At 73.3% G+C, this 57,357-nt stretch carries 49 protein-coding genes (2 of these 49 running past the window's edge); 17 read left to right on the top strand and 32 right to left on the bottom strand.

The window, feature by feature from the left end; translation table 11 throughout:
- A protein-coding gene (locus ACQP26_RS18960) for an acyl carrier protein (RefSeq protein WP_269705373.1) crosses the window boundary here: on the bottom strand, window positions 1-202 show its 5' portion. The gene continues 50 nt to the left of window position 1, outside the view; 202 of the gene's 252 nt are visible here — the first part of the coding sequence; its start codon is at window positions 200-202; the stop codon falls past the left edge of the window.
- Between the two features lie 204 nt (window positions 203-406).
- On the opposite strand from ACQP26_RS18960, the gene ACQP26_RS18955 reads away from it, so the two are divergent.
- From ACQP26_RS18955 to rfbA, 3 genes are all read left to right on the top strand, one after another.
- On the top strand, window positions 407-862 hold the full coding sequence (locus ACQP26_RS18955) for a helix-turn-helix transcriptional regulator (protein WP_269705374.1): 456 nt from the start codon (window positions 407-409) through the stop codon (window positions 860-862).
- 78 nt (window positions 863-940) lie between these two features.
- Window positions 941-2,365 carry an acyl-CoA carboxylase subunit beta gene (locus ACQP26_RS18950; RefSeq protein WP_433493550.1) on the top strand — a complete coding sequence of 475 codons (1,425 nt, stop codon included), beginning with the start codon at window positions 941-943 and terminating at the stop codon, window positions 2,363-2,365.
- Between the two features lie 64 nt (window positions 2,366-2,429).
- A complete protein-coding gene (gene rfbA, locus ACQP26_RS18945) occupies window positions 2,430-3,302 on the top strand; it encodes a glucose-1-phosphate thymidylyltransferase RfbA (RefSeq protein WP_269705376.1) in 873 nt (290 codons plus the stop codon).
- Window positions 3,303-3,362: 60 nt separating this feature from the next.
- Here the strand turns inward: rfbA and ACQP26_RS18940 are convergent, their stop codons facing one another.
- From ACQP26_RS18940 to ACQP26_RS18895, 10 genes are all read right to left on the bottom strand, one after another.
- Window positions 3,363-4,796, bottom strand: a complete 1,434-nt coding sequence (locus tag ACQP26_RS18940) for a multicopper oxidase family protein (RefSeq protein WP_433493549.1) — start codon at window positions 4,794-4,796, stop codon at window positions 3,363-3,365.
- 187 nt (window positions 4,797-4,983) lie between these two features.
- Window positions 4,984-5,724: a phytanoyl-CoA dioxygenase family protein gene (locus tag ACQP26_RS18935; RefSeq protein ID WP_281577438.1), complete on the bottom strand. Its 741-nt coding sequence runs from the start codon at window positions 5,722-5,724 to the stop codon at window positions 4,984-4,986.
- A complete protein-coding gene (locus ACQP26_RS18930) occupies window positions 5,721-6,755 on the bottom strand; it encodes a threonine aldolase family protein (protein ID WP_433493548.1) in 1,035 nt (344 codons plus the stop codon). Before ACQP26_RS18930 ends, ACQP26_RS18935 begins: the two co-directional genes overlap by 4 nt.
- Window positions 6,752-8,194, bottom strand: coding sequence for an aldehyde dehydrogenase family protein (locus tag ACQP26_RS18925; RefSeq protein WP_433493547.1), 1,443 nt, complete (start codon window positions 8,192-8,194; stop codon window positions 6,752-6,754). Before ACQP26_RS18925 ends, ACQP26_RS18930 begins: the two co-directional genes overlap by 4 nt.
- Entirely contained in the window at window positions 8,191-9,231 is a 1,041-nt protein-coding gene (locus ACQP26_RS18920) for a hypothetical protein (protein WP_281577441.1), read from the bottom strand. The genes ACQP26_RS18925 and ACQP26_RS18920 overlap by 4 nt, the downstream gene beginning before the upstream one ends.
- Window positions 9,161-11,011: an asparagine synthetase B family protein gene (locus ACQP26_RS18915; RefSeq protein ID WP_433493546.1), complete on the bottom strand. Its 1,851-nt coding sequence runs from the start codon at window positions 11,009-11,011 to the stop codon at window positions 9,161-9,163. The genes ACQP26_RS18920 and ACQP26_RS18915 overlap by 71 nt, the downstream gene beginning before the upstream one ends.
- Complete coding sequence (locus ACQP26_RS18910; protein WP_433493545.1) at window positions 11,011-11,997, bottom strand: alpha/beta hydrolase; 987 nt, start codon at window positions 11,995-11,997, stop codon at window positions 11,011-11,013. The genes ACQP26_RS18915 and ACQP26_RS18910 overlap by 1 nt, the downstream gene beginning before the upstream one ends.
- Window positions 11,994-13,349, bottom strand: a complete 1,356-nt coding sequence (locus ACQP26_RS18905; RefSeq protein WP_269705385.1) for an MBL fold metallo-hydrolase — start codon at window positions 13,347-13,349, stop codon at window positions 11,994-11,996. Before ACQP26_RS18905 ends, ACQP26_RS18910 begins: the two co-directional genes overlap by 4 nt.
- A 1-nt stretch (window position 13,350) precedes the next feature.
- Entirely contained in the window at window positions 13,351-14,679 is a 1,329-nt protein-coding gene (locus tag ACQP26_RS18900; protein ID WP_433493544.1) for a formylglycine-generating enzyme family protein, read from the bottom strand.
- 421 nt (window positions 14,680-15,100) lie between these two features.
- Window positions 15,101-16,357 (bottom strand): MFS transporter, encoded by a 1,257-nt coding sequence (locus ACQP26_RS18895; RefSeq protein WP_433493543.1) that lies wholly within the window; start codon window positions 16,355-16,357, stop codon window positions 15,101-15,103.
- Window positions 16,358-16,416: 59 nt separating this feature from the next.
- Between ACQP26_RS18895 and ACQP26_RS18890 the strand changes: the two genes are divergently transcribed.
- The 3 genes from ACQP26_RS18890 to ahcY all read left to right on the top strand — a co-directional run bounded on the left by ACQP26_RS18890 (window position 16,417) and on the right by ahcY (window position 20,662).
- Window positions 16,417-17,694 carry an ATP-grasp domain-containing protein gene (locus ACQP26_RS18890; protein ID WP_269705388.1) on the top strand — a complete coding sequence of 426 codons (1,278 nt, stop codon included), beginning with the start codon at window positions 16,417-16,419 and terminating at the stop codon, window positions 17,692-17,694.
- 338 nt (window positions 17,695-18,032) lie between these two features.
- Window positions 18,033-19,220: a methionine adenosyltransferase gene (gene metK / locus ACQP26_RS18885; protein ID WP_433493542.1), complete on the top strand. Its 1,188-nt coding sequence runs from the start codon at window positions 18,033-18,035 to the stop codon at window positions 19,218-19,220.
- Window positions 19,217-20,662, top strand: coding sequence for an adenosylhomocysteinase (gene ahcY, locus ACQP26_RS18880; protein ID WP_433493541.1), 1,446 nt, complete (start codon window positions 19,217-19,219; stop codon window positions 20,660-20,662). The genes metK and ahcY overlap by 4 nt, the downstream gene beginning before the upstream one ends.
- A gap of 29 nt (window positions 20,663-20,691) precedes the next feature.
- Here ahcY and ACQP26_RS18875 read toward each other — a convergent pair whose 3' ends face one another.
- The gene (locus ACQP26_RS18875; RefSeq protein ID WP_433493540.1) at window positions 20,692-21,603 is read right to left on the bottom strand and encodes a helix-turn-helix transcriptional regulator; all 912 of its coding nucleotides are present in this window, start codon (window positions 21,601-21,603) and stop codon (window positions 20,692-20,694) included.
- A 165-nt stretch (window positions 21,604-21,768) separates the two neighbouring features.
- Between ACQP26_RS18875 and ACQP26_RS18870 the strand changes: the two genes are divergently transcribed.
- Entirely contained in the window at window positions 21,769-22,626 is an 858-nt protein-coding gene (locus tag ACQP26_RS18870) for an SDR family NAD(P)-dependent oxidoreductase (protein ID WP_433493539.1), read from the top strand.
- Between the two features lie 358 nt (window positions 22,627-22,984).
- Here ACQP26_RS18870 and ACQP26_RS18865 read toward each other — a convergent pair whose 3' ends face one another.
- Window positions 22,985-23,191: a hypothetical protein gene (locus ACQP26_RS18865; RefSeq protein WP_433493538.1), complete on the bottom strand. Its 207-nt coding sequence runs from the start codon at window positions 23,189-23,191 to the stop codon at window positions 22,985-22,987.
- Between the two features lie 24 nt (window positions 23,192-23,215).
- On the opposite strand from ACQP26_RS18865, the gene ACQP26_RS18860 reads away from it, so the two are divergent.
- From ACQP26_RS18860 to ACQP26_RS18850, 3 genes are read left to right on the top strand one after another with little or no spacing between them, the layout of a single operon-like run.
- Window positions 23,216-23,677, top strand: coding sequence for a hypothetical protein (locus ACQP26_RS18860; RefSeq protein ID WP_433493537.1), 462 nt, complete (start codon window positions 23,216-23,218; stop codon window positions 23,675-23,677).
- A 7-nt stretch (window positions 23,678-23,684) separates the two neighbouring features.
- Window positions 23,685-24,167, top strand: a complete 483-nt coding sequence (locus ACQP26_RS18855) for an HAD domain-containing protein (RefSeq protein WP_433493536.1) — start codon at window positions 23,685-23,687, stop codon at window positions 24,165-24,167.
- Between the two features lie 42 nt (window positions 24,168-24,209).
- On the top strand, window positions 24,210-24,842 hold the full coding sequence (locus ACQP26_RS18850) for a M23 family metallopeptidase (RefSeq protein ID WP_433493535.1): 633 nt from the start codon (window positions 24,210-24,212) through the stop codon (window positions 24,840-24,842).
- A gap of 7 nt (window positions 24,843-24,849) precedes the next feature.
- Here ACQP26_RS18850 and ACQP26_RS18845 read toward each other — a convergent pair whose 3' ends face one another.
- The gene (locus ACQP26_RS18845; protein ID WP_269705395.1) at window positions 24,850-25,263 is read right to left on the bottom strand and encodes a DUF4260 domain-containing protein; all 414 of its coding nucleotides are present in this window, start codon (window positions 25,261-25,263) and stop codon (window positions 24,850-24,852) included.
- A 140-nt stretch (window positions 25,264-25,403) separates the two neighbouring features.
- On the opposite strand from ACQP26_RS18845, the gene ACQP26_RS18840 reads away from it, so the two are divergent.
- The 3 genes from ACQP26_RS18840 to ACQP26_RS18830 all read left to right on the top strand — a co-directional run bounded on the left by ACQP26_RS18840 (window position 25,404) and on the right by ACQP26_RS18830 (window position 30,852).
- The gene (locus tag ACQP26_RS18840; RefSeq protein ID WP_269705396.1) at window positions 25,404-25,943 is read left to right on the top strand and encodes a DUF1697 domain-containing protein; all 540 of its coding nucleotides are present in this window, start codon (window positions 25,404-25,406) and stop codon (window positions 25,941-25,943) included.
- 32 nt (window positions 25,944-25,975) lie between these two features.
- Window positions 25,976-29,074 carry a BTAD domain-containing putative transcriptional regulator gene (locus tag ACQP26_RS18835; RefSeq protein WP_433493534.1) on the top strand — a complete coding sequence of 1,033 codons (3,099 nt, stop codon included), beginning with the start codon at window positions 25,976-25,978 and terminating at the stop codon, window positions 29,072-29,074.
- Between the two features lie 116 nt (window positions 29,075-29,190).
- On the top strand, window positions 29,191-30,852 hold the full coding sequence (locus ACQP26_RS18830) for a bifunctional 3-(3-hydroxy-phenyl)propionate/3-hydroxycinnamic acid hydroxylase (protein ID WP_433493533.1): 1,662 nt from the start codon (window positions 29,191-29,193) through the stop codon (window positions 30,850-30,852).
- An 84-nt stretch (window positions 30,853-30,936) separates the two neighbouring features.
- Here the strand turns inward: ACQP26_RS18830 and ACQP26_RS18825 are convergent, their stop codons facing one another.
- The gene (locus ACQP26_RS18825; protein ID WP_433493532.1) at window positions 30,937-33,696 is read right to left on the bottom strand and encodes a matrixin family metalloprotease; all 2,760 of its coding nucleotides are present in this window, start codon (window positions 33,694-33,696) and stop codon (window positions 30,937-30,939) included.
- Between the two features lie 165 nt (window positions 33,697-33,861).
- Here ACQP26_RS18825 and ACQP26_RS18820 point away from each other — a divergent pair, with 165 nt between their 5' ends.
- Window positions 33,862-35,895, top strand: a complete 2,034-nt coding sequence (locus ACQP26_RS18820; protein ID WP_433493531.1) for a hypothetical protein — start codon at window positions 33,862-33,864, stop codon at window positions 35,893-35,895.
- Window positions 35,896-36,281: 386 nt separating this feature from the next.
- Window positions 36,282-36,857: a hypothetical protein gene (locus tag ACQP26_RS18815; protein ID WP_433493530.1), complete on the top strand. Its 576-nt coding sequence runs from the start codon at window positions 36,282-36,284 to the stop codon at window positions 36,855-36,857.
- Here ACQP26_RS18815 and ACQP26_RS18810 read toward each other — a convergent pair.
- Complete coding sequence (locus tag ACQP26_RS18810; RefSeq protein ID WP_433493529.1) at window positions 36,767-37,462, bottom strand: TetR/AcrR family transcriptional regulator; 696 nt, start codon at window positions 37,460-37,462, stop codon at window positions 36,767-36,769. The genes ACQP26_RS18815 and ACQP26_RS18810 overlap by 91 nt on opposite strands.
- 232 nt (window positions 37,463-37,694) lie before the next feature.
- Between ACQP26_RS18810 and ACQP26_RS18805 the strand changes: the two genes are divergently transcribed.
- Window positions 37,695-38,435, top strand: a complete 741-nt coding sequence (locus ACQP26_RS18805; RefSeq protein WP_433493528.1) for an alpha/beta fold hydrolase — start codon at window positions 37,695-37,697, stop codon at window positions 38,433-38,435.
- Window positions 38,436-38,513: 78 nt separating this feature from the next.
- Here the strand turns inward: ACQP26_RS18805 and ACQP26_RS18800 are convergent, their stop codons facing one another.
- The 12 genes from ACQP26_RS18800 to ACQP26_RS18745 are packed head-to-tail and all read right to left on the bottom strand — an operon-like array spanning window position 38,514 to window position 51,092.
- Window positions 38,514-39,668, bottom strand: coding sequence for a pyridoxal-dependent decarboxylase, exosortase A system-associated (locus ACQP26_RS18800; RefSeq protein WP_433493527.1), 1,155 nt, complete (start codon window positions 39,666-39,668; stop codon window positions 38,514-38,516).
- Window positions 39,668-40,909, bottom strand: coding sequence for an ATP-grasp domain-containing protein (locus ACQP26_RS18795; protein WP_433493526.1), 1,242 nt, complete (start codon window positions 40,907-40,909; stop codon window positions 39,668-39,670). Before ACQP26_RS18795 ends, ACQP26_RS18800 begins: the two co-directional genes overlap by 1 nt.
- A gap of 17 nt (window positions 40,910-40,926) precedes the next feature.
- Window positions 40,927-41,853 carry a 3-oxoacyl-[acyl-carrier-protein] synthase III C-terminal domain-containing protein gene (locus ACQP26_RS18790; RefSeq protein ID WP_433493525.1) on the bottom strand — a complete coding sequence of 309 codons (927 nt, stop codon included), beginning with the start codon at window positions 41,851-41,853 and terminating at the stop codon, window positions 40,927-40,929.
- Complete coding sequence (locus ACQP26_RS18785) at window positions 41,840-42,817, bottom strand: transglutaminase domain-containing protein (protein WP_269705407.1); 978 nt, start codon at window positions 42,815-42,817, stop codon at window positions 41,840-41,842. The genes ACQP26_RS18790 and ACQP26_RS18785 overlap by 14 nt, the downstream gene beginning before the upstream one ends.
- Complete coding sequence (locus ACQP26_RS18780) at window positions 42,814-44,319, bottom strand: AMP-binding protein (RefSeq protein WP_269705408.1); 1,506 nt, start codon at window positions 44,317-44,319, stop codon at window positions 42,814-42,816. The genes ACQP26_RS18785 and ACQP26_RS18780 overlap by 4 nt, the downstream gene beginning before the upstream one ends.
- Entirely contained in the window at window positions 44,316-45,257 is a 942-nt protein-coding gene (locus ACQP26_RS18775; protein WP_269705409.1) for a ketoacyl-ACP synthase III family protein, read from the bottom strand. The genes ACQP26_RS18780 and ACQP26_RS18775 overlap by 4 nt, the downstream gene beginning before the upstream one ends.
- Entirely contained in the window at window positions 45,251-46,789 is a 1,539-nt protein-coding gene (locus ACQP26_RS18770; protein ID WP_433493524.1) for a class I adenylate-forming enzyme family protein, read from the bottom strand. The genes ACQP26_RS18775 and ACQP26_RS18770 overlap by 7 nt, the downstream gene beginning before the upstream one ends.
- 10 nt (window positions 46,790-46,799) lie before the next feature.
- Window positions 46,800-48,161, bottom strand: coding sequence for an MATE family efflux transporter (locus ACQP26_RS18765; protein ID WP_433493523.1), 1,362 nt, complete (start codon window positions 48,159-48,161; stop codon window positions 46,800-46,802).
- The gene (locus tag ACQP26_RS18760) at window positions 48,158-49,249 is read right to left on the bottom strand and encodes an acyl-CoA dehydrogenase family protein (protein WP_433493522.1); all 1,092 of its coding nucleotides are present in this window, start codon (window positions 49,247-49,249) and stop codon (window positions 48,158-48,160) included. Before ACQP26_RS18760 ends, ACQP26_RS18765 begins: the two co-directional genes overlap by 4 nt.
- Complete coding sequence (locus ACQP26_RS18755) at window positions 49,237-49,941, bottom strand: hypothetical protein (RefSeq protein WP_433493521.1); 705 nt, start codon at window positions 49,939-49,941, stop codon at window positions 49,237-49,239. Before ACQP26_RS18755 ends, ACQP26_RS18760 begins: the two co-directional genes overlap by 13 nt.
- Window positions 49,938-50,813, bottom strand: coding sequence for a hypothetical protein (locus ACQP26_RS18750; protein WP_433493520.1), 876 nt, complete (start codon window positions 50,811-50,813; stop codon window positions 49,938-49,940). Before ACQP26_RS18750 ends, ACQP26_RS18755 begins: the two co-directional genes overlap by 4 nt.
- Window positions 50,814-50,816: 3 nt before the next feature.
- A complete protein-coding gene (locus ACQP26_RS18745; protein WP_433493519.1) occupies window positions 50,817-51,092 on the bottom strand; it encodes an acyl carrier protein in 276 nt (91 codons plus the stop codon).
- A gap of 953 nt (window positions 51,093-52,045) precedes the next feature.
- On the opposite strand from ACQP26_RS18745, the gene ACQP26_RS18740 reads away from it, so the two are divergent.
- Window positions 52,046-54,130 carry a S8 family serine peptidase gene (locus ACQP26_RS18740; protein WP_433493518.1) on the top strand — a complete coding sequence of 695 codons (2,085 nt, stop codon included), beginning with the start codon at window positions 52,046-52,048 and terminating at the stop codon, window positions 54,128-54,130.
- Here the strand turns inward: ACQP26_RS18740 and ACQP26_RS18735 are convergent, their stop codons facing one another.
- From ACQP26_RS18735 to ACQP26_RS18720, 4 genes are all read right to left on the bottom strand, one after another.
- Window positions 54,131-55,030 (bottom strand): GlcNAc-transferase family protein, encoded by a 900-nt coding sequence (locus tag ACQP26_RS18735; RefSeq protein ID WP_433493517.1) that lies wholly within the window; start codon window positions 55,028-55,030, stop codon window positions 54,131-54,133.
- Window positions 55,027-55,974, bottom strand: a complete 948-nt coding sequence (locus ACQP26_RS18730) for a hypothetical protein (protein WP_269705418.1) — start codon at window positions 55,972-55,974, stop codon at window positions 55,027-55,029. Before ACQP26_RS18730 ends, ACQP26_RS18735 begins: the two co-directional genes overlap by 4 nt.
- A 126-nt stretch (window positions 55,975-56,100) precedes the next feature.
- Window positions 56,101-57,021, bottom strand: coding sequence for a hypothetical protein (locus ACQP26_RS18725; RefSeq protein WP_433493516.1), 921 nt, complete (start codon window positions 57,019-57,021; stop codon window positions 56,101-56,103).
- Window positions 57,018-57,357 carry the 3' portion of a type VII secretion system-associated protein gene (locus ACQP26_RS18720; RefSeq protein ID WP_269705421.1) on the bottom strand. The gene runs 179 nt beyond the window's last position, so the window shows 340 of its 519 coding nt (coding positions 180-519); its start codon lies off the right edge, out of view; the stop codon is at window positions 57,018-57,020. The genes ACQP26_RS18725 and ACQP26_RS18720 overlap by 4 nt, the downstream gene beginning before the upstream one ends.

Below are 57,357 nucleotides of genomic sequence, written 5' to 3'. Positions count from 1 at the left end.
TCCGGACGAGGCCCAGGTCGTCCTCGGAGATCGGCACACCGTAGTCACGCTTGATGCGGCTGTGCGTCTCGAGCAGGGCGAGCGAGTCGTACCCCAGCTCGTCGAACGGTTGGTCCGGGGCGTGCTCGAAGGACCGCCAGTCCCCGTCCCAGACGTACTGGCGCATGAGGTTCTCGAGCTCCCGCAACGTGATCGGCTGCACGACTGGCTCCTTGTCCTCGCAGATCGGGGCGCCGTCCGCCGCGCGGCCCCGCCACACGCGCTCGGCGCGGCGTCGCACCGCCGGACGTCTGGTCGAGTGTGCCGCCGTCCCCCGGAGGGCCGCTCAAATGTGAATGGAACACGAAAGGGGGAATCGCGAGAGCGTCGGCTGGACGGGCCGATCGAGTTTCGGCACGATAACCGCGTGCTCCCGCAGCAGCAGACGCCCGAGGAGGCCGCCGCCACGGCGCGCCTGCGCCGTCTCGCGCGGCTGCGCCGGGTGCGTGACCGGATCGACCGGGAGTACGCGCAGCCCCTGGACGTGCAGGCGCTGGCGCGCGGGGTGGCCATGTCGGCCGGTTATCTCAGCCGCGAGTTCCGGCTGGCGTACGGGGAGTCGCCGTACGCGTACCTGCTGACCCGGCGGGTGGAACGCGCGATGACCCTGCTGCGCCGCGGTGACATGACCGTCACGGAGGTCTGCTTCGCGGTCGGGTGTGCTTCTCTGGGCACGTTCAGCAGCCGGTTCACCGAGCTGGTCGGGGTGCCGCCCAGTGCGTACCGGCGTGCGGCGTCGCAGGCGACGGCCGGGATGCCGTCGTGCGTGTCGAAGCAGGTCACCCGGCCGATCCGGACCCGGGAGGAGCGGCAACCGGCCTGACGACGCGAGCTTGCCTTGAGCGCTGCGTGAGCGTTGCGGACGAAACTTCTGCCGCATCGCCAACAGAGGAGCCTCATCGTGGTTCTCGCCGCCGGCCCGACCCGGATCCAGGACAGTGACCGCCGGGATCCGGTGGTCCGTCTCCGCCAGCTGTTCGACCCGGGCACCCTCCGGCTCGTCCACGGGGACGACGACACCGGCGTCGCGGTCGTCCGCGGCCGCGTGGCCGGCGGACCGGTGATCGCGTACTGCACCGACGCCCGGATCATGGGCGGCGCCCTGGGCGCGGACGGCTGCCGCCGCGTCGTGGCCGCCATCCAGGCGGCGGTGGACGAGCACTGTCCGGTCGTCGGGGTCTGGCACTCCGGCGGTGCCCGTCTCTCCGAGGGCGTGGCGGCACTCGACGGCGTCGGCCGGATGTTCGCCGCGATGGTGCACGCGTCCGGCCGCGTTCCGCAGATCTCCGTCGTGCTCGGCCCCGCCGCCGGTGGTGCGGCCTACGGCCCGGCGCTGACCGACGTGGTGGTGATGTCGTCCGAGGCGCGGGTGTTCGTCACCGGTCCCGAGGTGGTCCGCCGCGTCACCGGGGAGCAGGTCGACATGGAGAGCCTCGGCGGTCCGGACACCCACGGCCGCCGTTCCGGCGTCGCCCATGTGGTCGTCCCCACCGAGAGCGACGCGTTCGCGCGGGCGCGTGCCCTGACGACGCTGCTCGGGCAGCAGGGGACGTTCGACGTGGCTGCCGTGCGGACGCCGTCGAACCTGTCGGCGCTGCTGCCGGAGAACCCCCAACGCGCCTACGACGTGCGTCCCCTGGTCCGGGCGATCCTCGATCCGGCGGAGGAGCACGGTTTCCTGGAGTTGCAGCCCCGCTGGGCGCCGAACGTCGTGGTCGGGCTGGGACGCCTGGCCGGTCGCACGATCGGGGTCGTGGCCAACAACCCGCTGCGCAAGGGCGGATGCCTGGATGCGCTCGGCGCGGAGAAGGCGGCCATGTTCGTCCGGCGGTGCGACTCCTTCGGCGTGCCCCTTCTCGTGCTCGTCGACGTGCCCGGTTACCTGCCCGGCCTCGACCAGGAGTGGACCGGTGTGGTGCGCCGTGGCGCGAAGCTGTTGCACGCGTTCGCCGAGGCGGTGGTGCCCCGGGTCACCCTCGTGACCCGGAAGTCCTACGGCGGCGCGTACATCGCGATGAACTCCCGCGCGCTGGGTGCGAGCGCGGTCCTGGCCTGGCCGCAGGCGGAACTGGCGGTGATGGGCGCGGAGGCCGCGGTGGCCGTCATGCACCGCCGCACCCTGGCCGCCGCACCCGACGACGAGCGCGAGGCCCTGCGGACGCAGCTGATCAAGGAGTACGAGCAGGACTCGGGCGGGGTGCGACGCGCCCTGTCCATCGGTGTCGTCGACGAGGTCATCGATCCCTCGCTCACCCGGTCGAAGGTGGTGACGGCGCTGATCGCGGCACCGGCCCGCCGGGGAGCGCACGGGAACATCCCGCTGTGACCGCGCGGACCGTGACGCCCACGTACGGACCGACCCACAGCCACAGCTTGCGAGGAGGACTCGAGTGAAGGGCATCATCCTGGCCGGCGGTTCGGGAACGCGCCTGCACCCGGTGACGCTGGCGATGTCGAAGCAGCTCCTACCCGTCTACAACAAGCCGATGATCTACTACCCGCTCTCGGTGCTCATGCTCGCCGACATCCGGGATATTCTGATCATCTCCACCCCGCGTGACCTGCCGCTCTTCGAACGGCTCCTCGGCGACGGGTCGCAGTTCGGGCTGTCGTTGACCTACGCTCCCCAGCCGGCTCCCCGGGGTCTGGCCGACGCCTTCATCATCGGCGCGGAGCACGTCGGCGACGATCCGGTCGCCCTGATCCTCGGCGACAACATCTTCCACGGCTACGGCTTCTCCGAGGTGCTGCAGGCGGAGAGCCGCGACATCGACGGCTGCGTCCTCTTCGGCTATCCGGTGACCGACCCCGAGCGGTACGGCGTGGGCGAGACCGACGCGACGGGCCGGCTCATCTCCATCGAGGAGAAGCCGGAGAAGCCGAGGTCCAACCGCGCCATCACCGGGCTGTACTTCTACGACAACGACGTGGTGGACATCGCCAAGAACGTCCGCCCGTCCGCGCGCGGCGAAATCGAGATCACCAGGGTCAACCAGGTCTACCTGGAGCGCGGCAAGGCCCGGCTGGTCGACCTCGGGCGGGGCCTGGCCTGGTTGGACGCCGGCACCTACGACTCCCTGCTGCAGGCCGGGCACTACCTGCAGACCCTGGAGCAGCGGCAGGGGATCCACATCGCCTGCCTGGAGGAGGTCGCCCTGCGGATGGGCTTCATCGACGCCGACGCCTGCCTCAGCCTCGGCGCCCAGCTGGCCCACACCGAGTACGGCAGGTACGTCATGAACGTGGCGGCGGGAGCCCGCTGACGGGAGTGCCGAACGGCCCGGCCGGTGCGATCCGGCCGGGCCGTCCGGCGGGTGACGCCGTCACACCACCTCGAACTGCGCCATCTGGCCGAGCTGCGAGTGCCGCAGGTAGTGGCAGTGGTAGACGTAGCGCCCCTTGAACCCGGTGAACGTGGCCTGGATGCGCACGGTGGAACCGGGCGGCACCGCGACGGTGTCCTTCAGGCCCGCCTCGCCCGGCGCCGGCGGGACGCCGTCGCGGTCCAGCACCCGGAACTGTACGAGGTGCAGATGCAGGCTGTGGTCGATCGGGAAGTCCACGTCCACGTTGGTGACCCGCCAGATCTCGGTCGTGCCGATCGGGATGCGGGCGTCGACGCGGGCGGCGTCGAAGACCTCGCCGTTGATGGTGAACGTCGCCTGACCGGGACGGCGGCTCAGCGTCACGTCGCGGACCGCGGTGGCCCGGGGCAGCGGCGGCAGCGGCCGGAGCTTCGCCGGGAGCCGGCTGTTGTCGGCGGCCGCGCCGACCACGTCGAACGCGAGCACCGGACCGGTGGTGTCCGCCAGGACCAGGCGGCTGCCGATCGGTGACCGGCGGAAGTCCACGACGATCTCGGCGCGTTCGCCCGGCGACAGGGCCAGTTCGGTACGGGGCACCGGCGCGGGAAGCAGGCCGCCGTCGGTGGCGACCTGGATCATGTCGGCGCCGGTCAGGCTCAGCTGGAAGTTCCGCTGGATGGCGCCGTTGAGCAGCCGCAGGCGGTACCGGCGGGCGGCCACCCGCAGGACCGGCTGTGGTTTGCCGTTCGCCAGGGTGATCTGCTGGACGAAGGGATCCGCCGGGTCGAACGCCAGCGTGCCGTCGGCCGCGATCCGGGCGTCCCGCAACATGATCGGGATGTCGTACCGGCCCGTCGGCAACCCGAATCGCCGCTCGGCGTCGTCGTCGATCAGGTAGAACCCGTGCAGGCCGCGGTAGACGTGCTCGGCTTCCATGTGGTGGCTGTGGTCGTGGTACCACAGCGTCGCGCCCTGCTGCCGGTTCGGATAGTGGTAGGTGCGCAGGCACCCCGGCTCGACCACGTCCATCGGGTGCCCGTCACTGGCCGCGGCGACCGATGCGCCGTGCAGGTGGACGTTCGTCGGGTGGTGCAGGCCGTTGTTCAGCCGGACGATCGCCGGCCGGCCGCGCCGGGCGCGGATGGTCGGGCCGACGAACCGGCCGTTGTAGCCGAGCACCGGTGTCCTCACCCCGGGCAGGATCTCCGTCGTGGTGGACCGGACCGACAGGTCGTAGACGTCGGTGCCGCCCACCACCGCGCTCGGGCGCAGTACCGGAGGAACCGGAAGCGGGACGGTGAAGGGCACGGGCGGGGTGCTGGGGTCGCCGGTGCCGCCGCCCGGGTGCGGGCCGTGTCCGGCATGGATCGCGGCGCTGCTCTCGTTGCAGGCCGAGAGGAGAGTCCCTCCCGCGGCCAGGCCCGCGAGACGGATGAGGTGTCGTCTGTCCATGTCTGCTCCCTGTGCCGTCGGGCGTGTGGCCCGCTGACCGACTGATCCCGCCGGTCCGGCCCGCCGGCGGTCGTGGCCCGAGCGGCCGGCCCCATGCAAGCAAGGGACGCTCGGCGCGTGCTCGGGCTGCGCTGGTTGTCGGAGCCACCGGCCGCGCCGTCGTCGAGCAGGACGGCGCTCCGGTCCGTCAGCGGCGGTGCAGCGCGAAGACGAAGCTGAGGGCGCGGCGTGGCGCGGCCGAGGTGTTCGGTGCCGAGCGGTGCACCATCAGCCCGTCGAAGACCGCACCGGCGCCGGGATCGAGTGGGGCGTGCACGGGCGTGCCGAGCGTCGCCACAGTGGCCGGCTCGACGTGCGGTTCCACCGCGCGCTCGCGCGGCGGATCCCCGTCGGCGCGCTCCGGGTCGCCGACGTGCGGGAGCACGCCGAGCCGGTGCGATCCCGGCACGAACTGCAGGCAGCCGTTCTCGGTGGTGGCGGGGTCGACGGCGATCCAGGCCGTGACGACGTTGGCGTACCGGTCGTGGAAGCCGTCCGGCGCGAACGCCATGTCCTGGTGCCACGGCTTCTCCGAGCCGACCTTCGCCGGTTTCGCCCAGAGGAAGGTGTTCACCACGTCCACGTCGGTGCCGGTCGCCGGCACGATGTGGGTCTTCGCCACGGTTTCGGCGATCCCCGTCAACTCGGGGCAGTGCCGGTGGGCGCCGTCCACCGAGCGCAGGACGCCGGATGCCGGGGGCAGGCCCTGCTGCCAGGCCACCCAGCCGCCGACGTCCGGCGCCTCGAGAACGAAGCCGTCTCCGCTCGCCCGGCGGCGCCCGGCCATGTCCTCCAGGCGGGCCACGCAGGCGCGCATGACGTCCAGGTCTGTCTCGTCGACGATGCCGTCGACGACGGCGTACCCGTTGATCCGCAGGTCGTCTCTCACGCTGGGCCCCTTCCGTTCGGTCGGAGTGCGAGCGCGGCACGTACGGTGACCGCCTCGATGTCGTCGTCGGTGTGCTGCCGGTGCACCACGAGCCGCACCGTGTCGTCCCCGACCGGCAGTACGAGCACCCCGTTCTCGGCGAGCCGGGTCGCGGTCACCTCGGCCGGGGTCCCCACGCGCCGGAGGAACACCATGTTCGTGGGCCGGTCGACCTCCACCACGTCGACGCCGTCGATCCCGCCCAGTCCTTCGCGCAGCCGGTCGGCCCGCTCGTGGTCGCGGGCCAGCTCGTGCCGCCGGCCGAGGGCGACCAGCCCGGCCGCGGCCAGCACCCCCGCCTGGTGCATCGTCCCGCCGAGCATCTGCCGCAGCTCGCGGGCTTCCGCGATCGCGCTCGCCGGGCCCGCGAGCAGGGCACCGGCCGGGGCGCCCAGGCCCTTGCTCAACGACAGGGCCACGGTGTCGGCCGGCGCGGCGAGATCGGCCAGCGACGACCCGGTGGCGACGGCGGCGTTCGTCAGCCGGGCGCCGTCGAGGTGCACCCGCGCACCACCGGCGCGGCCGGCCCGGGCCGACGTGGCCAGCTCGGCCGGGGTCTGTGCGTGCCCGCCGGCGAGGTTGGCGGTGTTCTCCAGCCAGAGCAGCGTACGGCCGGCCGGCCCGGGCAGTGCCGCCGTGACCTCCGCGGGGCTGAGGTGCCCCGCCGGGTCGGCCAGGGTGACCAGGTGGGCCCGGGCGAGGCGGCGTGCGCCGTCGTTCTCCAGCGTGACCACGTGGGCCCGGCGCCCGACGACCAGCACGCCCCCGTCGGTGCCCAGCCACAGCAGGACGGCGAGCAGGTTGCTCATGGTCGTGCTCGGTGTGAAGACGGCGGCGTCGGTGCCCAGAAGCCCGGCGGCGGTCTCCTCCAGCTCGGCCACCGTGGGATCGTCACCGTAGCTGTCGTCGCCGACCGCGGCGACGCTCATCGCCTTGCGCATCGCGTCGTCCGGCACGGTCCGGGTGTCGCTGCGCAGGTCGACGGGCGTCATTCGTGTCTCACGAACATCGCGCGGGTCGCCGTGTAGCCGTCGCGGGAATGGACTCCGAGTTCCCGGCCGTACCCGGACATCGCGAGGCCGCCGACGCTGACGTGCTCCTCGGTGTCGCCGTAGGTGTTCACCCAGACCATTCCCGCCCGCAGCCGCCGGGCGGACCGGTGTGCCCGGCCGAGGTCGCGGGTCCAGACGGAAGCGGCCAGCCCGTACCCGGTGTCGTTCGCCAGTGCCAGCGCCTCGGCCTCGGTGTCGAAGCCGGTCACCGTGAGAACCGGACCGAACACCTCCTCCCGGGCGGCGGCCGCTCCGGCCGGGACCGACTCCAGGATCACCGGCGCGACGTAGAAGCCCGCCGAGTCGGCGGGAATGTCGGCCGTCACCGTCGCCCGCGCGCCGGCGGCGACCGCCTCGTCGACGAGCCGCCGGACGCGGTCGCGGCCGGCGGCGTTCACCAGCGGGCCGAGCTGGGTGCCGGGGGCGAGCGGGGGACCGACCCGCAGCCGGCTGAGTTCGGTCACCGCGGCCACGAACCGTTCCCGAACCCGGTGGTCGACGATCAACCGGCTCGCGGCGACGCACATCTGCCCGGTGTTGCCGGTGTACCCGTCGACCAGGGCGCGGGCCGCCGCGTCGAGGTCCGCGTCGGCGAACACCACGAACGGGCTCTTGCCGCCGAGCTCCAGCAGGATCGGCTTGATCCCGCACTCCGCGCGGATGAGGGCACCGGTCGCCGTCGATCCGGTGAACGACACCAGCGCCACGTCGGGGTGGGCGCAGAGGTGACGGCCGACCGCCGCCCCGCCCGTGACCACACCGAGCGCACCGGCGGGAAGGCCCGCGCCCGCGGCGATCTCGGCCAGCCGCAGCAGGGACAGCGGGGTGTCGTCGGCCGGCTTGACCACGACGGTGTTGCCGTGCGCGAGCGCCGCGGCGACCTTCCAGACCGCGAGCAGCAACGGGTAGTTCGACGGTGCGATCGCCGCGCAGACGCCGAGCGGAACCCGGTCGGTGATCGACAGGGTGCCCGCGCCGACCGGATTCACCTCGCCCGAGGGCTGCATCGCCAGCCCGGCGAAGTACCGCAGGGTACGCACGGCGAACCCGACCTCGCCCTGGGACCGGCCCGGTGGCTTGCCCCCGTTGAGCGTCTCCAGGGTCGCCAGCTCGGCGGCGTTGCGCTCGACGGCGTCCGCCAGGGCGAGCAGGGCGTCCTGCCGCTCCCGCGGGTGGGTCTGCGACCAGTGCCCGAACGCCTTGGCCGCGTGGGCGACAGCGAGGTCGACGTCGTCGGGGGAGGCGTCGGTCAGCTCGGCCAGCGTCGTACCGTCGGAGGGGTCCACCAGCGTCCGCGCGGATCCGCGTCCGGGCGTCAGGTCGCCGCCGACCGCGACCCCGCCGAGTCGCTCCCGCAGCGGTGCGGGCAGGCCAGTCATCGCGTCAGCTCCCGGATCGCGCCGAGGAACGCGTCCCGGTCGAGGTGCACGGAGGTGCCGGCGAGGACCATCAGCTCCAGCGCGCCGGTGGCGAGGACGGCGTGGAAAGGGCCGTGGCGTTCGTCGATCCAGGCCAGTTGCACCGGTACGCCGTCCACGTCGACCTGGTCGAAGGTCCCCGGGTGCTTGTCCGGCTTCGCCGGCACCGATATGCCGCCCTGCTGCGGACGCTGGGCGATGACCCGGATCTCGCGGCCGCGCAGGCGGCCGCCGGAGTAGACGACCTCGGTCTCCTCCCGTCCGTCCGGGCGGGTGAAGGTGCCGACGCTGTCGACGGGGAGCCCGGCCAGGGTGTCCGGCAGACCGAGCGGCGCGGCGACGTCCGGCCGCCAGGCACGGCGATGGTCACTGGGCCGGTGGAAGGCCCACAGTCCGACCGGCACCCGTACCGCGCTCGCCTCCGGCTGGCGTGCCCAGTAGCTCAGTTCGGCCAGTGGCGTCGCGGCGATCTGCCGCGCCGCGTCGTCGTCCACCGGAGCGAGGGACCGGTAGACGGCGGCGATCTCGGCGTCCTCGAACTGCCCGTCGAGAACGGACAGCTCCACAGTGGTGCGGCCCAGCCTTGCCGACGCCGCCGCGTTGCCGATGTAGTCCACCCCCAGCCACAGGACGTGCTCGTCGTCGAGAGGCACCGCACGGGTCTCGCTCTGCCACAGACAGGGGTGGTCGAGGGCGGGGAACGCCCAGTCGTACAGGAACTGCTTGACCCGCAGCCGGCGGGCGCCGTCGGTGAGCTCGAAGCGGTGGGCCGCCGGGTTGTTCGCCGACCACGGGGTGCGCCCGGCGGTCGGGCGGGACGGTACGCCGGGCGGGGCCTCCTTGCGCAGCGTGCCCGGCGTGCTGCGCAGGCCGGGCACCGGCTCGTCCGGCCACCAGAGGATGAAGTTGCACCACGGCTGGGCGGCGTCAGGATCCAGCGACGGTGGCCACTGGTCCAGTTCCTCCGCCGAGGCCAACGTCCGGTGTCGCCACGTCATGGTCTCCACTCCCGTGGGTCGGTCCCCCGTCCGCGCGGGGGAGTTGGCGCAGCCACATCTGGCTGGAATACAGGAACAGCAGTTCACCGGTTCCGGCGGCGGCGAGCAGCTCACCGCTCAGCGGGGCGTCGGCCGGCAGGCCCACCGATTCGACGAGGCCACGCAGCCGGGCCAGGAAGGCGGTGTCACGCGGCGCCGGGAAGCCCTTCTTGGGCCGGTGCAGGACACTCGGCGGAAGGTACGGCGCCAGCGCCTGTTTGAGGAACGGCTTGGAACCGCCGAGCCCGCCCCGGTTCTTCCGCCACTCCGGCATCGAGAACGCCAGACCGGCCAGCGTCACGTCCTGGAAGACCGGCCGGTCCTCCAGCGAGTACGCCGACGAGCAGGCGTCGACCATCTCGTTGACGTACACCAGGAACCGCCGCATCAGGTGGTACCGGCCGCGCTTGTGCGGATCGAGGGTGGCCAGCTCGCGATACGGCCGCAGGGTACGACTCCAGACCCGGCCGGTGACGTCCTCCTCGGACACACCGACGTGCCGGCACAGCTCGTCGACCATCCGGTGCCACAGCGGTCGCTCGTCGCGGTAGAGCCGGGTGCGCAGGTAGTGCTCACCGTGGGTGTCGGGAGGGCGCGTCGGGTCGACGATCGGGAAGTAGGTGCCCTCCTGGTAGCCCCACAACTCGTCGGAGCCGTGCCCGGAGAACACCACCACCCGGCCGTCGGCGGCGATTCGCTGGTAAGTGCGGAGCAACGCCAGCTCGGCGCCGTGCAGGAACGGCCGTTGCAGGTGCCGGACGGCGACCGCGGTCAGGCCCTCGACGTCGGCGACGGCGACATCGCAGTGGACCGGCTCCACGCCGGCCGCCCGAGCGACCTCCAGGGCGTACGGCAGGTCCTCGTTCTGGCCCGCCTCGGTTCCCTCGTAGCGCACCACGTAGGGGGTGACGTCGCTGTGCAGGGCCCGCAGCGCGCCGAAGACGGCGGAGGAGTCGACGCCGCCGCTGACCACCGCCGCCATCGGCACGTCGGCGGGGCGCCGGATGTCCACCGCGCGCCGGAACGCCTCGGCGACCTCGTCGACGGTCACCTCCCGTTCCGCCGGCGCCGGCATCCAGTAGCGCCGGTGACTGATCCGGTCGCCGTCGATGACCATCAGGTGGCCCGGCTCGACGGAGTGGATCCCGGCGAGCCAGGTGCCGTCGTCGATCGCGTCCATCCGGACGTACGCCCGGTGGAGGAACGCCGTCCAGTCCACCCGGGGTTCCACCAGGCCGCCGGCGAGCAGCGTGGCCACCTCCGAGGCGAACAGGATCCCCCCGGCGACCCGGCACCAGACCAGCGGCTTGACACCGAAGTGGTCCCGGGCGAGGACCGTCCGGCCGGTCCGCCGGTCGTACCAGGCCGCCGCGAACATGCCGTCCAGCTCGCCGACCACAGTCGGCGGGCCGGCGTGGACGGCCTGCAGGAACTGCTCGGTGTCGCACCGGCTGCGCGCCGGCCAGCCGCTGATCCGGGTCCGGCTGGCGTACAACTCGCCGTTGTAGGCCAGCGCCACCTCGCCGTCGGGGCTGACCATCGGCTGATGCCCCGACGGGCTGCGGTCCCGCACGGCCAGCCGGGTGGCCGCGAGCAGGACCCGGCCGTCGTCGGAGAGGTGCAGCCCGCTGTCGTCCGGCCCGCGGTGGTGCATGGCCCCGACGAGGCGACGCCCCAGCCGGTCGAGCCACCACGCCGGCCGCGGGCCGTCCAGGCTGACGAAGCCGGCGATGCCGCACATCACGCGCTCCACTTCGCGCCGCAGGCGGCCAGCGACCGCTCCAGGCGGTGGTCGATGCCCTGATGCCCGTACGGGTGCTCGTCGTACTCGTGCGGCACCGAGGCGGCCGTCAGCTCGGCGTGCAGCGCCCGGGCGCCCCACTGCATGCCGTACTCGTCCTGCTCGCCGACGTCCAGGTAGAGCGTCTCCAGCGTGGCGAGCGCGGGGGCGGCGCCCGCGACCAGCCGGACCGGGTCCCGGTCGAGCCAGGTCTGCCACACGGCGTCCCGGAACCGTCCGGTGCGGGGGTCGCAGGGGAACCCGTCGGCGATGTCCGGCAGGACCTCCGGCGCGTAGCAGACGCCCATCGCGACGATGCTCATCGCCTCCATGAACGCACCGTCGACGGTGCCGGCGTACCCGGCTCGGCTGAGCGCGGCGATGCCGCCGCGGGCCCGCAGTGTGTTCAGGGCGCGGACCAGCAGCGACAGGTACGTGTGCTCGAACCCGCAGTCCGGCGTGTGCGCGGCGACGTGGCCGAAGACGCCGGGGCGCTGGATAGCGGCCATGAGGGCGCCGTATCCGCCGCTGGACTTGCCGACCACCGCCCGGCCGCTTGCCTCGGCGACGGTGGGCAGCCGCTCGTCGACCAGGGCGACCACCTCGTCGACGAGGTATCGCTGGTACGGACCGCACATGGCGGAGTCGAGGTACTGCGATCCGCCGTAGCGGGTGGCACAGTCGGGAAGCACGACGTGCACCGGCGGCAGCACCCCCTGCGCCACCAGCCGGGACAACCGGTCGGGAAGGCTCTCACCGAGCGGACGAACGCCCAGCAGGTCCCGGCCGCGCGAGCCGAAGCCGGCCAGCAGGTACACCACGGGCAGTGCCCGCCGCGGTGGATCCGCCGGGCTGAGGACGACCACCTCCCGCCGGCTCGGGTCGCCCAGCCGATTCCCGCGTAACACCGAGCTGTCATGGGTGAAGGCGTCGACCCGATACCTCATCGGCGCTGCTCCAGCAGAGCCCGGTCCACGTGCCGTACGTACCAGACGGGGTTGTGGAACACGGCGGAGAGCAGTGCGTTGTCACTGGTCCAGAGTCCGTACGAGCTGCCCATCAGCAGGTCCGCGTCGAACAGCGCCTGCAGCGTGCTGCCGGCGATCGCGGTGTGCGCGCCCCCGTCGCCCGCCTCGCTCGGCAGCGGCCGGACCCGCTCGCCGGTGAAGTCGAGGACGAAGCCACGCGCCTTGCCGCCGTCCTCGTACACCGTGATCGTCTGGTCGGCCCCACCGTCGATCTCCCGGTACCAGAAGTCGGTCCCGACCAGGTGGTCCATCAACCGCTGCACGAGCCGCTCGGTCGGTTCCCGCTGGCGTCCGACCTGATCCGTCTCCGGGTCGAACGCCGGCACGCCGGCCGCCGGGTCGAGGGTGACGGCGGCCGAGACGGCGGCGAAGTCGAAGTCCCCGGTGGACATCACACTGCCGTCGTGCGACACGTCGAGGATCTGACCGGGACCCCACAACGCCCCGGGACGCCCGACGGACTCCAGGTGCCGCAGCGCCTGCCAGGGGGTGAACGGGAACAGGGCGGTGTTGCACCACGCGAAGCTGTCGCGCACCCGCCAGCCGAAGGACGACGGGATCGTCAGGCCGGCGCCGACCACGTCGGTCCAGCGGTCGAAGTTGGCCGCGGAGCGCGCGACGAGGTCGTCCGGCGCGCCGACCTGCCGGCGCTGGGTGAGCACCCCCGGCGGAGCCAGGCTGTGCGCCGGGATCAGCGCGACGTCGACCGCCGGGGCGTCGGGCCGGGCGAAGAAGCTCTCCGTGTCGGGATGCAGCACCGAGTCACCGGCGATCATCACGGTGGCGTCGGGCGTCTCGAACAGCAGGCTCATCTCCGGGAACGGCACCCGGGAGGCCAGGGTTCGCAGCCGCGTCCGGCCGAGGTTGATGACGTCACCCGGCCGGACACCATGGCTCCGGCTGTACCCGAGGCGTCGCTGGGTCCAGGCGATGGCCTGGTGACCGAGGCCCGAGTAGGACAGCAACGGAAGACCGTCGCCGCGCGGCCACACCGTGACGGTGTCCGGCGCGCGCAGCGGCGCCTCGTCGAAGTCGACCTCACGCGCCTCGGCGAGCCGCACCAGGCTGGGGAAGTGGTGGTGGTCGTAGTGGTGGTGACTGAAGACGATGTAGTCGACTTCCTCGTCGAGCATCGACAGCAATTCCGGTGGCTGTGCCGGGAAATGCTCCCAGAATCGGTCGAGTTCAGGAGTCAGCCACGGATCGACGAGAATTCTTTCGGTGCCGGTTTCGATGAGAACGGTGGCGTGGCCGAAACTCGTCAGCCTCATCTCACCCTGCCGCCGGGTAGACGCAGCGGAAACCGATCTCGTTGTGCTTGTCGGTCAGCAGGTCCTTACCCCGGTAGTAGGTCGTGAGGCACACCGGCGGCGAGGTCCACGTGCCACCACGCAAGCTGTAGAACGCGTCTCGCCGATTCATGAACTCGACCGGCTGCCGGCCCTTGAAGAACGGGTCCAGGTCGGCCTTCGTGAAGAAGTTCGTCCGGGTCATCTCCCACACGTTCCCGGCCATGTGGAGCAGCCCGTACGGGCTGGCGCCCTCGGGCAGGCTGTCCGCCGGCATCACCGGCTCCGCGGGCGTCGACGGCCCGACAGTGACCAGCACGCTCTCCAGACTGCGCAGGTCGTGCACCGAGGTGCCGAACGACCGCTCGACGTAGTTGGCCCGGCTCGGATCCCAGTCGTTGCCCCACGGGTACCGCCGGCCGTCCGCGCCCCGGGCGGCCTTCTCCCACTCGTCTTCGCTCGGCAGTCGTCCGCCGGCCCAGCGGGCGAAGGCCCACGCGTCGTACCAGTCCATCCCGGTCGCCGGGTGCTCGGGCCGGTTGAAGCGGGGGTCCCGGCGGTGCGCCGAGGCGTGGTCGGGCCGGGGCGGCTGGTCCGGGTGGTCGAACTCGGTGGTTCCCGCGGTCTCCTCGACGAACCGGTTGTAACGCTCGTTCGTCACCGCGGTCCGGTCGATGTAGAAGGCGGGCAGGTCCACGACCCGCAGCGGGTTGTCCTGGTCGTTCATCTGGAACGGCCCGGGCACCGTTCCGGTCGCCCCGGCGATGAACGGACCGGCCGGCACCAGCACCGCGTCCGCCAGCTGGGCGGACCGCTTCTTGACGGCCGCCACCCGGTTGAGGACGTCGGCGAAGTGCTGGTCTTCCAGCCGCCGCAGCTCATCGGGATCCTCGCTGCCGAAGATCGCGATCAGGGCCCGTTTGGTCAGTGCCGCGCCACAGCCGACCGGCTTGCGCAGGTAGGCGGGGCGGGTGAAGTTGCTCGGCCAGCCGGAGATGCCGATCAGGTCGCGGGCCGCCAGCGCGATCCGGTGCTCACCGGCCACGGTGATGGCGGTGAAGGCGACGCTGTCGACAGTGTCGTGGGTGGCCGCGGCGATGGCCCGCTGGGCGGCCTCGCGATCGGCGAAGCTCGCGCCGAGGATGCGGACGCAGGCGGCGCGTACCGGCCACTCGGGATGGGTGGCGGAGAGCTCGCAGAGACGGTCCAGGTCGGCATGCCGCTCGAGGTCGGCGGTCACCTGCTGGATGGCCAGCCAGTACTGATCGTCTGTCGTGCCGTCGAAGACGGCAGGATCACTCGTGACGGTCATGGACCCTTCCCTTCCTGATCACGTGGTGGGTGCCCGGCCACCCTGGGGAGGTGGCCGGGCTGCGATCGATCAGCGATCGCGCGGGGGCACGGACGTCACCACTTGGTGACCTCCTCGTCCTCGCGGGTCTCGATGAAACGGTCGTCCGACATGTCAGCACCTCCTCCCGGGGGAGAACCGGAAATCGGATCCGCGGTTGCGGCCCGAAACTCGAGGATCAGCCCGGATGGCGAATTGCTGGTGTCGGGAACGGTGCGGATGTGCCACCGGGGATGCGACCGAATGCGGTCCTATTCCCGTCGGTGGACCCGGGCCTGCGATGTCGACGAGTCTATGGAGGGCCCGCGAGGATCACTCAAGCGCGACTCGAGGCGCCGCCCGGTGGGGACAAGAATGGCGTCTCTGTTGCAGAACGGTTCATTCATTCCTGCCGTGTGACGGCGGTTCGGTTCCCTTTGTGCGCCTGGTGCGGGACCTGGTCCGGGTCCGCCGCCGGGGCCGGGCGGCCCGATCCCTGGGCCGGCGGTCTCCACATCAGGGTGCCGAGCGTGACTCCGACGGTGAGCACGACGACCAGTACGGTCGCGGTCACGGTGCTGGTCAGGTCCGCGGTCAGTCCGATGCCCATCGTCGACACCACGACCCCGAGGGGCAGCAGCGTGGCCCGCAACGTGGCCACCGTCGCCACCTCCTGCTCGGTGGCGGTCGCCACGACCAGGTTGTTGTACTGGACGAAGGCCACCTCGAAGAACAGCAGGAAGAACGCGTACGCGGTCAACGTCGGAATCTCGGCCCCGGCGAGGACCGCGGTGAGCAGGAAGGGCAGCGGCACCAGCGTCCAGATGAACGACGGCAGGCGATGGGCGTGACGCTGGACGGGAAGCGCCACGAACGAGCCCGCGAAGACGGCGAAGGCGGACACCGTGACAAAGGCGGCCACCAGGTCCGTGCCGCCTCCGAGCACGTCCCGGGGCACGGCGTTGACCGCGATGGTGTGGTAGCCCTGCAGGCACGCGACGAGGACGAACAGGACGAACAGGCGCCGCAGGTGGGCGTTGGCCAGGCGCAGCCGCGGTGGGCCGTCACCGCCCGCCGCCGGCGCGGGCACGGCCCCGGGGAGCGTGACGGCGAGCGCCGCCGAGAGCAGCAGGCTCGCCGCGTTCAGGGCCAGGATGGTCCGTACGCCCAGCGCCGGGTCGGCCAGCCCGGTGAGGACAGCGCCGATACTCGTTCCGCCCAGCTTGCCGATCTCGGCCAGGGTGTTGACCCGGCCGAGCCGGTCGGCCGGGATGGTCAGCTTGATCAGGACCGTCGCCGAGGACCGGGTCACCGCCTCCCCGAACCCCCGGACCATCAGTGCGACAGCGGCCACGAGGAAGAACGGGTTCCCGGACAGGGGCGTGGCGACGACGGCGAGCGTCAGCACCAGACTGGCGACCTCGGCGACGAGGATCAGGCGGGCCGGCGCGCGACCGGCGAGGAGCCGGTTGAGCGGCCGGACGAGGATCAGCGCCGGCAACCACGGCGCGGCGAGCACCAGGGCGGCCAGGAGGGTGGACCCGGTCACCTCGCTGACCTCGGTCGACAGGCGCAGGAGGACGAAGAAGCTGCCGGCGGTGTTCAGGAGCAACAGGGTCGGCACCACCGCGCCGACTCGATGCCTCAGGAGATCAGACACATGAATCCCTTACGGACAGTTGTGACTCGGAGGCGGGGCGTCGGCACTATGCTCGCCGCATGTCGCTCGATATCCCGGTAACCGGCGATGCCGAACGCGTCGTCGTCGTGGACGCGTACCTGCCCGTCCGTCCGCTGGTCACCGCGCTGCGCGATCGTGGCTACGCGTGCGTGCGGGTGCTCAGCACACCCGACGTACCGGAGGTGTACGCCGACGCGCCGTCGATCGCCGAGGACTTCGTGGCCGACATCGTGCACACCGGTGACTTCGACGCCACAGTGGCGGCGGTCGCCGCGCACGCCCCGGTCGCGGTCATGGCGGGCGGGGAGATCGGGGTGGAGTTTACGGACCAGCTGGCCGAGGCGCTCGGTCTGCTCACGAACGGCACCGCGACGAGCGCCGCCCGGCGGGACAAGTACCTGATGGTGGAGACGGTCCGAGCAGCCGGGTTGCGCGCCGCGGAGCAGGTCCGGGCCACCGACGAGGAGACGCTGCGCGAGTGGCACACCAAGCACGGCGGCCGGGTCGTGGTCAAGCCGTTGAGCAGCGCCGGCGGTGACGGCGTCTCCTTCTGCGACGACCCGGAGGAGTCGGTGGCCGCCTTCCGGCGGCTGGTCGGCAGCCGGAACATCTTCTCCGCCACGAACACCGGCGTGGTGGCCCAGGAGTACCTGGGCGGGCCGGAGTACATGGTGAACACGGTGAGCCGCGACGGCCGGCACTACGTGACGGACGTCTGGCGTACCACGCGGGTTCAGGCCAACGGGATGATCGACCTGGCCGATGCCCTCTGCCTGGTCGACTCGGGCAGCGAGGTGGTGCGGGCGTTGTCCCGCTATGCGTTCGGCGTGCTGGACGCGGTCGGCATCCGGCACGGCGCGGCCCACGTGGAGATCCGGCTGACTCCGTCCGGCCCCTGCCTGGTGGAGGTCGGTGCGCGCCTGCCCGGCGGAGGCATCGCCGTGCAGGCGGCCCGGGCCATCGGGGAGTCGCAGATGGACCTGGCGATCTCGGCGTACCTCGAGCCGGAGAGGTTCCTGGCGAAGGTCGGCACCGAGTACCAGGTGTCGCGCTTCTGTGCGATCGTCGGCATGGTCTCCCCGGTGGAGGGGGTGCTGCGCGCCTATCGTGGCCTCGACGAGATCCGCGCTTTGGAGGGTTTCGACAGCCTCACGTGTCTCGTCGCCCCGGGCGAGCGCATCAGCCGGACGGTGAACGACCTCGGCTACCCCGTGCTGGTGATCCTGTTCCACGAGAGCGAAGAGGTGGTGCAGACCGCCCTCAACAGCGTCCGGCTCATCAACGGCACGGGCTTCTACGAACTGGAGCCGAACTGAGCGGCGGCACCACCGGAGGCCGGCATCAGCCACGACGGGCCCGTCGGTGATGAACAGGATTCCTCCTCCTCGTGGCTGCGGGGCGCTCGCCACCAGTCCGGCCACGGCGGAACCCACGGCCGGGCCGGCCACAGCGGGCGGGGAACGGCCATGAGATGAGCAGTATCCCGAGCCCCGTGGGTCACGTCAACGACCGTCGATCACCCGTCCACTGTGGTGGCACGCCGGGCTCCACCCGTTCCCGACCGAAACGCTGATCCGGTCTCCTACCGTCGGTGCCCACGATCGAGTCGTCCGTGTCGGTGTGCCGGCCCGGGCCCATCCCTACCGGAGGTCACGTGGCTTCCCGCCTGTTCACGTCCGAGTCGGTCACGGAGGGCCACCCGGACAAGATCGCCGATCAGATCAGCGACGGCATCCTCGACGCGCTGCTCGCCCAGGACCCGCACAGCCGGGTCGCCGTGGAAACCCTCATCACCACCGGTCAGGTTCACGTGGCCGGCGAGGTCACCACCAAGGCGTACGCCGACATTCCGACGATCGTCCGGGAGACCATCCTCGGGATCGGGTACGACTCGTCGAAGAAGGGTTTCGACGGGGCGTCCTGCGGAGTGAACATCGCGATCGGCGCCCAGTCCCCGGACATCGCGCAGGGCGTGGACAACGCCGTCGAGTCCCGCACCGGCGCGTCGGCGCACGCGCTGGACGCCCAGGGCGCGGGGGACCAGGGCATGATGTTCGGTTTCGCGTGCTCGGAGACGCCGGAGCTGATGCCGCTGCCGATCGCCCTGGCCCATCGGCTGGCCCGGCGGCTGTCCGGGGTACGCAAGGACGGGACGATTCCGTACCTGCGGCCGGACGGCAAGACGCAGGTGACCATCGAGTACGAGGGCCTGCGGCCGGTGCGGTTGAACACGGTGGTCGTGTCGTCGCAGCACGCGGCCGGCATCTCGCTGGAGTCGCTGCTCACCCCGGACATCCGCGACCACGTCATCGCCCCGGAGCTGGAGGGCCTCGGCCTGGACACCGAGGGCTACCGGCTGCTGGTGAACCCGACCGGCCGGTTCGAGATCGGCGGTCCGATGGGTGACGCCGGCCTGACCGGCCGGAAGATCATCGTGGACACCTACGGCGGGTACGCCCGGCACGGTGGCGGCGCGTTCTCCGGTAAGGACCCGTCGAAGGTCGACCGCTCGGCGGCGTACGCGATGCGCTGGGTGGCGAAGAACGTCGTCGCCGCCGGGCTCGCCGAGCGGTGCGAGGCGCAGGTCGCGTACGCGATCGGCAAGGCCCATCCGGTGAGCCTGTTCATCGAGACCTTCGGCACCGAGACCGTGCCGGTCGCCTCGATCGAGAGGGCCGTTTCCGAGGTGTTCGACCTGCGGCCGGCCGCCATCATCCGGGACCTCGACCTCAAGCGCCCGATCTACGCGCAGACCGCCTCCTACGGGCACTTCGGCCGCGAGCTGCCGGACCTGACCTGGGAGAGCACCGACCGGGCCGGCGACCTGAAGGCGGCGGTGTGAGCGTCAACGAGGGCGACTACAAGGTGGCGGATCTGTCGCTTGCCGAGTTCGGGCGTAAGGAGATCCGGCTCGCCGAGCATGAGATGCCCGGTCTGATGGCGATTCGGCGTGAGTTCGCCGAGGTTCAGCCGTTGGCCGGTGCCCGTATCACTGGTTCGTTGCACATGACCGTGCAGACCGCTGTTCTGATCGAGACTCTGGTCGCGTTGGGCGCGCAGGTCCGGTGGGCGTCGTGCAACATTTTCTCCACCCAGGACCACGCGGCCGCGGCGATCGTGGTCGGCCCGGAGGGCACCCCGGAGGCGCCGGCGGGTGTGCCGGTGTACGCCTGGAAGGGTGAGACGCTGCCGGAGTACTGGTGGTGCACCGAGCAGGTGCTCGCCTGGCCCGACGGGCAGGGCCCGAACATGATCCTCGACGACGGCGGCGACGCCACCCTGCTCGTGCACAAGGGCGTCGAGTTCGAGAAGGCGGGTGTCGTGCCGCCGGTGGAGTCGGCTGATTCGGAGGAGTACGCGGTCATCCTCGAGCTGCTGCACCGGTCGCTGGCCGAGGACGGTCAGCGGTGGACCCGGATCGCCGCGGGGATCAAGGGTGTGACCGAGGAGACGACCACGGGTGTGCACCGGCTCTACGAGATGCACCGGGCGGGGACGTTGTTGTTCCCGGCGATTAACGTCAACGACTCGGTGACGAAGAGCAAGTTCGACAACAAGTACGGCTGCCGGCACTCGCTGATCGATGGCATCAACCGGGCCACCGATGTGTTGATCGGCGGGAAGATGGCCGTGGTGATGGGTTACGGCGATGTGGGTAAGGGTTGCGCGGAGTCGCTGCGTGGGCAGGGTGCCCGGGTGGTGGTGACGGAGGTCGACCCGATTTGCGCGTTGCAGGCGGCGATGGACGGCTATCAGGTCGCCACCCTGGATGATGTGGTGGAGCAGGCGGACATCTTCATCACCGCGACGGGCTGCTTCGATGTGATCACCAACGAGCACATGGCGCGGATGAAGCACCAGGCGATCGTGGGTAACATCGGGCACTTCGACAACGAGATCGACATGGCTGGTCTGGCCAAGCGTAGTGATGTGACGCGGGAGAACATCAAGCCGCAGGTCGACGTGTGGCGTTTCGACGACGGTCACGCGATCATCGTGTTGTCCGAGGGTCGTCTGCTGAACCTGGGCAACGCCACCGGTCACCCGAGCTTCGTGATGTCGAACTCGTTCGCCAACCAGACGATCGCCCAGATCGAGCTGTTCACCAAGACCGACGAGTACCCGATCGGTGTCTACGTGCTGCCCAAGCACCTGGACGAGAAGGTCGCCCGGCTGCACCTGGACGCCCTCGGCGCCAAGCTCACCACCCTGACCAAGGAGCAAGCCTCCTACCTGGGCGTCTCCCCGGAAGGCCCGTTCAAGCCCGACCACTACCGCTACTGAGCGCGGCCCGAGATCGACGGGCGGCGGCGTCAGAACGGGTCGGCGCGTTCGGTGCTCGCGTCGGCTGCCCGCGCCGGAGTGGACGGGGCCGTGCCGGGCACCGGCCCGGTCCGGGCGGCCAGCGAACCCAGCAGGCGCAGGTTGTCGTGCGACGGGCTGCCCGGATCGGTGGTGTAGATGAACAACGTCTGGTCCGCGTCGCCGGGCAGGGCGAGGGCCTCGTAGCGAAGGGTGATCGGCCCGACCGCCGGGTGGTTCATCCGCTTGGTGCCGTGCGTGCGCTCGTGCACGTGGCGGCCGTTCCACCAGGTACGGAACTCGGCACTCTTGATGGTCAGCTCGCCGACCAGCTCGCTGAGCTGCGGATCGTCGGGATGGCGGCCGGCGTAGAGGCGCAGCGTGCCGACCACGTCGGCCGCCACCGTCGGCCAGTCCAGGAAGGCGTCGCGGGCGTCCGGGTCGAGGAAGATCCACCGTACGTAGTTGCGGTGCCTCGGCGGCAGGAGCGTCCAGTCGGTGAGGAGCGCACGGGCGAGGGCGTTCGAGGCGAGCACGTCGGTGCGGCGCCCGAGGATGAGCGCGGGGTGCTCGGTCATCGAGGCGAGCAACTGGTGCATCGCCGCGCGTACCCGTTGGGCCGGCATCTGCCGGTCGCTGCGCCTCGCCGGCCGCGCGAGGTCGGCGAGGTGGGCGCGGGCGGCGGCGTCGAGCTGAAAGACCCGCGCCAGGGCGTCGACCACAGCGGGCGACGGGCTGGTGTGCCGGCCCTGTTCGAGCCGGGTGTAGTAGTCGACGCTCACGCCGGCGAGCATCGCCACCTCCTCGCGGCGCAGTCCGCGGACGCGGCGTCCCTGCGTCTCCGCGGCGATGCCGGACGCCTCCGGAGTCAGATCGGCCCGGCACTGACGAAGGAACCGGCCGAGGTCTGAGTGTCCCGCCATGCCCCAATGATCCGCCGCGAGGTCGTCCGGCGACACCGCCCGGGTGGGTACGCCGTTCCCCGGCAGCGCTGGGCCTGCCACGCCGTGTTCGCGGCCCTCCGTCGTCCGCAGCATGGGAGGTGTTCCCAGCCGGGGACGGCACGACATCGACACGTAGGAGCTCTCATGTCCTTCCCGACCGCCGGTCCGGCCACCTGGTTCGTCACCGGCACGTCCCGCGGTATCGGTCTGGAACTGGTCCGGCAGCTGCTGGAGCGGGGCGACAACGTCGCGGCGACGACCCGCTCGGCCGAGCGCCTCGGTGCGGCCCTCGGAGCCGTCGACCGCGAGCGGCTGCTTCCCCTCGAACTCGACCTGACCGACGAGGCGGCGGTGGCAGCGGCCGTCCGCGCCGCCACCGGCCGCTTCGGCGGGCTCGACGTCGTGGTCAACAACGCCGGGTACGGCTTCCTCGGCGCGGTCGAGGAAGCCGCCGACGCCGAGGTCCGGGCGATGTTCGAGGTGCAGATCTTCGGCGTCTGGAACGTGCTTCGCGCGGCCCTGCCCGGCATGCGCGTCGCCGGCAGCGGCCACGTCATCAACGTGTCCTCGATCCTGGGCCTGACCGCCTTCCCCGGCTGGGGCCTCTACTGCGCGGCGAAGTACGCCCTGGAGGGCCTGTCGGACTCCCTGGCGGCCGAGGTCGCGCACCTCGGCATCAAGGTCACCGTCGTGGAGCCCGGGTACACGCGTACCGACTTCCTGCGGCCGTCCTCCCTCGGCCTGCCGGCCGGCACCACAGACGGCTACCAGGCGATCCGCGAGATGACCGAGGCGCACCTGGCCATGCCCGGCACCCAGCTCGGCGACCCGGTCAAGGCGGCGGCCGCCATCATCGAGGTGGCCGTCCGCGGCGACGCCCCGCTGCACCAGGTGCTCGGTTCCGACTCCTACGACCTCGCGAAGGCCCGCGTGGCGGCGCTGCTCAGCGACATCGAAGCCGGCCGCGAACTGGCGCTCACCACGGACGTCGACCAGGCCTGACCGCGATCGGGGCGCCCTCGCGCACGCGTCGGCCCGTCTCCCGAGGTGGAGGCGGGCCGACGGACGATCCGGACGATGTCGGAGCCCGTGGCTATCCTTTCGCGGTGCCGTACGCCGATCTCAGCTTCGCGCAGTGGAACGACCTCTCCGAGGGCGCCGCCGGCCGGTTGACCCGGGATATCGCCGCGCGGCACGAGTTGACGGTGGTCGGCCTGCGGGACACCGCGTACGCGGGGCGGTCGCACCGGACGGCGCTGTTCGACCGCGGCGGCATGCGGTTCGCCCTCGTACCCGGTGGTCGGCCGGCGCTCGGCTACGATGCGGGCCGGTTCCGGCCCGCCGCGCACCAGGCCGCCGACTACGCCGACAGCGCCGCCGAGTTCGGGCTTCCGCCGCTGCCCGAGTTCGTCGACGCGATGACGTCGCCCGTACGCGACGTCGACATGCCGGCGATGCTGGTCGCGGTGGACGCCTTCGACCCGTGCGAGGTTCCGCTGGCGCCGGACGACCCTCGGGTGCGGGAGTTGGTCGCGTCGGCCGGGAACCGGTTCGGCGGGGTGCGCACCTTCCGGTCGGGTGACGGGCTTCCGTGGAGTTCGACCGGGCGACCGGGCAGGTGGTGCGTGCCCGGGCGATCCGCGCGGTCTCGTACGACGAGGCGGTGGCCGGCCTCGCCAGCCTCGGCGTGCGGACGACCACTCCGGATGAGTGGGAGTGGGCGTGTGGTGCCGGTGCGACGACGTTGTTCCGCTGGGGTGACGACTGCCCCGGCGACGGCTATCCGTACGACCACAGAACCGGCCCGCACCGGCGGGAGAACCTCTGGGGACTGGCGATCGGGCAGGATCCCTACCGGCACGAGGCGACGACCGAGCGCACCGTGGTGTGCGGTGGCGACGGCGGCGGTGCCACCTGCGGCGGGAGCGGCTTCTTCCTGGGCTGGCTCACCCTGGCGACCGCGTACCGCGACGAGGACTTCGGCCGGTGGTTCGCCTCCGACGACGGCTACGCCGACGAGATCCTGACCCGGCCGGTCGTCGAGCTGAGCTGAGGCCCGGATGGCGACCGGACCCGCGGGATTCGATCGTCCGCTGCTGTTCCTGGACGTCGACGGGACGCTCCTGCCCTTCGGCGGCTCCGCCGGGCCGTCGGAGGTCGGCGCCAACCCGCTGCTGGCCGGTCTGGACGCCGGCCACGGCCCCCGGCTCGCCGCGTTGCCGTGCGATCTCGTGTGGGCCACCACCTGGATGCACGACGCCAACGAGGTGCTCGCGCCGCGGCTCGGCCTGCCTCCGCTGCCCGTCGTCGACTGGCCGGACGACGACGAGGACGACGGTGGCCGACTGCACTGGAAGACGCGGCGGCTCGTCGAATGGGCCGCGGGACGCCGGTTCGTCTGGCTGGACGACGAGATCACCGACGCCGACCGGAGGTGGGTGGCGGGGAACCACGACGCGCCGGCACTCCTGCACCGCGTCGAGGCGCGCCGCGGCCTCACCGGCGCGGACCACCGGCTCGTCGCGCGATGGCTGAGCGGATAGACCGGTCATCCTGTCCCCAGCCCGCCTGTCATGCTCGAACCGATGACCACCGAGCGTCCCCACGGCCCGCGTCGCCGCCTCCCACGCGTCCTGCTGATCGTCGGTGCCCTCGCGGTGCTCGTCGCCGGCGCGGTGGTCGTGGTGCCGCTGGTACGGCCTCCGGGCCCACGACCGGACTTCCAGCTTCCGGTGGCCTGCGGCGAGACGTGGCGGCTGTCCACCTATCCGGGGCACGACGACTACGACGTCGACCTGTTCCCGACCTCCGGGGACGCGTGGGGACGCCCGGTGCTCGCCTCCGCCGCCGGCACCGTCACCGTCGCGGGGATCAACGGCTCGCTGGGCGGTCGTACCCCGGACGATCCCGACGGGCCGCGCGGTCGTGGCGGCGGCTACTGGGTCAAGATCGACCACGGTGGCAAGTGGGAGACGCAGTACCTGCACCTGCTCGAACCGCCGTCGGTGAAGGCCGGTCAGCGGGTGGCCCGGGGCGAGCGGATCGGGCGGGTCGGCAGCACCGGGAACTCCGGCGCACCGCACCTGCACTACGAGCAGCGCCGCGGCTGGGAGAAGGTGGAGGCCCACTTCGACGGCGTGCCGTCCGGGATCACGTCCGACGACCGCGAGTACTCGGTGCGGCTGACGAGCGCGAACTGCGACCCGGCGCGCCCGTGACCGGACGTCAGCGTGCGTCAGTAGCGGTCCGGGCGCGGCGGGCCTTCCCGATCAGGCCGAGGTGGGTGTGCTCGAACCCCTCGCCCGTCTTGAGCCCGTAGCCCAGCGCGCGGTCGACGGCGATGTGGAACGCCCACGCGACGGCCAGGACGCCGAGCCAGTCGATCCGTTCGCCGGACGCGGCCGCCGCCACGGCCACCGCGCCGAGCGCCGCCGGTAGCGCGTACGAGTGCGCCAGGTTGTAGCAGGCGGCGCCGACGCGCGGCCCGCGCAGGTAGCCGAGCATGGACAGGTCGAACACGAGGAACAGGGCGAGCAGCGACCACCACGGGTATCCGGCCGCGACGGTCACGACGACGGCGAGGACGGCGACGACGGCGGCCTCGACGCGCTGCGTCACGACCGGGTTGAGCTGCGGCATCTCCCACCTCGATGTCAGTGCGGGGACCGGCCGGCTCACGCCGCGACCGGCCCGGACAGCGTACGCAGGCGGCGGCCGGCCGGTGCGTCGAGGTCACGGACGTACCATGGGGACGCCACGGGCGGTTACCATCCCGAGTCATGGCCAGGTACGTCGCTCTGCTGCGGGGCGTGAACATCGGTGGCGCCAGTTCCATGGTGATGGCGGAGCTGAAGGAGGTCTTCGTCTCCTGCGGCTTCGACCGGGTGGCGACCTACATCCAGAGCGGCAACGTGGTGTTCGGCTGCCCGGAGACCGACGAGGCCGCGATCCTGGCCCAGATCGGCCGGGCCGTCACGCGGCGGTGGGGCCGGGACGTACCTGTGGTGCTGCGCAGCCTGGCCGAACTCGACGCGATGATCGCCGCGAATCCGTACCTCGACGTGCAGACCGATCTGACGAAGTTGCTCGTCACGATGCTCAGCAGCGACCCGGGGGCGGACAAGCAGGCGGCGCTCGCGTCCCCGCCCGGCGAGACCGGGACGCTGACGCTTGTCGGCCGGGACGTGTTCGTGCACGTTCCGGACGGGTACGGGCGCAGCAAGCTCGGCAACGCCTTCGTGGAGAAGAAGACGGGTGTGGTCGGGACGACACGCAACTGGCGCTCGGTGCTGAAGTTGCGTGAGATGGCGGCGGCCTGACCCGGCCCGGGACACGACGGGTCGTTGCCGAGGTGACGGTGCAGTTCCGGGTGCTGGGCCCGCCGGAGGTCGTCCGGAACGGCCGGGTGGTGCCCCTCGGCGGGCCGAAGCAGCAGGCACTGCTGGCCCTGTTCCTGCTGCGGCCGAACCGGTTCGTCGCCGCCGACTGGCTGGTCGACGCGCTCTGGGACTCGCGACCGCCGGCCAGCGCCCGGACGACGCTGCGGACGTACGTCGCGGGGCTGCGCCGGGTGGTGGAAGCGGAACGGCCGCACGGCGAGCCGGCCCGCGTCCTGCGCAGCCACCCGCGAGGGTACGAACTGCGGGTCGCCCCCGACGCGGTGGACGCGATCCGGTTCGGTGCCCTGGTGGACCGGGCGGCGGACGCGCTCGCGGCCGGACAGCCGGCAGCCGCCGAACAGTGCTACACCGAGGCGCTGGCGTTGTGGCGCGGCGAACCGCTGGCGGGCGTGGCCGACCTGGCCGCGGTACGTCCGGAGGCAGTACGGCTGGCGGAGCTGCGGTTGAGCGCCGAGGAGGGGCGGTTGACCGCCGCCGTCGCGGCCGGACGGCATGCCACGCTGCTGCCGGAGCTGCGCCGGTTCGTGTCGGCGAACCCGCTGCGCGAGGGCGCCCGGGCGCAGCTGATGCTGGCGCTGTACCGCTCGGGGCGGCAGACCGAGGCGCTCGCCGTCTTCGACGAGGGGCGCCGGATCCTGGCCGGCGAGTACGGGATCGACCCCGGTGAGCAGATCCGGGCGGTGCACCGGCTGATCCTGGACCAGGCCGTACCGCCGGACCACGGCAGCCCCGCGGACGCGGGCGGCCCGGCGGCGGCCGGGACGGCGCCGCAGCGGGACGGCGGACCGCTCGTGGGGCGGGACGCCGAGTTGGAGCGGCTGCGGGCGGCACTGGACGCGGCCACCGGGCACGGCGGGCGGGTGCTGACGCTGGTGGGGGAGGCCGGCATCGGCAAGACCAGCCTCGCCGCGGCGCTCGGCGAGCGGGCCGCCGCGACGGGCGTCCCGGTGCTCTGGGGTCGCTGTCCGGACGTCGGGCAGGCGCCGCCGTTCTGGCTGTGGAGCCGGGTGGTGCGCGCGCTGGTGGCGATGCCGCAGACCCGCGCCACCGGCTCGGCGGGCCGGCTGGACGGGTTCGCCGCGGGCGCGCCGGGCGGACCGGCGGACGGTCGCGGTCCGGACCCCACGGCGCGGTTCCAGGTGTACGAGGCGGTGGCGGACCTGGTGCACGGGGCGGCCCGGCAGCACGGACTGCTGATCGTCCTGGACGACCTGCACGCGGCCGACCCGGACTCGTTGCTGTTGCTGCGCTTTCTCGCCACCGCTCTGCCGGCGTCCCGGGCGCTGGTGGTCGCCACGCTGCGGCCGTACGACCAGGATCCGGCCCTGGTGGCGACGGTGGCCGAGATGGCCCGCGGGCCGGGCTTCGGTCAGGTCCGGCTCGCCGGGCTGGACGCCGCGGCGGTCGCCGACCTGGTCCGGGACCGGACCGGCGTGGCGCCGCCGGAGCCGGTGGTGACCCGGCTCGTGACCCGTACCGGCGGGAATCCGTTCTTCCTCACCGAGCTGCTGCGCTCGCGGACCGACGCGGGCTCCGCCGGGGAGCTGCCACCGAGCATCCGCGACACGGTACGGCTGCGGCTCGACGGGCTGCCCGGTCCCACCCGGCGCTGCCTCGACCTGCTCAGCGTGGCCGGGCACGAGCTGGACCTGGCGGTGCTGGCGGCGGCGCTGCACCTCACCGCCGAGGCGGTCGCCGAGGACCTCGCCCCGGCGTACCCGGCGGCGCTGGTGGTCGAGACCGGGCCGGGCGCGCTCGCGTTCCGCCATCCGCTGATCGCCGAGGTCACCTACGCCGAGCTGGTCCCGCCGCGCCGGGCCGCGCTGCACGCCCGTCTGGCCGCCGCGTACGAGCGGACGGCCGGCACCGCACCGGCGGAGCTGGCGCACCACTACGGCGAGGCGATCGGGCTCGGCCACGGCGAGGACCACCTGCGGTGGTCGCTGCGGGCCGCCGACGACGCCACCCGTCGGGTCGCCTACGAGGACGCGCTGGGCCACCTCGAACGCGCCGCGCGCCGGCTGGCCCCGGCCGCCCGGGCCGCGCCCGGCGCGGCGCGCACCGAGCTGACCGTCCAGCTGCACCGGGCGGCCCTGCTCCAGATGACGGTGGGCGTCGGCAGCGACGCCGTCGACCGGGTCTGCGCCCGGGCCCGGGAGCTGCTGACACTCGTCGGGCCGGACGCGGACATCCGCCACGCGCTCTGGGCGCTCGGTGAGCTGGCCGCCAACCGGGCCGAGTTCGCGATCTGCGCCGACCTCGCCGGGCGGCTCGTCCGCGCACCCGACGACGGCAGCGGGCTGATCGCCGTGGCCGGTGAGTACCTGCTGGGCGCGGTCGGCTACTTCACCGGCCGCCAGAGCGAGGGCGAACGGCGGCTCACCGCCGGGATCGACCGGCTGCGTACCGTCGAGCGGGCGCTGCTGCGCCGCGAGGTCGGCCGGCGTCCGGTGCTGGCCTGCCACAACTTCCGGGCGCTCGTGCGCTCGATGCGCGGCGACCCGGCGGGCGCCCGGTCGGACATCGCGGCGGCCGAGGCCCTCGCCGAGGAGCTCGACGACCCGTACGGCCGGGCCAACGCGGCGCTCTACGCCGCCTGGCTGGCGATGCAGGAGCACGACGTCGCCGCGGCCGACGCGGCGGGACGGCGGTGCCGGGACATCGGCCGGGCCACCGGGCTGCCGCACATGACGGCGACCGGCGCGTACTTCCTCCAGTGGGCCGCGGCGCGCGGCGGCGACCACGGCCGGCTCGACGCGATGCGCGCCGCCGCTGACGATTTCTACCGTCCCGGACTGCGGTCCACCCGGACCATCACGTGCGCGGCGATGGCCGAGGCGTACCTGACCGCCGGCCGCCCGGAGACCGCTGCCGCGCTGGCCGAGGAAGGGCTGGCCGTGGCGGACCGGACCGGCGAGCGCGTCGTCGTCGCGGAGCTGCACCGGATCCGCGGGGTCGCGCGCGGTGACCGCGCGGAGTGGGATCTCGGCGCCCGGATCGCCGCCGAGCAGGGCGCCGGGCTGCTGCTGCCCCGCTTCGCGGTCTTCTGACCGGTGTGGAGGCCCACCTCCACGCCTTCTCCACACCCCTTCCACGCCGCTGCGGTGCCCTGGTCGGTGTGGGACGGCCGGAGCCGTCCGGGACCACGTTCCGAAGGGGCAGCACAATGGAATCAGTTCAGCCGCCGGATTCTCAGGCGGTCCAGGAGGTCGAGGTCGCCGTCATCGGCTGCGGGCCGGTGGGCGCGCTCACCGCCAACCTGCTCGGCGCCCGCGGCGTCACCACGCTGGTCGTGGAGCGCAGCGCGACACCGCACGGCCAGCCGCGGGCCTTCTCCTGCGACGACGAGGCGCTGCGCATCTACCAGCAGGCCGGCCTGCTCGACGAGATACGCGACGCGACGATCGCGCCGCCACTGGTCGAGTACGTCAACCGCGCCGGCCGGGTCTTCGCCCGGATGAAGCTGTCCGAGACGGACTTCGGGTACGGGCACGCGCCGCTGCGCTTCTTCGACCAGCCGCGACTGGAACACACGCTGCGCACCGGGCTGGACCGCTTCCCGCACGTCCAGCTCGCACTCGGCACCGAACTGGTCGGCCTGACCCAGGACGACGACGGCGTGACGGTGCTGTTGTCCGACGTGGCCACCGGGCAGCGGCGGGCCGTCCGCGCCCGGTACGTGCTCGGCTGCGACGGCGCCCGCAGCGCCACCCGCGCCGCGGTCCGGATCCCGCTGTCCGGGGCGAGCTACGCCGAACCGTGGCTGGCCGTCTCCGGCGACGTGCCGCCCGACGCGGTACGGGTGCCCGACACCACGTTCGTCTGCGACTGGCAGCGCCCGGCGTTCGTCTCTCCGGGCGCGGCCGGCAGCTACCGGATGGAGTTCATGCTGCGCCCGGGCGAGACCGAGGCCGAGATGCAGCGGCCGGAGACCATCGCCGCGCTCGTCTCGCCGTACGTCGACCCGGACCGGTTCACCGTCACCCGGGCGGTGGTCTACACCTTCCACCACCTCGTCGCGCAGCGGTGGCGGGAGGGGCGGGTGTTCCTGCTCGGCGACGCGGCCCACCAGATGCCCCCGTTCATGGGCCAGGGCCTGTGCAGCGGCCTGCGCGACGCGGCGAACCTGTCGTGGAAGCTGTCGCTGGTGCTGTCCGGCGCCGCCGGCACCGAGGTGCTCGACACGTACGAGACCGAGCGGCGCCCGCACACTGTGGAGATGGCGCGGACGAGCGTCCGGCTGGGGCACGTCTTCCTGGCCCGCAACCGGGTCGCCGCCGGGCTGCGCGACGCCGCGCTGCGGGCGGTCCAGACGATCCCCCGGGTACGGCGGTTCGTGGAGCGGTTCGAGTTCAAGCCGGTCCCGGCGTACCGGCGGGGCCTGATGGCCGGCGGGCGGCGCGCCGGCGTGGTCGGGACGATGTTCCCCCAGCCGCGCGTCCTCGTCCCGGGCGCCCCCGGCGAGCGCCTGCTCGACGAGGCGCTCGGCGACGGTTTCGTCGTGCTCGGCCGCGCCGGCGTGGACAACCCGCTCGAAGTGTGGCGACCGGGGCTGCCGGTGCGGTTCGTCGCGGTCCACCCGTCCGGTACGCCGCTGGCCGACCTGCCGGACGTGTCCGGGGACAGCGGGTACGACCGGGTCGACGTTGTCGACGCCGACGGGGTGCTCGGCGCCTGGCTGCGGCGGCACGGCGCCGACCTGGTGGTGCTGCGGCCGGACCGGTTCGTGTTCGCGCTGGTGCGGCCCGGCGGCGTCGAGCAGGCCGGGCGGGACCTGTCGGCCGCCCTCGGCGTGCCACGGCGGCTCGCCGGCTCAACCTGGACCTGATGAGGAAGGGACCCGCGCTCAACTGGAAGACCCACTGCCCGGACCTCGTCCGGCACGTCCTGTCGGGTTGAGCGCGGGAACCGCTCACACCACGTCGGACACCCGGGTCAGGTTGGTGCGCTGCCAGTCGTGGTCGCCGAGCGAGCGGGACAGCAACTGGATGTTGCCGTTCGCCGCCGTGTAGGTGATCTGGAGCCGGCCCCCGGCCGGCCACACCGACAGCAGGCTACGGCCGACCGGCGGCATGCCGTCGATCTGCACCCGCTCGGCCTGCCACGTGTCACCGTCGCCGGTCAGCTCCCACAGCCCGCCGTCGACATCGGCGACGACCACCAGCCAGGTGTCGGCCGCGCCGTCCGGGCCGGGGAGCCGCTGCACCGCCGACGAGACGCACTCGGGCAGGCCGAGCTCGGCCGTCAGCGACCGGGTGTGCCAGGCACCGTCGTCGCCGACGGCGTACATCCGGACGTCCTGCCGGTGGTCGACGCCGAACACCCGGTGCCGCTCGCCGGCCCGGTGCTCGCCCCACAGCGGCAACATGGTCAGCGGCAACGGGTTCTCCGCCTGGGTGGCCCAGGTCAGCGACATCTGCCCCCAGCCCTCGGGGCCCTCCCACAGCATCCGCAGGTGCTCCTCGGCGTCCCGGTAGACGATCACGTCGAGGCCGGTGACGCCGTCGACGTACCCGAAGGGGGTGCCGTCCGGCACGGCCGCGCCCTCCACCGACACGTCCTGCCAGACCCAGCCCTGTCCGGGGGCCTGGGACAGCCGGATCACCCGGCCGTCGGTCGCGCCGTACACCACCCGCTGGGTGTCGCCGTTGCGGTAGGCGTGGGTGCCGTAGCGCACGGCGGGCGGGCCGCCGCTGTCCTGCGTCAGGTCACCCCACCACCACTGGCCCTGGTCGTACCAGATCTGGTGGACGTGGCCGCCCTCGCCCGGGTAGACGTACGACGGCACGCCGTCGTGGGCGAAGAACGGCGACGGGGAGCTGCCGCGGGCCATCCGGGGCGCGCCCACGTCCGCGGTGAGCCGCGTCCACGTCCACCCGTCGCCCTCGGGGTAGTGCACCACGAGGTGCCGCTCACAATCGGAGTAGGCGACGTGGTCGGCCTCGGGCAGCACCCGGATGCCGACGCCGTCGGTGAACGGCAGCCGCCCGTACATGGCGAACAGGCCGTTGCGGTCGTCGGACTTGGGCACCCGGTACCAGCTCGCGTTGCGGTGCATCACGTTGCCGCTCTTGCCGTGGTTGAGCCCGAACGCGTGGCCGATCTCGTGCGTGGCGACGTGCCGGAAGTCGGGTCCGTGCAGGTCGACGTCGAAGTACCCGTGTGCATCCCAGTTGATCTTCCGGTTGAAGATGACCGGGAGCTGACCGGCCGCGTCGGGCCAGCCCGGGGCGGCCGACCACTTGGTCACCGCGTACACGGTCCGGAACCAGCCGGTGTCGTGGAAGACCGGATCGTCGCCGACGGAGAAGACGATGTCGGCCTGCGCCGGGTCGAAGACGCGGGTGAACTCGAACGGCCCGTTCCAGTTCTCACCCAGCACCTCGCGCCACACCTCGAGCGACACCTGGATCAGTTCGTGCTTGAGCGCGTCGGTGAAGTCGTCCCGGGCGTACGGCATCGTCATGTCACCGAGGTGGTAGGTCAGGTTCGTGTGCCGGAAGTGCCCGCCCTGAAGGACGAAACCGGCGGTGCCCGGCCGGTCCGGGGTGCCGCAGCCGGGCGCGGTCAGGTGGGCGGCGGTGACGGCGTCGGGCCGCCCGGTCACCGGCAGTTCGTGGAACGTCTGGTACGCCCGGATCGCGGCGCCCAGCCCGGTGGCCGGCGCGAAGCCCGCCTCGGTGAGCAGCGTGGCCACCGCGTCCAGGGGCAGGTCCGCGACGTCCGGCCGGATCAGCGACACCGTGCCGTCCGCCACGTCGCCCACGTACGCCGTGCCGTCGGCGGTGACCGCCACCGCGTACGGGGCGTGGCCGGTGGTGATCGGATCGAGCGTGCGCGGCGCGTACGGGTTGGTGGTGTCGACGAGCTGGACGCCCTTGTCTGTCGCCAGCCACGCCCGGGACAGTCCCGGTACGGCCGCGAGATCGCGGACGCCGGCCGCGCTCCCCACCGCGCCGAGGCGCCGGCCGGTGTCCGGGTCGTGCACGCCGACCAGCGGGTGCACGGTGCCGCCACCGAGCGAGCCGAGGTAGACCATGCCGTCGTGCGCGACGGCCAGCTCGCCCGGCTGGAGGTGGGCCGGCTCGATCGGCGCCACGGTGAGCGTCCCGTCCGGGCGCAGCACGGCGAGCGCGTCGTCAGCCGGCACGAGGCCCTTGACGTACAGCGCCGCGTAGACGGTGCCGTCCGGGGCCACCGCGAGGCGGTTCGGCGCCGACGGCAGCGACACGAAGCGCCGCTGGGTGGTGTCCGCCAGCTCGATGACCTGCAGGCGTTTGTGCGCCCAGTCGGCGACGTACAGCAGGTCGGCCACCGGGTCCACGGCGATCGCGATCAGCCCGAAGCCGATCGGGATGTCGGTGACCGTTCCGGTGGCCAGGTCGCACCGGGAGACGCTGTAGCTCTGCACCCCCCGGTTCATCACGTACGCCTGCCCGCGTCCGGGGTGCCAGGCCACCGCGCGGGGCTCGTGGCCGACCGGCAGGGACGGCCGGACCGGGGCGAGGGTACGGGGGTCGAGGACGTGCAGCCGGCCGGCGCCGGACGTGGGGTAGTGGGCGACGAGCAGCGCCGTGCCGGTGTCGGTGATGGCGTGCACCGAGCCGGGGTCCCCGGGGGTGCCGAGGGCGACCTGGAGCTGAGGTGGTGGGGTGGGAGTGGGAGTGGTCATGACGTCCTCCACTGGACGTGAGTGCTTCGCCACCCACCGTAGGGCCGTGCGCCTGACCAGCGGATTCTTCGTCGTTGATCCGGCAGCGTCGATGTCCGGGCCCTTGCCGAGATCCGCTCACGAGCGTAGGAAGAACACCACCGTCCGATGTCGAAGGAGACGCCCGTGCCCACCCCCAGACGGCTCCGTCTCGCCGTGTCCGCGTTGGTGACCGCGTCGGTCGTGCTGCTCGGCTCCGGCGCCGCTGCCGCGCCGTCCGCACCGCCCGCGCCGGCCGGTCAGCGGTCCTGCGACCCGATCGATCCGGCGGCCTGCCTGCTGCCGTTCCCCAACGACTACTTCACCGTGCCGGACCGCGGCACCCCGACCGGCAAGCGGGTCCGGTTCGCGGCCTCCGCGATGCCCGCCAACGTGCTCGGCGTGCCGATCGACCCGGCGGAGTGGAACCGGCAGGACGGGTTCAGCCCCGGCTCGCCGATCCTGGCGCGCGTACCCGGTCTCGACGTCACGCGGACCCGGATCGCGCCGGTCACCGACGTGGGCCGCTCGCTGGCGCCGGACGCGCCGGTCGTGCTGCTCGACGCCCGCACCGGCAAACGTACGCCGTACTGGGCCGAACTGGACGCGCACGCCGCGGGCAGCCCGGACCGTCAGGTGCTGATCATCCGGCCGGCGGTGGCGCTGACCGAGGGCGCGAGGTACGTCGTCGGCCTGCGCGACATGCGCGACGGCGACGGCGCGCTCATCCCGGCGCCGAAGGCGTTCCGCGCCTACGTCACAGGCGCCGGCCTGGACCGGCGGGACCCGCGCGCGCCGCAGATGAAGCGGATCCTCGCCGACCTGAGCCGGGCCGGCGTCAAGCGGCACAGCCTCTACCTGGCCTGGGACTTCACGGTGGCCAGCCGGCACGGTCTGACCGGGCGGATGCTGGCGGTCCGGGACGGCGCGTTCGCCGCGCTCGGCCGCCGCGCCCCCTCGTTCACCGTCACTCAGGTCACCGACTACACGCCCGAGCAGGACCCGCTGATCGCCCGGCAGGTGACCGGCACCGTCGCCGTACCGTCCTACCTGACCGGTGACGGGGGACCGGGTTCCCGGCTGCACTACGGGCCGCCCGGCGGCGACGGCACGCCGCCGACGCCGGACGCGCTGCCCACACCGTCCGGCACGACGGTGGCGGCCGACTTCGTCTGCAACATCCCGCGCAGCGCCTCCGCCGCGAAACCGGCCCACCTGTCGCTCTACGGCCACGGCCTGCTCGGCCGGCCCACCGAGATCAACGCGGGCAACGTCAAGACCATGTCGCAGACGTACGACTTCACCTTCTGCGCGACGAGCTGGATCGGCATGGCGGCCGCCGACGTCCCGTACGTCGCCGGTGCCTTCACCGACCTCAGCGCCTTCCCCGCGGTGGCCGACCGGCTCCAGCAGAGCTTCCTGAACTTCCTGTTCCTGGGCCGGACGATGATCCACCGCAACGGCTTCGCCGCCCACCCGGCGTTCCGCGACGCCGCCGGGCGGCCGCTGATCGACGTGGCCGGCGGCCTGCACTACGACGGCAACAGCCAGGGCGGCATCAACGGCGGCGCGCTCACCGCCATCGCCCAGGACTGGACCCGGTCGGTGCTCGGCGTGCCCGCGATGAACTACTCGACGCTGCTGCAGCGCAGCGTCGACTTCGCTCCGTTCCAGACGGTGCTGGACGGCTACTACCCCGACAAGGTGGACCAGCAGCTGATCTTCGCGCTGCTCCAGATGCTGTGGGACCGGTCCGAGGCCAACGGGTACGCCCAGCACATGACCGACCGGCCGCTGCCGCGTACCCCGGCGCACCGGGTGCTGATGCACGTCGCCTTCGCCGACCAGCAGGTCTCCACGGTCGCGGCGGAGGTGCAGGCCCGCACCATCGGCGCCCGCCTGCACACCCCGGCGCTCGCCGACGGCTGGTCACCGGACGTGCGGCCGTTCTGGGGCATCGCGCCGATCCGCCGGTACCCGTACGCCGGCTCGGCCATGGTGGTGTGGAACAGCGGCGCCGCGTACGCGCCGCCGTCGACGAACCTCGCCCCCGCCGGACCGGAGTACGGCGAGGACTCGCACGAGTTCCCGCGCGCCCAGGCCGGCGCCCAGCGGCAGAAGGCGGTGTTCCTGCTCACCGGCAAGGTGATCGACGTCTGCGCGGGCGGCCCCTGCCCGTGACGTAGCGCTACGGGGCACGGCCGGCGCGCGGGCGCCGCGCCGGCCGTGCGCCCCGCTGTCGCCCGGCCCCGGGTCGGTACGCAACTCCGCCGCCGACCGGCTCGTTGGGGCCACGAGGGGCGGGCGGAGGAGGGCGATGGCGGCCGGACGGGGTGCGGAACTGCTGCGCCCACCGTCGAGTGCGGGCCGGGCCACGCTCCTGGAACTGTTCTTCGACCTGGCCTTCGTGGTGGCCCTCGCCCGGGCGGCGAGCGCGACGCCGAGGCGTGAGCCGTCGCCCGGGGGAGAACGATCGGTCTTGACGGCGGGTCGCCGCAGGGTCATGCTTGTGCGAGACAGAACGTTCGTTCTACCCGGGTGGCCCCGACGGCCGCCGAGAGGAAGTCATGACCTCCGTTACCGCCCCCCGAATCCCGGCCACGGCAGCCGGCCTGCGGCGGCTGTACGTCGTCCGGTTCGTCTTCGCCGCCGTCTGGGCCGCCGTGACGCTCCCGCTCGCCGGGCACCTCGACCCCGTGACGGTGGCGCTGCTGGTGATCTACCCGCTGTTCGACGTGGCCGCCGCCGTGGCCGACATCAGGGTCTCGCGGGCCACCGGATCGCCGGCCCTGCTGTACGTGAACGTCGCGGTCAGCCTGCTGGCCGCCGCCGGCCTGGCCGTCGCCGGGGCGTCCGGCGTCCCCGCGGTGCTGCGGGTGTGGGGCGCCTGGGCGGTCGTGGCCGGCCTCGTCCAGTTGGTCGTGGCCGTGCCGCGCCGCCGGCTGGGCGGCCAGTGGCCGATGATCCTCAGCGGCGGCATCTCGGTCCTCGCCGGGGTGTCGTTCCTCGCCGCCGCCTCCGGGCCGGATCCGGCCCTGGCGGGCGCGATCGGTTACGCCGTCCCCGGCGCCGTCTTCTTCCTCGTCTCGGCCGTCCGCCTCGGCCGTGCGGCGCGGGCGGGCGCGTCGCCCGAGAGGGGCTGAGCACCGGATCCGGCCGGACCGCGCTCGGTGTTGACGCGCAGGAGCCCTTCGACCCCGCGCAGGAACGTCTCCGACACCAGCGCGGGGTCGAAGAGGCATCCGGCCGCCATGGCGCCGTCGCGGAGCATGACGAAGTGGCGCGCGGCGGCGTCCGCCGTCGCCTCGTGGACCTGCGCCATCTGGGCGGTGAGCGTGTCCAGGAACCACTGGCGGTGAGCGATGATCTCCCGGTGCACCGGATGCTCGTCGTCCGGGTATTCCGCTGCGGCGTTCAGGAATGCGCACCCGCGGAATCCGGGGGAGCGGATGAGCGCGGCGATTCCCTCGGCGACGGCGAGCAGGCGATCGACCGGCCCCGGATGGCCCGCGATCGCCACCTCCACGGCGGTGCGGTCCATTTCGTGCACCCGGCGCAGATAGGCGAGAATGAGATCGTCCTTGCCGGGGAAGTGCCGGTAAAAGGTGGCGCGGGTGACTTTCGCCTCGGCGATGATCCGGTCGACCCCGACGGAATGGATGCCCTCGGCGTAGAAGACCCGGGTCGCGGTGTCGAGAAGCCGGAGTCGTGCCTCCGAGGGTCGGCTGCCAGAGCTCTCACGCGCCATGGGCCCATGCTAACGAACAGAACGTTCGGTCCGGGACTGCCCCGCCGGCGGCCCTGCGCGGGTACGGCTCTCAGCATTCTCTCAGCCGGGTGTTCCTGGGAATCGGTTGCACGATTCGGGGCCGTCCGATAACGCCCGCAGCCGTTCTCCGACGTTTCCGTATTCCGCTGACAGCGATTCCGCGCGTGCCCGATATTGGAGACTCCACCGTGCCTTTCGGAAGGAATGACAGATGAGCGCAGCAGCCATGCCGGGGACCGGAATGCCGACTGTCGTGCTCGTTCACGGGGCATTCGTGGACGGGTCGAGCTGGAACGGGGTGATCGCCGATCTCCAGCGCCGGGGCTACCCGGTCATCGCCCTCGCGAACCCGGTGCGCAGCGTGCAGCGGGACGCCGCCTACCTGCGTGCCCTCGTGGACAGCCTGTCCGGACCGGTCGTGCTGGCCGCCCACTCGTACGGCGGCGCGGTCATCACCGAGGCCGCGGAGGGCGCGGCGAACGTGCGGGCCCTGGTCTACGTCGCCAGCTTCAGCCCGGACGTCGGCGAGTCGGTGGCCGACGTGAACGCGAAGTTCCCCGGCAGCCGGCTCGCCGACAACATCCAGGCGGTGCCGATTCCCGCCCAGGACGGCAGCGCGGACATGGATCAGTACGTCAAGCAGGAGACCTACCCGGACTTCTTCGCCCCCGACGTCCCCCGGGAGCAGGCGGTGGTGATGGCTGCCACGCAGCGGCCGGCCGCGGCGAACACGCTGACCGACGCGGTGACGCGGGCCGCCTGGAAGAGCATCCCGTCCTGGACGCTCGTGTCCACCCAGGACCTGGCGATCCCGCCGGACCTGCAGCGCTTCATGGCCCAGCGGGCCGGGTCCACGACGGTCGAGGTCGACGCGTCGCACGCGGTGACGGTCTCGCAGCCGGGCGCCGTCGCGGATTTCATCGACACCGCGGCCCGAGCCACCGCGCAGTAGTCTCCGGCGGCCGGCACACCAATGTCCTAGGACGGTCTAGCGGGTGTGCCGGCCGTCGCGGCGGGGCGTCGTGTGCGCTCAGAGCAGCACCTCGACCGGCGCCGGGTGGCCGAGGAAGTGCACCGGACTGGCGGTCGGCCCGTACGCCCCGGACTGGTGCACCACCACCAGGTCGCCGACCTCGCACCGGGGCAGCTCCACCCGGCGGCCGAGCGTGTCCAGCGGCGTGCACAGCGGTCCGACCACGGTGACGGTCTCCCGCTCGTCGGCCGGCTTCGCGGTCACCGCCGACACCGGGTAGTTGCGGCGTACCACCTGGCCGAAGTTGCCGGAGGCGGCGAGGTGGTGGTGCATGCCGCCGTCGACCACCAGGAACGTCTCGCCGCGGGAGTGCTTGCGCTCGACGACCCGGCTGACGAAGACGCCCGCCTCGCCGACCAGGTACCGCCCCAGCTCCAGCACGACGGCCGTGTCCGGGTGGCGGCGGCGCCACCGCTCCACCTCCACGGCCAGGTGCCGGCCGTACGCGGCCAGGTCCAGCTCCTCGTCGCGGGGGAAGTACGGGATGCCGAGCCCGCCGCCGATGTTGACGTGGGCGAGGTCCAGCCGGTGCTCGCGTACCAGCCGGTCGGCCAGCGCGAAGGTCTGGCTGACGCCGGTGGTCAGCGCGTCCAGGCGCAGGTTCTGCGACCCGGCGAAGATGTGCAACCCGCACAGTCCGCGCCGGCCCGGCCCGCGCAGCACCTCGCCGACCGCCTCGGCGTCGATGCCGAACTGGGTCGCGCCGCCGCCCATCGTCATTCCGGAACCGGAGAGCTGGAAGTCCGGGTTGACCCGCAGCGCGAACCGGGCGGACCGGCCGACCGCCGTCTCGATCCGGCGCAGCCGGGCCAGCTCGTCGCCGGACTCGACGTTGACGACCACACCGGCGGCGATCGCGGCGGCCAGCTCCGGGTCACGCTTGCCCGGCCCGGCGAAACTGATCTGCTCCCGGTCGACGGCGGTGCCGAGCGCGGTGAGCAGCTCACCGTGGCTGGCCACGTCGAGCCCGTCGACGAGCGGCGCGAGGCGCTGCACCAGGGCCGGCATCGGGTTGGCCTTGATCGCGTAGTGCAGCAGCACGCCGCCGGGCAGGGCGGCCCGCAGCTCGGCGACCCGGCGGCGGACGGCGGCGAAGTCGTACAGGTAGAAGGGCGTACGGCCGGCGATGTCGGCGGCGAGGTTCAGGTCCATCAGGGCTCCACGCGGTAGAGGGTGAGGTCACGCAGCAGGTCCATGTCGTGGCCGAAGGCGGCCCGGTCGGCACCGAAGACCATGAACTCGGCCGACGGCGGCTCGACGATGTGCGCGCTGGCGCGCGCGACGGTCTCGCCGACCGACACGTGCACCCGCACGGTGTGCTCGCTGCGCAGCGCGGGCACGTCCACGGCGCTGACCCGGCCGGCGCGACGGGGGGTGATCACCCAGGCCCCCAGCTCGCCGGTCGGCCGGGGCCGCACCGCGTACGGCTCGCCGGCCCGCAGCAGGTAGTGCGCGAGGTCGATGTCGACGCCGTGGGTGCGCAGGTAGACGGCGCGCATCTCGCCGCCGGGCGGCCGGGCCGCGACCTCCAGGAAGACCAGCTCGCCGTCGGGCGTGCCGAACACCTCCATGTGCACGCCGCCGTCCGGTGGCCGCAGCGCCTCGAGTGCCCGGTGGCCGAACTCGGTCACCCGCACGGCCGCCGGATCGTCGGCGGGCAGCGTCCACACGCCGAGCGACCGCCCGGCGGCGAACTCCATGCAGGGGTTGAGGTTGGCGCAGACGTTGCTCCACACCACCCGGCCGTCCTGCACGAGGGCGTCGAAGTTGTAGAGCGTGCCGGAGACGAACTCGTCGACCTCGTAGCTGTTGCGGTCCTTGGGGGAGGACGCCCAGCTCGCCCAGGCGCGTAGCGCCGCCGGGCCGTCCAGCCGCCGCACGTCCATGCTGGCGTACCTGTCGACCGGCTTGACCACCATCGGGAAGCCGATCTCCGCGGCGATCCGCTCGCAGTAGCTGCGCGGGTCCGCGGCGTGCTCGTCCCGGTCGAAGCGTAGGTGCCGTGGCAGCCGCAGTCCGCTGCCGGCGAGCGCGGCCTTGCTGGCCATCTTGTCCACGAACGGCAGCAGGCGCGCGGCCGGCCAGCCGTCAGTGCCGAAGTGCTCGGCGAGCCGTGCGCAGAGCAGCTCGCAGGACTCGTCGTTGGTGAGGAACCGGAGCTGCTCCGGCCGGGGGCGGGGCAACTCCCGGTCCAGCAACGCCACCAGGTCGGTCGTCTCCATGTCGTCGGGCACCACGACGCGGGCGTACGCGGCGCGCTGCTCGTCGGTGAGCCGGCGCGCGTAGTGCGGGCTGGAGACCAGCCAGAGTTCCGCGTCCGCCAGCCGGCCCAGATCGGCCAGGCCGGAGCGGATCACGTTGTCGTTGATGAGAACGACGTACAGCTTCTTCACGCGACTCTCCTCGCGGGTCAGTGTTCGAGCAGGACGGCGCCGAACGTGCCGCCGACCCCGACGGACGCCATCAGCGCCAGGTCACCCGGGCGCAGCCGGGGCCGGACGGTGTCCAGGTTCAGGAAGATGTCGGCGCCGAAGCAGTGGCCGTACCGGGGGACGTTGTCGAGCACGATCCGCTCGGCCGGTACGCCGATCACCCCGGCCGCCGCCCGCCACACGTTGACGTTGACGTTGTGCGGCAACAGGACGGTCAGCTCGTCGGGCCGGCGCCCGGCCCGCCGCAGTGTCCGGTCGACCACGTCGCCGAGGTGCTCCTGGAACCGGCGTTCGTATTCCTGGCGGCTCGGCGCGCCGGGCTCGGTGTAGATGCCGCCGGCGTAGCGGCCGTGCGTGGCGACCGCGTGGGCGAGCACCCGGTCGCGGGGTCCGTCCCGGCGCAGCAGCACCGCGCACGCCACGTCCCCGGCGATGCCGGTGTCCAGCACCCGCAGGTCCGGGCTGTCGGCGGTCTCGCCGATCAGCAGGACGCCGACCGCGTCGCCGGGCCGCCCGGCGAGCAGCCGGTCCATCAGGTCCAGCGCGGTGATGCTGGAGACGCACTTGTTGGACTGGGTGCCGAAGCACAGCGGCTCGCCGCCGAGCTGCCGGGCGACCAGCCGGGGCAGGCCGGCGCCGACCGGTCCGATGTACGGGCCGGTGTGCGCGTGCACCACGACCGCCACCCGCTCCGGCGTCACCCGTGCCTCGTCGAGCAGCCGCGCGACGGCGTCCAGGAGCATCGGGAACTCCTGCCCGGCGGCGGCCACCGGGATCCGGTCGTAGCCGTAGAGCCGGCCGTACACCCGGGCGCGGGCCGGGCTGAGGCCGAGCAGCGCGTGGTCGTCGGTGACCGACAGCCGCCGTTCCGGTTCCACGCGTACCACCGCGTCAATCGCGATCATCGGGTGTCCTCCGGGCGGGCGGCGCGGCGACGACGCGGCGGCCGGTGACCGGGCTGCACGACAGCACCCGGGCCGGCACCCGGACCAGGCGGGTGGCCCGGTAGCGGCGCAGCAGCTCGCGCCACTGCTCCGGATCACGGTCGTCGAGCGCGGCGAGCCGGTCGAGCTTGCGGTACTGGAGGAACCCGCGCGGGCGGGCCTGCGGGCGGGCCCGGCGGATGTACCCCCAGGCGTCCCACATCAGCGGTTCCCAGCCGGCGAGGGCGGCCAGGTCGTACAGGAACAGGTTGCGGGCCTGCCAGCGGCCGGCGTCGGCGTTCAGCATCAGGCCGCTGAGCCGCAGCGCCGCGCGTTCGCCCTCCTGGGCCCGGCGCCAGGCGCGGGCGCCGGTGAGGAACACCGACTCCGGTACGTCGTCGCGGTAGTGGTCGGGCAGCTGGAAGGTGTCCCGGGCGGTCCGGTACATCCGGCCGTCGGCGTACCGCCACCGGCCCTCGGCGGACGACCAGTACTCGACCACCACGTGGTCGTGCATCGGCCGGTAGGGCACGTACAGGTGGTGGGCGGTGCCGTACCGCAGCCGGGCCGGCACCCCCTGCTCGCGCAGCACGGCGCAGAGCAGCAGGCTGGCGTCGCGGCAGACGCCCAGCCAGCGGCGGTGCAGCGGCCGGGCCCGGGTCAGCGGCGCCGGATCGAGGGCGAGCACCCGGTCGAGCATCCGCCGGGTGGTCCGCAGGTCGACCTCGGCGAGCCGGTCTCCTCCGGGCTGCCAGCCGGCCGCCGGCGGGTCCAGCTCGTAGTGGGCGAACAGCCCGCCGATGACCTCCACGAGGGCCGGCACGTCGGCGGGCAGCCGGCGCAGCGCCTCGGCGTGCGGCCCGGGTTCGGTCATCGGGGTGTGCCGGCGGTAGGTGGCGAGCATCCGGTCCAGCCCGGCGGCGGGCGTACGCACGGCGGCGGTCACAGTCCCTCCTCGAGCCGGCGCCGCAGGTGCGGGTAGTCCACCTTGAGGCTGCGGTTCTGCGGCAGCGGACCGACGTGGATCTGGCTCGGCCACAGGTGCTCGGGCAGTTCCCGGCTGATCCGCCGGCGCATCTCGGGCACCGGTGTCGCGGTGTCCGCGACGAACGCGACGAGCCCCTGGACGAGGCCGCCGGGCGCCACCGGCCAGCCGACCACCGCCACGGCCTCGGTGCCGAGCACCTGCCGCAGCAGGGTCTCCACCTCCAGCCGTTCCACCCGGTGGCCGCGGACCTGCATCTGGTCGTCGCGGCGGCCCTTGAACACCAGCCCCCAGCGCGGGTCGTGGGCGACCAGGTCGCCGGTGCGGTACCAGCGTCCGGGCGCGTCCGGCAGCTCGACGAACCGGGCCGCGGTCTGCTCCGGGTCGCCGTGGTAGCCCGGGACGAGCTGGCTGCCGCGCAGCAGCAACTCGCCGGTCTGCCCGTCGGCCACCCCGGCCAGGTCGGCGCCGACGACGCGGACCTCCTGCCGGGGGTACGGCCACCCGATCGGTACGACGTCCGGCAGGTCCTGGTCCGGCCGCCAGCCGAAGGAGGTCACCGCGATGGTGCACTCGGTCGGTCCGTACACGTTGAACAGCTCCCCGTCGGGGTTGGCGGCGTGCCACGCCTGCGCGAGCCGCCGGGGCAGCGGTTCCCCGCAGAACAGCGTGCGGCGCAGGCTGGGCAGTGCACCCGGTCGGAGCAGGCCGAGGTCGAGCAGGCTGACCCCGGTGGTGGGCACGGACAGCCAGAACGTCAGCGCGTGCTCCCGGACCAGCGCGGGAAGCTTGTAGACGGCCTGGTCCGGCAGCGCGTACACGGCCGCGCCGACGGTCCACGGCAGCACGATGTCGTGCACCGACAGGTCGAACGTGAAGTTGTTGACCTGGGCGAACCGGTCGTCGCAGGTCGGGCCGAACAGCTCGATCGCGCCGTCCAGGTACGCGGTGAGATTGTCCAGCGTGACAAGGACCGCCTTGGGCACCCCGGTGCTGCCGGAGGTGAACATCAGGTACGCCCCGCCCTGCGGCCGCCGGGGCTCGCCCTCCCACCGCGGTCCGGGGCCGTGGTCGAGCACCGGCGCCGGCGGCGCCATCATGGTCCGCAGCCGGTCGTCCTGGTCCGGGTCGCCGCTGTCCAGGACCGCCACCACCTGTCCGTCGAGCCGCTTGAGCACCTTCTCGCAGTAGGCGGGCGGCGAGGTCGGGCACATCGGCACGAACGCCTTGCCGGCCAGCAGGCTCGCCAGGATCGCCACGTACCGGGTCAGGTTCCGGCCGCAGTACACCAGGCAGAACGGCTCGTCCCGCTCGTCGAGCCGGCCGGCCAGGGCGTCGGCGCGGGCGAACAACTCCCGGTACGTGTACGCGCGGTCCTCGACCCAGAGCGCCGTACGCTCCGGGTGCCGGCCGGCGGCGGCCAGCAGCCGGTCGCGCAGTTCGGCGCGGTATCCGATGGTCATGTCTGACTCCCGTATTCGAGCACCACGGCGGCGAAGACCGCGCCGAGCCCGACCGTGGCGAGCATCAGCCGGTCACCGGGCCGCAGCAGGCCCGCGCGGTCGGCGGCGGCGAGGTTGAGGAAGATGTCGGCGCCGAAGCAGTGCGCCGTGTGCGGCACCTGGTCCAGGTAGACCGACTCGATCGGAATGCCGGCGCGCGCCGCTACCTGCTTCCAGGAGAACGTGTTGACGTTGTGCGGCAGCACCAGGCGGACGTCCGGCCAGGTCAGCCCGGCGTCGTCGAGCGCGCGGCGCATCACGTCGGCGAGTCGCGCCGGATACTCGGCCTCGAACTCGGCGTTTGCCGCCTCGTCCTGCCACTGGCAGGCGGCGTGCCGGCCGTACGTGTCGATCCGGGCGGCGAGGACGCGGTGACCGGGGTCGCGGCGGCTGAACAGGCAGGCGACCCCGGCGTCGCCGGTGACCGAGCTGTTCGGGATCACCTGCATGATCGGGGTGAAGGCGACGTCGGCGGTGACCACGATCGCCGCGTCGGTGGCCGAGCCCCGGGCCAGCAGGCGGTCGACCACCCGCATGGCGGACACCGTCGACGCGCAGTTGTTCGTCGTCATCCCGAACGACTGCGCCCGGTCCAGTCCGAGCCGGCGGCAGATCCGGGCCAGGCCGGCGCGGCCCACCACGTCCTGGTGGGTGCCGGTGTGCGCGTGCACCAGCCAGCGGACCCGGCCGGCGTCCACACCGGATTCCTTGAGCAGGTTCGCCACCGTCTCCTCGACCAGGGCGGCGGTGTCGCCGGACCACACCGGTACCCGGTCGAGGCCGTAGATCCGGTGGAACACGGCCAGCTCGGCGCGCGGCATGTCGTACCGGTCGGCGAGGGTGAAGAGGCTGGGCCGGTGGTCCGGCACGACGGCCTGCACGGCGGTCAGTTTCAGCACGGCGCACCGGCCGGGGCGAGGGCCGCTGCGGGCACCGGGTGCCGGCGCAGCAGCTCGGGCTTGTCCACCTTGCCGTTGCTGTTGCGCGGCAGGGCGGCGAGCACCTCGTAGCGGGTGGGCCGCTGCCAGGTCTCCAGGCCGGACCGGCAGGCCGCCCGCAGCGCGGACGCGTCGACGGCGGCCGGGTCGGCGGCGACGAACGCGGCGATGTCGTGGTCGCCGTCGTCGAGGGCGGTGCAGACCACGCTCGCCTCGGTGACGCCCGGCACGGCCCGCAGGACCTCCTCGACGTCGCGGGGGATCAGCTTGCGTCCCCGGACCTTGATCACCTCGTCGATCCGGCCCTTGAAGAAGAAGTGCCCGTCCTCGTCGAGGTAGCCGTAGTCGCCGGTGTAGAGGCAGCGGCCACTGCGTACCGGGTGCTCGCGGATCTTGCGGGCGGTCTCGTCCGGCAGCCCCCAGTAGCCCTGCATGACGGTGCCGCCGCGCACCACGAGCTGCCCCACCTGGTAGGGCGGGCAGGGCCGGTCCTGTTCGTCCACCACCAGGATCTGGGTGTTCGGGATGGCCCTGCCGACGCTGCCCGGCTTGGCGTCGAGCAGCTCCGGCGGCAGATAGGTGCAGCGCTTGCACTCGGTGACGCCGTACATCGAGTAGATGTCCGCGTCGGGGAACAGCCGGCGGATCGCGGCGATGTGCCGGGGCAGCAGCGCGGCGCCGGTGTTGGTCAGGCAGCGGACGCTGCTGACGTCCGGCATGCCGAAGCGGCTGAACTGCTCCACCAGCTCGAACAGCACCGGCACCCCGGGCACGACGGTGCAGCGGTAGCGGGCGATGTCCTTGATGACCTGCAACGGCAGGCTCATGTCCCGCTCCAGGACCAGCGTCGCGCCCTGCGAGAACGCCATGATCATCTGGTAGAGCCCGTAGTCGAAGGCGAGCGGCAGGGCGCAGAGGAACACGTCCTCCGGGCCGTTGCGCAGGTACTCGTTGAGCGAGTCCAGCGCGGTCAGCATGTTCGCGTGGCTGAGCATCACGCCCTTGGCGTCGCCGGTGGAGCCGGACGTGTAGACCAGCGCGGCCAGGTCCTCGCTGATCACGTCCACCGGTGCCGGCGTACCGGCGAAGACGGTGTCCTCGGCGCCGACCGGCAGCACCGCCCGGACCGACGCCGGCAGGCCCAGGCCGGTCAGGGAGCGCGCCGTCGGCTCCAGGGCGAGCAGGACGGTGGCGGCACAGTCGGCCAGCACGTGGCGGATCCGCTCGGGCCGCTGCTCGTGGCTGACCACCACCGCGACCCCGCCGGCGGCCAGCGCCGCCCAGAAGGCGGTCACCGTCTCGACCCGGTTCCCGGCGCAGATCACCACCCGGTCGCCGGGCCGTACACCGTCGGCCTGGAGGCGGCCGGTCAGGCCGGCCACCCGTGCGGCCAGGTCGCGGTAGGTCAGCCGGTGCCCTCCGGCGATCAGGGCGAGCTTGTCGGGATGGCGGTCCACGGTGGCGGTGAGGACGTCGTACAGGGTTCGGCGCATCGTGTTTCCTTCAGCTCGTGGGGATGGCGCTGACCCGATCGCCGAGGCGGCGGGCGCGGAGCAGCTCGTGGACGACGAAGCCGACGGCCGGCAGGTGGGCCACGGCCAGCGCGAGGTAGACGTGGGACACCGGATGCCCGGCGCGGGCCAGCCCGGCGGCCAGGGCGAGCTGGAGAGCGGTGAGCGTGGCGTTCACTACCAGCGCCCGGACACCGTTCCCGGTCTCCTCCAGGAAGATCGACAGGGTGAGCAGCGGACCGGCGACCAGATAGGCCGGTGCCAGGTGGCCGAGGTAGTCGGCGGCGGCCCGGGCCACCGCCGGATCACCGGTGAGCAACCCGGTCGCGGGCCCGCGGACCAGCCAGACCAGGGCTGCCACGACCGCGAACACCGCCGCCGACAACCCGACCGCGGCGACGACCGACGGCCCGACCCGCCCGCCCCGGCGTTGCGCGGCGAGCCGGTTGACGGTGATGCCGGCGCCGACGCCGAGTGCGATGGCCGGCAGGAGCACGAGGTTCTGCACCCGGTACGCCACGCCGTACCCGGCCACTGTCAGCGGGGAGTAACCGGCGAGGATCCGGGTCAGCGCCAGCCCGCTGCCGAACAGCAGCAGGTAGCCCAGGCTCACCGGCACGCTGATCCGGCAGACCTCCCGCCAGGACCGGCGGACCGGTGCGCGCAGCCCGATCCGGGCCCAGGGCCGCACCCCGCACCGGGCCAGCCGGCGGGACGCCCAGACCGCGGTGGCGGCCGCGGTGGTGGCGGTGGCCACCGGCAGGGCGAACACGCCGAGCCAGCCGACGAGCACGGCGGTGAGCACCACCCCGGAGCCGAGGCTCACCAGGGTGCCGACGGTCACCGCGCGGACCTGCCGCAGCCCGTAGAGGCTCGACATCAGCGCCACACTCACCGCCAGCACCGCGCCGCTGAGCGTGTTGAGCTGGACGAACGCGTACACCAGGGTGCGCGAGCCGGCGGGCACCGCGTACAGGTCGAGAAAGAGCGGATGCGCCACCAGGAACAGCAGCGCCACGCCGAGGTTGACCGCCACGCCGAGCACGAGCACGGTCCGCTGCCGCCGGGCGTACGTGTCGAGGTCGCCGCTGCCCGACGCCTGGGCGGCGAACGCCACCGACGCGACACGCAGGCTCTCGTTCACCGAGTTCTGCAACAGGATCATCGGCAGCACCAGCGCCAGCGGGTACAGGTGGGCCGGGTCGTGCCGGCCGATCACCGCGGTGTTCAGCAGCGGCGCCACCAGGCTCGCCAGCGACGCGAGCAGCACCGGCAGGGCGATCGCCAGCACCGGCCCGAGCACCGGTGGCGCCGCGCTGTCCCCGGCCGGGCGCGACTGGTCGACGGCCGTCATACCGGCACCTCCTGGCGCAGGTAGCCGGCGTGCACGTTGGCGAGCTGGATGGGCGTGGTGCCCTCCATGAACTCGTACGCCACCACGTCGGTCAGGGACCGGGCGAGCCACGGGTGGTCGACCAGCGCCGCCACCGGCAGCTCCCGGGCGAGGACCTCGGCGACCTCCTCGGCCGCCGCGGTGGCCCGCTGCTTCGCCAGCGACACCAGCGCGCCGCGCAGCGGCTCCTCGTCGACCTCGCGGGCGGCGGCGGCGTTCAACTCGCGCGACCGCTCCAGCATCTGGTCGAACCGGTCCAGCTCGGCACGGGCGGCGCCGACGTGGTCCCGGACGTAGTCGACGAGGGCCTGGGCGTGGCCGAGCGCCATCGCCGCCACCCCGGGCCGGAAGCGGTGGAACGTCTTGAGCATGCCCATCATGCCGCGCTCGGTGGCCTTGAGGTGGCTGCCGAGGACCGCCTCCGGCGGCACCCGCAGCCCGTCGACGCGCAGTTCGGACAGCTGCGCGCCGGGCAGGGCGAACATCGGGAGGACGCGTCGCCGTGCCGCGCCGGACTCGATCAGATCCGGCGTCAGCAGCACCGCCACCAGGTCCAGCGGACCGTCGCCGGTGCGCGCGAGGACGGTGCCGACGGGCGCCACCGCCCCGTTGCCGAACAGCAGCTTCTCGCCGGTCAGCCGGCCGTCGCGCAGCATGGTGTCCAGGTGGGCGGCGTCGGAGCCGCGTCCGGGCTCGGTGACCGCGAAGAACGTGCGGCACCGGGTGGTGGACACCAGCTCCCGGAACCAGGCCCGTTGCCGGGGCGTGCCCAGCGCGTCCAGCAGCACGCCGGACAGTGACGGGCCGGGGGTGGTGAGCAGGAAGCTCGCGCTGCCGTAGCTGAGCGCCTCGAACATCGCGGCCCGCCGCCGGGTGTCCGCCGTGAACTCGGCCTCGATCTTCTGCGCGACGGCCGGGTGGTCGAGGTGCCGCAGCACCAGGTCGGGGTCGTCCGGCACGGCCGGCGAGTTCTCGCGGTACCAGTCGGCCGCGGCGAGCCACTCCGGGCCGTAGCGGGCGGCGAAGCGGTCGGGATTCAGTCGGAACACGGGGCACCGTCCAGGTAGATCCGGTTGGCGTAGAGCAGGGCGGTGCGCATCTGCGCCATCTGCCCGGTGAGGACGGACCGGCCGCCGGCCATCCGGATCAGGTCGCGGGCCAGCCCGTCGACCTCCCGGACCCACCAGGCCCGGCCGGCCGGCACGGCGAGCGCGGCGGCCGCGTCGGCCTGGCGCAGGGCGGCGGCCCGGGCCACCAGCCCGGCCATCTGGTAGGCCACCACCGGGTGGGCGCTGAGCCGCTGACCGGCCGAACGCCGGCCGGCGAGGAACCGCCGGCACCAGCGGACCGCCTCGCCGAGCGCGTCCCGCTCGGCGTCGGCGAGGGCCTGCCGGAACAGCCGCAGGGCCGGCGCGTCGGCCGGTCCGCCGGCCGCCCGGTACCGCAGCACCACAAGGTCCGCGCGGGTCAGCAGCTCATGGGGTACGACGGTGAGCCGTTCCGCCCCGAGGACGGCACCCGTGGTCAGGTCGAACGCCTCCACCGTCGCCGCGTCCCGGTCGGCGAGCACCAGTCCGGCGTACCCGGCCGCCGGGCCGCATCCGGCCGGCAGCGCGCCTGTCTCGCGGGCCCGGGCCACGACGGCGCCGACGGTGAACCGGACCGCGACCGAGTCGGCGCCCGGCTCCCCGGCGGCGGCCGTCCCGGCGGGCCGGGTGGGCAGTCGCAGCACGTTCGTCACGGCGTCACCGCCCGGGTCAGCACCACGGCGGCGGACAGGCTCTCCACGTCCTCCTCGACGTAGGCGACGTATCCGCCGGCCGGGGTGGTGGACTCGGCGCCGAGCCAGCGGAACAGCCCGGTGCAACTGCGCTCCGGCGGCACGAACTCGACCCGGCACGGCCACGAGTCCGGCCCGTACGCGTAGGCCCACCGCCGGTAGAGGAACGTGGCCCGGTTGACCCGCACGGTCAGCTCCGCCGGGTCCACGTCGTACTCCGCGCACCAGCGCGCGACCAGGCGGGACAGGTCCCCGTCGTCGCCCAGCACCGCCGGCTCACCGAGCGCCGTAACGGTCAGGATCTCCGTCCCGGCCGGCCGGCGGCCGATCCGGACCGCCCCGGCGGTGGACCGGCTCGGGCCGGGGAAGTGGGCGCCCACCGGGGCCGGGACGGTGGTCTGCTCGACGCTGAGCAGCAGGCCGTCGCGGTCCGCCGGACCGGCCCGCAGGAAGTCGCAGAGCACCAGCAACGCGAGCGCCGGGGAGATGCTGCCCTGGTCGACCAGGTCGAACGAGGTGCAGTCGAGGCGGTGCCGATGGTGCAGGTACGGGCCGAACGCGGACACGTGCGGGTCGAACTCCGGCGTCCAGTAGCTGGTGACGAGCACACCGAGGTCGCGGAAGAGACCGGGTCCGGTGCGGTCGGCCAGCGCGTCGGCCAGGTCGACGAACGTGTACTGGTCGCCCCGGGTGAGTGTGGCCTCGTCGAGGACCACGCCGGCCATCCGGTGCAGGTCCGCCTGGTACTCGACGAAGCGCGGCCGGGGCGGGTGCCGGTCGTCGCGGGTGGGCAGCACCGCGTGGTGCGCCGCCTGTACGTAGAGGCCGGTCATCGGTCAGGCGATCTTCGCGGCGCTCAGCTGCGTGCGGACGTACTCGTAGATGCTGCCGATGGTCTGGAAGTGATCGGCCTCCAGCGTCGTCGCGTCCACGAAGAACCCGTCGACCGCGTCCTCCAGCGCCATGAGGAACGTCAACGACGTCATCGAGTCGATCCCGAGGTCCTCGCGGAGCTGGGTGTCGAGATCCATGTCGAGGACGGCGTCGTTGTGCGTCACGTCGGCGAGCACGCGCTTGACGGTGTCGATGAGCTCGGATTCCTGAACGGGCACGGAGATGCTCCTTCGTTCGGGTCGGAGACGGCCGGAACCGGCCCGCGAGCGGGCGGGCAATCGCCCGGACGGGCGCACGGTTGTCCACCGACGATGGTGATTCGGTGTGGAAAGGATTACGGGGATCGAGAAAGGCCGCCGGAAAGTGTCCTCCGGTTGCGGTCGGCGGAAGAAACTTTGCCGAACGACGATCCGGGGTGTCAATGCCTTTCCGACTCGCCGGGTGACGGCAGTACGACTGAGTGTGTCGGTCGGAAATGCGGCAGCGCGGCGATTCGTACGGGTGCCGCCGATTCGCCTTTCCGGTGTTCCCGGCCGACCCGGCCCGGATCGGCGATGTCGGACCTGGCCGTCCGTACCTGATTCGCGGTATCTGTCCACCTTGCCGGGACGGACCGGCCGGCGGCCCCGCTCACCCGCGTGGACGTGTGGTGGTGGCATGTCTTCCCGGGCCGGCGCGTGCCTCGTGGCTGCTACGTCATGAGGGCGTGAGGCGCTACCCGGTAGCCGACAGTCGTATCCGGCGGTGATCGCGTGTGACGAACCTCAACAACCGCCGTTCCGATGCGCTTTCGGCTGATCGCCGGGGGTCGAAAGGGCAATTCGGAGTGGGCTTTTCGCCCGGCTGTCGGAATCCGCATTGACCGCCGTGCGGTCCGCACGCGCCTCGCTTTTGCGAGAATGTGTCGCGGCGGGAATTGCGTAACGCCGGGGCATGCCGGGGCGGCGTCGGCTCGGTCGACGGAAGCGGGTCGCGGTGACGCCGCGCCCGGATGATCCGGCGTCCCGTCGAGGGCGGGGGACCCGCGATGCTAGCCTGCCCGTCTGAAATGGACAGTCTTCTCGACCGGGTTCAAGAGTGGATCGATGACGGATGGTTCGCACGCCCGGCGTTCGCCGCACCACGCGACGTCCGGGACCACGCCCGTGACCGGCACCCGGGGCGGTCGCGGGTGACCAGGACCGTACGCGCAGCCGCCCGGGCCGCGCTCGCCGCCGTCGTCGCGTCGGCGGTGCTCGCGCTGACGCCGCTGGCGTCGGTGGCCCGCGCCGACGGCGACCGGGTCAAGTACTACACGGTCGGAGCCGCCCACCAGGGCGAGCCGGAGAACCTCACCGCGATCGCGGAGCGGTTCCTGGGCGACGGGTCCCGGGCCGCCGAGCTGTTCGCCCTCAACACCGGGCGGATCCAGCCGGACGGCAGCACACTCACCGACGGCTCCCGGCTGCGGGCCGGCTGGGTGCTCGTGCTGCCCTGGGACGCGCACGGCGGCGAGGTACGCCTCGGCGTCCCGCCGGCCGCGAAGCCGGCACCCGGCACGTCCACGCCGGACGGGCGGCGACCCGCCGCCGCCGACGACGCGGCCGTCCGGGCGCCGAAGGGATGCCGCCCCGCCGCGACCTCGGGCACGCAGTCGCCGTGGGCCGGGCCGCGGGTCGCCGCCGACCGGGCGTGGCCGCACAGCCGGGGCCAGGACCAGCTCGTGGCCGTCGTCGACTCCGGTGTCGCCGGCAACCTGCCCCCGCTCGCCGGCCGCGTGACGACGGGCGTCGACCGGGCGACCGGCGGCGCCCGCGGGGACACCGACTGTCTCGGCACCGGTACGGCGATGGCCGCGCTGATCGTGGCCCAGCCGGCGAAGGGGTCGGCGGTGGCCGGGGTCGCGCCGGACGCCGCGGTAATGCCGGTCCGGGTGGCGGGCCGGACCGCCGGCGCCTCGGCCGCGGCGAGCGTCGCGGGCATCCGCGCGGCAGTGGGCTCCGGCGCCTCCGTCATCGCGATCGGGCCGCACGTGGACCTCGGCCGGGCCGAGGTGGCGACAGCCGTCAACGAGGCGGTCGACGAGGGCGTGGCCGTAGTGGTGGGCGCCGCCGACGAGCAGACGCCGGAGGAGCCGGACGTGCCGCTGCGCGACGCGGTGCTGCGCGTCGGCGGGATCGGGCCGGACGGAGCCGCCGCCGGCAGCTACCGGGCCGGAGACGTGGACGTGGTCGCACCCGGCGTCGACGTGGCGAGCCTCGGCATCACCGGTACGCGACCGGTCAGCGGCACCGGCACGCACCTCGCCGTCGCGTACGTGGCGGGCCAGGTGGCGCTGATCCGGTCGGCGTACCCCGATCTCGACCCGGCGCAGGTCCGCAACCGGGTGCTGAAGACCGCGAAGACGACCGGCGGTGTCGCACCGGAGATCGACCTGACCGCCTCCGTCACCGCCGTGCTGCCCGAGGAGGCGCCCCGCGCGCAGGCGGCCGAACGGACGTCCGGCTCCACCGGGATCGGCCGCCGGGGGGTGCTGTTCGCGCTCGCCGGGCTGGCGGCGCTCGCCGCCGTCCTGCTGGGCCTGCGCGCCCGCAGGTCGGCGCGGACGGGTGCGGACCGGCCGGAGGCGGTACCCGCCGGGGCCGTGACGGCATCCCCGTCCGCCCGCACCGTCATGGCGAACACCGCCGCTGTGCCGGCCGCTCCCGCCGCCGATCCGGTCGTCACCGCCTCTCCCGACGCCGCTCCGGTCGGCGCCGCTCCGGATGATGCCGATCCGGGCAGCGCCGCTTCGGATGACACCGCTCCGGATGGCACCGCGCCGGGTGACACCGGGCCGGCCGTGACGGCGGCGGTGGCGGAGCTGAGCCGTGGCCCCGCGCTGCGGCACCTGGCCGCCGACGAGGCGGGGATGGCCTACCTGGCGGAGACCCGGCCGGAGGCGCGGGAGAAGGCACTCATCGGCCTGGTGCCGGGCATGGACGACGAGACGGTGGCCGCGTTGCCGGCCATGGTGACGGCGCTGCCCGGCACCGACGAGCAGGAGCAGTCGCTCACCGGCGTCCTGGTGGACGTCCGGCGGCACCTGCGCGGCGACCCGCTCGCGCTGGACCGGGCGCTGGTGCGGGCCGGGAAGGTCCGGTGGCAGTCCCAGTACGAGTTGGCCGAGCACGTCACGTCGTACGCGCGGCAGCACCCCGAGCTGGCCCGGCTCGCCACCGCGATCGCCGAGACCCGCTGGTCGAGCGGCACCGGCGAGCCGGCGCGGGGACACTGATCAGAGCGGTACGAGTTCCTGGGCCAGCATGTCGGTCCAGGTGCGCCGGGTGAAGTTGCAGCCGGTGTGCGCGACGAACTGCTCCAGGGTGCGTACCGGCCCGATGCCGAGCCGGTCCACCGGCGGCGTGTGCAGCATGTAGAGCACCCGCCGGCGGCTCAGCTCCTCGTAGCGGGCCCAGTCGGACTCGACGTGGTCGCTCCAGTGCCGCGGCCTGTCCTGCCGGATGTAGTAGTGCCAGGTCAGCACCTCGGTGGGGTGGAACAGGTCGTAGCCCCACGTGTAGGCGCGCAGCGCCAGGGTGATCTCCTCGCCGTGGAAGTAGATGCCCGGGTCGTAGGGCACCTCGGTGACGAACGAGCCGGGTGCGAAGAGGAACCCGGCGGCCAGGAACAGCGCCGGCTTGGGCGGTACGCCGGGCGCGGCCCCCTCGATCAAGCGCTGACCGAAGACCGGCACGCCGAACACCGTCCAGTCGCTGACGACGATCTCGGCGGGTGCGCCCGCGCCGGTGAACTCCTGATCGGGCTCGTAGCTCGGCGGGTACGCGGTCAGGACCGGCTTCGCCGCCCCCGTCTCCCGCGCCATCCGGATCATCCGTACGTCCCAGTCCGGCGCGAACCGGGTGTGGCTGTCCACCTGCAACAGCCACTCCTCGCCGCGGTACCGCTGGAACGTCCGGTCCCGGGCCCAGCAGGCGCCCCGGCTGTCGCGGGCGTCGTACTCCTGCACGTCCACCTGGGGCAGACCCTGGATGGCGGAGATGTCCTCGTCGCCGAGGTGCTGCCAGCACACCGCGATCCGGACGTCCTCCGGGTGCGCCGCCTTGGCCAGGCAGTCCAGCACCGTCGGCACCAGTTCCCGGTCCCGGTACGACGCGATCGCCACGAAGATCGTCATGCGCCCGCCTCCGCCGCCGCCGTCTCCGCCGGGACGAGGGCGTACGACTGGAACAGCAGCGCCAGCGCGCGGTGCTCGTCGGCCGGATCGGTGACCGGGAGCCGGTCGCCGCGCGACCGGATGTGGGCCAGGAGATCCGGCTCGGGCGCCAGGCCGTACGCCCGCAGGTAGTAGGTGACGGACTCGGGCCAGAGCCAGCGCCCGTCGGTGCGGTAGGTCATCGGCACGACCCGGCCCCGCGCGGGCTCCACCACGTCGGGCCCGCGCCCGGTGGTGGCGAGCACCGGCGTGCCCGCGTCGAGGTACGCCGCCGCCCACGCGAGATCCTCGCCGGACAGCCGTTCGCGGTCCGGCGCGAAGCGTGCCCGGTCGTCGTCCACCTCGTCGAACACGCGGGCGATCCGCAGCGGCCCGGTGTCCCGGCCGACCCAGAGCAGCGCGCCGCGGTGGCGGGCCGCCGCCGGGTACGGCGGAAGCTTCTCGCCGGAGCGGTACACCTCGACCAGCGGGGCCGAGATCCCGGCCGCGGCGAGCGCCCGCATCACCGCCGCCGCCGTCTCCGCCTGCGGCCCGTTGGCCTCCAGCACGTACACCGGCGCGGGCGGGATCACCGCGGCGGCCCACTCCGGGGCGATCCGCCATCCGCGCCACAGCGCCACCGCGCCGGGCTGGTGCCGCGCGGCGGCGACGGCGACCCGGTCGGTGTCGTCCATCAGGCCGTCGCGGCCGGTGAGGTCGGCCAGCGGCGGCACCCGTCCACCGAAGACACGCGGATTCGGTACGGCCGACGCGAACGTGAACGGCAGGTCGACCGGTCCGGGCGGCTCGGGAAGGGACACCGTGCCGGTGTCGGCGAGCCGCATCCGCGCGTCGGCGAGCGTCGCGTCCGGTACCCGGCCACCGAGGTGCAGCAGCGCGGTGTGCAGCTCGTCCTGCTCCGTCATGGCGGCCTCCTCGCGTCCTCGTCGGCGGTCGTCGGCGCATTCGACCACGCCGGCGCACGGGAGTGCCGCGCGGCGTCGGGGCTCGTGCCCGAAGGACACCGCGACCCGAGGCGTTCGTGCACGCGGTCAGAGCGCCCCCGCGCGTACCAGGGCGGCCAGGGCCCGGTGGACGGCTACCGCGCCGGCCGGCGCCGGCGGGTCGGCCCGGCACCGCCGCAGGTGCCGGAGCAGGCCCTCGTCGGCCAGCGCGCCCTCGTCGAGCAGCCGGTCCGCCAGGCCGGCCGGCCAGACCCAGGCGCCGTCGGTACGCAGGTGCGCGGTCAGGGCGGGCGCGGACCGCAGGTGGGTGACGAACGGCGCGACCTCGTCGTCGTCGACCGGCAGCCGCGCGTCCCCGTCCGTGGCCAGGCGCACCTCGCCGGGCGGCTGCGGCGCCCAGATCAGCGCCGACCGGGACCGGGCCGCCCACTGGTACGCGGGCAACGGCAGGTCGGGCCGGTAGACCTCGACCGGCGCGGCGTGACCGGCGTCGGCGAGCGCACCCTGCCCCCGGTCGGCGATCGCGGCCAGCTCGTCGTCGGGCACCGTCGCCTCGACCAGGTAGATCCGCACCGCGTCCGGGGTGCCGGCCGGTCCGGGTGTGATCCGCCAGCAGCGCCACACCCCGGCGGTGTGCGCCGGATCCAGCACGTCGAGCAGCGCCCGGTCGAGGTCGTCCACGGTGCCGCCGGCGGTCTCGTCCACCACCGGCGGCGCGTTCGTCGCGTACCGCGGCAGGTCGGCCGGGGGGAACGGGACGAACCGGGCTGCCGGGTCGGCGTCCACGTCCTGGTCCGCCGCCGGGTCGGGCAGCAGCGGCGTCTCCGGGGGCAGCAGGGCGGTCAGCGCGGCGATCTCGGCCGCGGACTGCGGGAACGCACCGAGCAGCCGGGCCGCGCAGGCGCCGTGGTCGCCGTCGGCGAGCAGGGTACGCAGGCCGGCGACCTCCTCGTCCGGGATGCGGCCCGCGGCGCGCAGGCAGAGCAGGTGCAGATGTCCGGTGCTCATCGCGTCGCCGCCGTCTCGCGCAGGAAGGCGGCCGCCAGCCGGGCGGGTGCCGAGCCACCGGGGTTGACCAGAGCGTCGCGCTCACCGGCCACAGCGGCCAGTTCCGCCAGGTCCAGCGGCCGCCAGCCGGGGGCCGGCACCCGCTCCCGGTGCGGCTCGCCGGTGGCGACCACCACGCACCGCTCGTCGTCGGGGGCGGGTACGACGAGGGGCCGCCCGTCGCCGTTCACCGCCAGGTGCAGGGTGGACGCGCGCAGCACCGCCCCCAGGTGCGCCGGCGGCGCGGCACCGGCGGCGATCAGGCGCAGCAGCGCGTCGACCGGGTCGGCGGGGGAG

Origin of the sequence: Micromonospora sp. CA-248089, from assembly GCF_050948515.1 — a bacterium.
Classification (GTDB): domain Bacteria; phylum Actinomycetota; class Actinomycetes; order Mycobacteriales; family Micromonosporaceae; genus Micromonospora.
This window is presented reverse-complemented; position numbering and strand designations above follow the sequence as displayed.

Bases quoted from the DNA above. Each gene is read 5' to 3' on its own strand.
- ACQP26_RS18900 (WP_433493544.1), bottom strand. From the start codon at position 14,679: ATGACCGTCACGAGTGATCCTGCCGTCTTCGACGGCACGACAGACGAT.
- ACQP26_RS18815 (WP_433493530.1), top strand. From the start codon at position 36,282: ATGACCTCCGTTACCGCCCCCCGAATCCCGGCCACGGCAGCCGGCCTG.
- ACQP26_RS18770 (WP_433493524.1), bottom strand. From the start codon at position 46,789: ATGCGCCGAACCCTGTACGACGTCCTCACCGCCACCGTGGACCGCCAT.
- ACQP26_RS18725 (WP_433493516.1), bottom strand. From the start codon at position 57,021: ATGAGCACCGGACATCTGCACCTGCTCTGCCTGCGCGCCGCGGGCCGC.
- ACQP26_RS18850 (WP_433493535.1), top strand. From the start codon at position 24,210: ATGACCACCGAGCGTCCCCACGGCCCGCGTCGCCGCCTCCCACGCGTC.
- ACQP26_RS18930 (WP_433493548.1), bottom strand. From the start codon at position 6,755: ATGACGCCCGTCGACCTGCGCAGCGACACCCGGACCGTGCCGGACGAC.
- ACQP26_RS18765 (WP_433493523.1), bottom strand. From the start codon at position 48,161: ATGACGGCCGTCGACCAGTCGCGCCCGGCCGGGGACAGCGCGGCGCCA.
- ACQP26_RS18840 (WP_269705396.1), top strand. From the start codon at position 25,404: ATGGCCAGGTACGTCGCTCTGCTGCGGGGCGTGAACATCGGTGGCGCC.
- ACQP26_RS18825 (WP_433493532.1), bottom strand. From the start codon at position 33,696: ATGACCACTCCCACTCCCACCCCACCACCTCAGCTCCAGGTCGCCCTC.
- ACQP26_RS18735 (WP_433493517.1), bottom strand. From the start codon at position 55,030: ATGACGATCTTCGTGGCGATCGCGTCGTACCGGGACCGGGAACTGGTG.
- ACQP26_RS18830 (WP_433493533.1), top strand. From the start codon at position 29,191: ATGGAATCAGTTCAGCCGCCGGATTCTCAGGCGGTCCAGGAGGTCGAG.
- ACQP26_RS18920 (WP_281577441.1), bottom strand. From the start codon at position 9,231: ATGACGTGGCGACACCGGACGTTGGCCTCGGCGGAGGAACTGGACCAG.
- ACQP26_RS18855 (WP_433493536.1), top strand. From the start codon at position 23,685: ATGGCGACCGGACCCGCGGGATTCGATCGTCCGCTGCTGTTCCTGGAC.
- ACQP26_RS18790 (WP_433493525.1), bottom strand. From the start codon at position 41,853: ATGATCGCGATTGACGCGGTGGTACGCGTGGAACCGGAACGGCGGCTG.
- ACQP26_RS18750 (WP_433493520.1), bottom strand. From the start codon at position 50,813: ATGACCGGCCTCTACGTACAGGCGGCGCACCACGCGGTGCTGCCCACC.
- ACQP26_RS18875 (WP_433493540.1), bottom strand. From the start codon at position 21,603: ATGGCGGGACACTCAGACCTCGGCCGGTTCCTTCGTCAGTGCCGGGCC.
- ACQP26_RS18845 (WP_269705395.1), bottom strand. From the start codon at position 25,263: ATGCCGCAGCTCAACCCGGTCGTGACGCAGCGCGTCGAGGCCGCCGTC.
- ACQP26_RS18905 (WP_269705385.1), bottom strand. From the start codon at position 13,349: ATGAGGCTGACGAGTTTCGGCCACGCCACCGTTCTCATCGAAACCGGC.
- ACQP26_RS18890 (WP_269705388.1), top strand. From the start codon at position 16,417: ATGTCGCTCGATATCCCGGTAACCGGCGATGCCGAACGCGTCGTCGTC.
- ACQP26_RS18730 (WP_269705418.1), bottom strand. From the start codon at position 55,974: ATGACGGAGCAGGACGAGCTGCACACCGCGCTGCTGCACCTCGGTGGC.
- ACQP26_RS18780 (WP_269705408.1), bottom strand. From the start codon at position 44,319: ATGACCATCGGATACCGCGCCGAACTGCGCGACCGGCTGCTGGCCGCC.
- ACQP26_RS18925 (WP_433493547.1), bottom strand. From the start codon at position 8,194: ATGACTGGCCTGCCCGCACCGCTGCGGGAGCGACTCGGCGGGGTCGCG.
- ACQP26_RS18915 (WP_433493546.1), bottom strand. From the start codon at position 11,011: ATGTGCGGCATCGCCGGCTTCGTCAGCCTGGACGGCCCGCGGCCGGCG.
- ACQP26_RS18910 (WP_433493545.1), bottom strand. From the start codon at position 11,997: ATGAGGTATCGGGTCGACGCCTTCACCCATGACAGCTCGGTGTTACGC.
- ACQP26_RS18870 (WP_433493539.1), top strand. From the start codon at position 21,769: ATGTCCTTCCCGACCGCCGGTCCGGCCACCTGGTTCGTCACCGGCACG.
- ACQP26_RS18800 (WP_433493527.1), bottom strand. From the start codon at position 39,668: ATGGACCTGAACCTCGCCGCCGACATCGCCGGCCGTACGCCCTTCTAC.
- ACQP26_RS18810 (WP_433493529.1), bottom strand. From the start codon at position 37,462: ATGGCGCGTGAGAGCTCTGGCAGCCGACCCTCGGAGGCACGACTCCGG.
- ACQP26_RS18805 (WP_433493528.1), top strand. From the start codon at position 37,695: ATGAGCGCAGCAGCCATGCCGGGGACCGGAATGCCGACTGTCGTGCTC.
- ACQP26_RS18940 (WP_433493549.1), bottom strand. From the start codon at position 4,796: ATGGACAGACGACACCTCATCCGTCTCGCGGGCCTGGCCGCGGGAGGG.